Genomic DNA, 57,671 nt, shown 5'->3' on the forward strand with positions numbered 1-57,671 from the left:
ATCAATTTTATTGTAGGTTTGTTTACCATACAATAAAAAATTCAAACTTATATAATTTTCAAAGAGCGAGCAATTCTATGAAAAATCAAGCTATTTTTTCATATCAACTTAACAGATTCACAATTTTTTTACCTTTCCTAATAATTATATACTTTATATACAATATAATCTATATAATATTTAATTTATTAAGCTCTATTAAATATTATTTCACAAATAATTTATTTACTTCCTCTATATTTTTTATTTCCATTTATTGTTAGACACCTTAGTTAGAAGCTCTTTTTGTTTCATTTTGTTTACCTATAAAGCCACATTCAATTAGTATATATTGCATATCAGTATTTTGGGTTACAAATTATCTTCTTCATATCTTGTTAATATTACATTATATCCGTAGCCTTCAAGTAATTCTTTAATTTTTAAAGACATTTGCATATTTAAGTCTCTCTCAATTTTTCACCATTAGCTATATCTAAAAAAACTCATCCTTTCTGTAGTCTTTTCTCATATAAATTCAAAAGTTGCTAAATGTCCATCCTCATAAAAATAATATGTATTTCCATCAATGACTTTAAAACCAAATTTCATTTCTGGTTCATCGAGAGATTCCTACTGATTTGTATCTGTTTTATCACCTGAAATTAATTCTTCTGTTACATCATCATTTTTGTTAATCATTTCTCCATCTTTTTCAACTTCTTCAGTAAATAGTCTTATAGCTTATCCATCATTGTCTTGAACTTCTTCACTTAAGTTAATCTCAACATAGACTATTATGAAGTGGTACTATTGCTTTTAGAATCCGCAAATACTACTCCTTGTAAAACATTGGTCGTAATTATTCTAATATAAGTAATTTTATTAAATTTCTTTTCATACATTTAGCCCACTTAGTTTCCCTTACTAAAATATTATAACCTCCTAATCAATCACCTAATAATACTATCATTAACAAATTTATACATAATGTTATATTTACTTTATTACTTAATAATGCTAAAATTTCATAATAGGAAGGAGACGTGAAAAATGTCTAGAGTTGAAAGAAATAATAAAAAGAAGAAGAAAAAATCTCTATTTTTAAAAATATCTATAACTATCGTTTCTATTATTGCTTTATTAATAGCAATTGGAATCGGAACATTCTATTCTATTTTTAATAAAATGGATAACATTGATTTAAATAAGGAAAATTTAGGTGTAACATCAAAAGAAGAATTGGAAGTTTATGATAACTACAAAAAAATTAAGAATATAGCACTGTTTGGAATAGATTCTGCTGATGGTGTTGGTAGATCAGACTCTATGATGATAGCTACAGTCGATCCTGTTCATGATAAGTTAAAGATTACATCATTAATGAGAGATTCATACGTAAATATTGATGGATATGGATATGATAAATTAAATCATGCCTATGCCTTTGGTGGTCCTGAATTGTCAATAAAAACAATAAACCAGACCTTCGGTTTAAATATCGAAGATTTTGTTGCTGTTGATTTTGCTAGTTTGCCAAAAGTTATCGATATTTTAGGCGGAATTGAATTAGATATAACAGATGAAGAACTACAATATATTAATGGATATATCGATGACATAAATTCTAAAGATGGAACTTATTCTCCACATATAAGCTATGCTGGTCCACAACACGTAGATGGAGTTCAAGCTTTAGCTTATTCAAGAATTAGGTATACTTCTGGTGGTGATTACGAAAGAACAAGAAGACATAGAACAGTTTTAGAACAATTATTCAATAAAGCACTTACTGTTTCTCCAACTCAATATCCTACAATAATTAACCAGTTATTACCTTATGTAAAAACAAATTTAGGTGCTACTGATATTCTTTCTTTAGCTACTAAAGTTGCCACAATGGGTGGTGGAACATTAGAACAAGATAGATTTCCAAGAGATGGCTATTGTTGGGGTGAAAATATAGATGGAATTTACTATTTAGGATTTGATGAAACTGCTACAAAACAACAAATGATGGATTATATTTTTGATGATAAATAATTCTTTTCTATTAGAAGTGATTGTCTCTGAAGTGATTTTTTTAGTCACTTCAATAGACTTTCTTTTTATTTTTATACATTTAATTACTAAAATTTAATTTCAAATAAGTATACCTATGGACACAACAAATATTACTTTATGATATTTTTTCAATAAATGCAGTCATAATAATCGCTGTAAATATACTAATTATGCAAATTGAGATTATATAAGCAATTAAATCTGATACTAATTTTCCACAACTATTCATTCTTTAGCCTTAGAATCTATTGAATTAATAGATTTACGAACTTTTTTACCAACTATAAAATATATAATGATGGAATTATAAGTAATGTTCTTACTACTGCTCCTATTTCCAATACGTATGCAAATTAAAAACTAAACTTACAGTTATAAATGAAGTAACTGTTGATATATATTATTACCAAAAGATTTAAATTAAGCTGCTAGTAAAAATTATCCTTTAGAATTCCCAAATCCTATAAATTACCCATTAAAAAAACTTATACATAGATGGTAATAGTATCAAATACTACTTCTTTTTCAATAAGATTATTAAAACATATAATAATAATCTTCTGTTATTCCTAATTTTTTCAATATTTAATATATTTTTTATCCTTCCATACTACATTATAATATAATTCACTATCTTTATTAATTCTATATTGATCTTTATTAAGATCTAATATATCAATAGTGATTTTATTATTGTTTTCTTTGTCAATAGGTAATCTATGGAATTAATCTCCAAAGTCTAAATATCTTACTATGCACTTTTTATAATTTTCCTTTTTAATATCACATATACTAATTTCTTCTCGTATAACTTCAATTCTTTCATTATTTTTTCTATCACATTTGTAACCCCCATAAAATTAGTTACAAGTTCATTTATAGGTTGTTTATGTTTTTCATCTAGAAATAATTCCAGTGAACCTACTAAATCTCTAAGTAATACAATGTTCCACCTATTTGTTTAGAATATTTATGCTTTATATAATAAAGTCTATTTTCTTTAATATATTATTAATCTTTTCCCCTTCAAGAATATCTTTTTTAATCTTTTTATTACTAATAAATAATTTATTCTTTTTCATTATTAACATAGATATATTTATAATTTCTAAAAACAACTTATACTAACCGAATAAACTATTAAAAACAAATAAAATAAAGTCGGTGTAGAGTTATACTATTAAATAAGTTAAATTAATGAATATATAACTAATATAAATACATTAAATTACTTTTTAAAGTTATCCACATTTCCGACCTTTAATTAAACTTAACTATAAATTTTTATAAAAATTATTTTTTATTTTTATGATTATATAAAAGTTTCTTATATTTATATAATCATTTTTATTCTTTATATGAACTTTTAAATTCAATATATATTGAATTTTAGGTTTTTTCATTTAAATTACTTTTATTATAACTAAATGACTTAATCTATTTCTTTTTAATTATCATTCCGAATTAGATTCAGGTTATCTTTTAATATGAAGTTTTACACTAAACTTTATACACACTTTTTTAATTTTTCCATAATTACTATAATATATTACTTGATTATTATTATTATTATTATATATTACTTCACTCTAAATTCTATTCTTTCTAATAATTACCAATTTCAATGCACCAACCATTACTACTTGTATTATTAAGGATATTATTACACCAAATAGCCCTAATTTAATTCCTAATATAACTACTAAAATTAAATATATTATATTTACAGATGCAACAATAATTAAATTATATTTTACTAAATTCATACCAACAAAAAACGCATGAATACCTATAAGGCTACTTGAAAATGCAATATAAATCATATAGGTTATAAATAAAGTTAAGTTTTTAAATGTCAATGGCATAAACAACTCAAACCATATCGGGCTAATAATTACTAATGCGAGAATTGCAATACCACCTAATATATTTGTATAAACAAGTATTTTATTGGCAATTTGCTTTGCCTTATTAATCTCATCCTTAGATATTAGTTTTGATAATTCTGGTAATAAGGTTTGCCCCATCGGTTCAGTTACCTTAGATATTATTGAACCTAACTTTAATAATATAGAATATATCCCAACTTCAGTTACTCCTACAAACTTATTAATTATTAAAGTTACAAGCTGACCAACTGGTAAATCTATAGTAGATACTATATTATTATAAAAATTAAACTTAGTAAACTCCTTATCAAAACCAATTTTAACCTTTAAGAAATCAATACATTCTTCTTTTTTCAAAACTCTTATACTATTATATATCAATATAAAACTTGAAAGAATTGTTAACAATACTTCACTAACAACATAATATGTCAACGGTAACCTAAATATTATTCCCAAGATTATTAGTAATAACCTTCCAAAATTAACCTTTATGTTTAATTTAGCTATCACTATAAATCTGTCGTGTAATCTTAATATACCACTGAATACTCCTGTTATATTTAGAAGAATAGTAATTAAATATATTTTAATAAAAAATATAACCTGAGCATCCCACTTCATAATTTTAGCTACTATTCCTATTGATAAATATCCACATATAAATGCCAGAATTGCAGTTAAAATATCTTGTAAAAATGCTTGTTTCAAAACTTGTTTATATTTATATTTAGACTTTTTTTCTAGTGCCTCCGATCCATACTTTATAACTGCATTATAAGACTGAAAATTGAATATCCCATTAAATATATTAGCATATGACATTACTACTGCTATTATTCCATTTCCTTCTAAACCTATAGCCTTTATAATTAACATAGTATTAACTATTCCAATTATCGATGCAAAAGTTTGCCCTGAGAATAATATGATCGTATTTCTTAGAATATTATTTCCTTTAATTTTTTCCTTTATTTTACTTATAACTTTCACTTTTTTCTCCTAAAGTTTTAGTACATTCTATTATAATAATGTTGATATTCTCCTGAAGTAACATTTTTCATCCATTCTTTATTATCTAAATACCATTGAATAGTTTTCTTTATTCCGACTTCAAAAGTAGTTTCTGGATACCATCCTAATTCTTCTTTAATCTTAGTTGGATCAATTCCATACCTTCTATCATGACCTTTTCTATCTTCAACATACTTAATTAAGTTTTCAGTAACTTCTTTATCTATATTTTCGTTTAAATAGCTTATTACAGTCTTAACTATTGTTATGTTAGTTCTCTCATTGTGTCCACCAACATTATAAACTTCACCAACTCTACCGTTGTTTATAACCATATCAATTGCCTTAGCATGATCTTCAACAAACAACCAGTCTCTTATGTTCATACCATCACCGTATACTGGTAAATCCTTGTGTTGTAAACAGTTATTTATTAATAATGGTATTAACTTTTCTGGGAATTGGAATGGTCCATAATTATTAGAACATCTTGTTATGTTCATTGGCATTTTATATGTATCATAGTAAGCCTTAACCATTAAATCTGATCCTGCTTTACTTGATGAATATGGACTATGAGGATCTAATGGAGTAGTTTCCATAAAGTATCCTGTTTCTCCTAATGAACCATAAACTTCATCAGTTGATACATGTAAGAACTTAACTCCTTCTTTCCAAGTTCCATCTTCATTTTCCCATGCATTCTTAGCACAATTTAAAAGATTAACAGTTCCCATGACATTTGTCTTAGCAAATACTTCTGGTTCTCTGATGCTTCTATCAACGTGAGATTCAGCTGCAAAGTGAGCAACATAATCTATTTCATATTTTTCAAAAAGTTCAGCTACTAATTTTGAATCACATATATCTCCTTGAACAAATATATGTCTTTCGTCCCCTTCAATTGATTTAAGATTTTCTAAATTTCCTGCATAAGTTAATTTATCTAAATTTATTATTCTTATATCATTATATTTATTTAACATATATAAAACGAAGTTAGATCCTATAAATCCAGCTCCACCAGTTACTAAATAAGTTTTCATTAAATTTGCTCCCCTTCTATAAATAGATTATTTCTCTACATTACTCATAAATGACTTTAAAGCATCTTTCCAGTCTCTCATTTCATCTCCAATAGTGCATCTTAGCATCATATTATCTAGGGATGAATATTCTGGCCTTTTTGCTGCATTTGGATTCATTACTTTGTACTCTTCTGATGTACATGGATTAACTTTACAATTTCTACCTGAAAGTTTCATTATTTCACTTGCAAAGTCATACCAGCTACATTCCCCTTTTCCAGTACAGTGATATACACCATACTCTTCAGTTTCTATAAGCTTTAATATTTCATAGGCTAAGTCATTTGCATGAGTTGGATTTCCAAGTTGATCATTTACTACGCTTATTTCATCCTTCATATTTCCTAATTTCATCATAGTGTATACAAAATTATGTCCAATATATCCATAAAGCCATGCAGTTCTTACTATATAGTATTTTGAAGAGAATTCTCTTACATACTCTTCTCCTAAAAGCTTAGTTTTTCCATACACACTATATGGTGCAGTTAAATCGAATTCTGTTAATGCTCTCTCTCCAACTCCACTAAATACATAATCAGTAGATACTTGTACTAATTTTGCTCCTATCTCTTCACAAACTATAGCTAAATTTCTAGGCCCAATAGCATTTATTTTAAAAGCTAAATCTTGATTACTCTCACAACCATCAACATTTGTTGCCGCAGCACAATTTATAACTACATCTGGTTTAACCTCTGATAAAACTGTTTTTACTTGTTGTAAATTAGTTATATCCAATTTATCTACATCTAAAGCAAATACCTTAGAAGTTTTTATTTCATTTGATACTTCTCCAATTTCAGCACTACCTGTTGCTATAATTCTTTGAAGCTCATTTCCTAATTGTCCATTAGAACCTGTGATTAATATTTTCATATCTACTACCTACCCCTCATACACAAAAGGTAAATCTAATTCTCTAAACTTCCTTTGCTTTTTATCTTTTTCTGATAATAGTAATTCGTCTATTCCATCTAATGGCCATTGTATATTTACGTCTTCATCATTCCATAATAGTCCACTATCATACTCTGGAGCATAGAAATCTGTACATTTATAATTAAATGTAGCAACTTCAGATAATACTACAAAACCATGAGCAAAACCTTCAGGAACATAAAATTGTCTCTTATTCTCAGAACTTAAATAAACGCCTTCCCATTGTCCATAAGTAGGTGATCCCTTTCTTAAATCAACAGCTACATCCCAAACTTCACCTTCAGTACATCTGACAAGTTTTCCTTGAGTATGTTTAGTTTGAAAGTGTAATCCTCTTAATACACCTTTTTTAGATCTCGATTCATTATCTTGAACAAAAGTCATAGTTAATCCAGCTTCATTAAAAGCTTGCTTATTATAACTTTCCATAAAATATCCTCTATTATCTCCAAAAACTTTTGGTTCAATTATATAAAGGTCTGGTATTTTTGTTTCAATAAATTTAAAGTTTCCTACTTCCATTTCTCTACTCCTCAATAACTTCCATTAAATATTTTCCGTATCCTGTTTTCATTAATGGTCCAGCTAATTCTCTAACTTGCTCCTTAGAAATCCATCCTTTTCTATAAGCAATTTCCTCTAAGCAAGCAATATATGTACCTTGAGTAGTTTGAACTGCTTCAACAAAGTTTGATGCTTTAAGCATAGAATCATGAGTGCCTGTGTCAAGCCAAGCCATTCCTCTACCTAATAAATTTACTGTTAAGCTACCTTCTTCCATGTAAACTTTATTTAAATCAGTTATTTCTAATTCTCCTCTAGATGATGGCTTTAAAGCTTTAGCCTTTTCTACAACTGAATTATCATAGAAGTAAAGTCCTGGCACAGCATACTTAGACTTTGGATGTTCTGGCTTCTCTTCTAAAGATGTAACTTTTCCCTTTTCATCAAATCCAACAACTCCAAATGCTCTAGGATCTTGTACATAATATCCAAATACTTGAGCTCCTATTTCTAATGCAGCTGCTTCTTTTAAATGAGAGCTAAAGTTTTGTCCATAAAAAATATTATCACCTAAAATCATAGCTACACTATCGTTACCTATGAATTCTTCTCCAATAATAAATGCTTCAGCTAGTCCGTTTGGAGCTTCTTGAATAGCATACTCAATATTTAATCCAAATTCGGAACCATCTCTAAATAACTCTTTAAAATTAACTATATCTCTCGGTGTTGATATTATTAATATATCCTTTATTCCTGCTAACATTAATACTGACATTGGATAGTATATCATTGGCTTATCATATATCGGCACCATTTGTTTTGACATTGCTTTTGTTACTGGATACAGTCTAGTACCAGATCCTCCTGCCAAAATAATTCCTTTCATATATCATTTTCTCCTTTATGCATTATTTTCTATTCTTTTCAATATATATACCTACATTATGATAAACTCTTTCTTCTTCTGGTGGTATATTCATATAACTATCTCCATATAATGCACTTAAATACCCATCAGAATCATTAGGCGCAAAAAAACTTTCCCCGCAAAAAGTAACCTCTTTTAATGGAAACATAATTTTAGTTGGTATATATTCTTCAAAATTAAGAATATCAAATCCATATCCAATATAATCACTTCCCGAAGCAATATTCATTTTTTTATAGCATTCTCTTGCTTCAGTAATTATATCGCATAACGTTTTTTTTTCTATTGTTTTACTATAAATTTTGCATAAAAAACGTCTAATATTTTTTATTAAATTTTTTTCATATGGTAGCATAGAATTATATACTCTCTTATACTTTTTTATAAACTTTCTTTTTTCACTAGCACACTTTCCATCTTTAGAATCAAAGTAATCATAAGGAAATATATCTATAAAAATTCCTTCATGATACTCTGAACTTGATTCTTCAATTAGCTTGCTATATTTATGACGTATCTTACACCAAGAATATTGTATTCCATTATCAGTAAATATATCTTGATAATATAGATCATCTGATAATTTATCTTTTATTATTTTTTTAAACTTTTCATAATCCTCTCTCATCATTCCTATATCTATATCATCATCCCATGGAATAAAACCTTCATGTCTTATTGCACCTAACAATGTACCACTTTCTAACCAATATTTTATACCATTTTCTCTACAAATCTTATCAACATCTCTCAAGATTGTAAACATTAATCGTTGAGCCTCTATTAAAGTAGCTGATTTCATTAATATACCTCATTTTCTCTTTAAATTTTCTAATATAGCCTTACTTCTATTTATTTTTACTTTCCAATAAAATTCGCTCGAATTTTTTATAAGCTTGCATACACTCCAACAAGGATAATCACGTAAATATAATATTCCCATCCTTTTTATATTATTTATAAAGCTTTTTTCAGCCTCCTGCTCATTTAAAATCTTACCAGTTGCCTTGCCTTCTTCAATCCACCTTTTATTTATATATTCTTTATTTACCTTATTTAAATGAACTCTATGTCTAACAGCGACACTTGGATCATAATAAATTTTATAACCTTTTTTTCTTATTTTAGAGAATAACTCTACTTCTTCTCCCATTTTCAATTCATCACCATTTAGCCCTAATTCTTCATTAAATCCTCCTACCTCTTTAAATATAACTTTCTTAAAGAACATATTCCCGCCATACGGGTATTCCAGACCAACCAATTCTTTTTTTCTATCTCCATATTTAGTCTCTCCAATTATGGAAAAAAATCCATCTTTAAACCAACTCGGTTTTGAACCATTCCAAATTGTTTCTATTTTCCCGCCACCACAGATTGCATTTTCTCTCTCTTTAAAAAAGGCAATTATATTTTCAATAAATTTATCTTCTACTAATACGTCATCATCTATAAAAACTAATATCTCATTACTACAAACTCTAATCCCTGTGTTTCTTGCACAACTTAACCCTTGTTTTTCTTCTTTGAAGTATTTAATATTTTCATATTTCTTCATCAAATCATTTATAACCTCAAATGTATTATCCTTAGAATTATTATCAATTACTACTATTTCATACATTTCTAAATTGCTGCTACTTTTAACTAAACTTATTATAGCTTCTTTTAATATTTCGCTTCTATTATATGTACATATAATTACAGATACTTTATTCATTTTTTTTCTCCTCAACATCTTCTTTAGTTTTGTATTTACTCCAATAATAATTTAATACATAAGCTATAAATAATATGTAATTCATTTCTCTTAAATTTACAGCTTCAAAATTCATGAATACCACTATTGTAAAAACTAAAAAGAATGAAAATAAATAATCTCTTACTTTTAAGTATTTTATTAAAATTGCAGCGTTTAAAATAATATAAATACCTCCTACTATTATTCCATTTTCTATAAATTCATTTATATAACAATTGTGTGCGTTAGTAAAATATAACGGCTCACCATTATGCATTGCTTTAATCCATAAATTATCTGGCATACATATCATCCCCATCGGCCTACTTAAAAATCTTTCCATCCCCGCCTGCCATATAAAGGTTCTACTTCCTAACGTGCTTAAATCTCGCTTATCAGAAACTACTATTACTATCATGACGATAAAAATAATTAAAACAGTTAAGAAACTGCCAATAATAATTTTTTTATTTTGTAAATTAATTATCCTTTTTATTAATTTATACTTTAAAGCTATTATAAATAATCCCACAAAAAAATATATAACTATCCCGATCATAGAATTTGATAATATTGCACATATACAACTTGTAATAATGCCCCAGTATTTTACAAATTTAAACTTAATAGTGCTTCTATTTATAAATATTAATCCTATTGTACAATATAAAACAAAAATAGACTTATGGGACATAAGCCAATATAGCCTAACTTCACCATATAAATCATAGCTTTCTTTAAATGAAATTAAATTAATACCAGTACTTAAACTTAACGCCCCATTAGTATACTTAAACAAATACATAATAATTGATAAAGTAAATGATATTATAAATATATAACCTAAAAAGTTAATATATTTATTTATCATATCCTTAGTTTCATTTTTAAAATATACCATCAAAAATATTATTGTTATAAAAGGAATAGTTTTATTAATAACATATCCAATACCTCTCGGGTATATTATCAAAGCATTAATTATACTTGTTATAATAAACATAATTAAAATTACACAGAAATATTTTTCTTTTCTAAAAAATTCAATATATTTTTCCTTTTCGAATTTTAACATTATTAATTTATAAACTATAAATATACTTGATGCCACAGTTGCAGTTTCTATATAAGTTCTAATTCCAAATATAAATACCGTTTTCGAACTAACTAAACCAAAACTGCAAAATATAAGAAAAAATACTATGTATTGTTCTATTGAATATTTCTTTATATTCATATAACTCCCTCTCTACTAAATTAATTTATAATATCAATCCATCTTTTTACTATATTTTTTTCATTAAATCTTTCTACACTTTTCTTAGAATTAATTCCCATGTCCATCAACTTATCTCTATTACTAATTAAATAATTTAATTTTTTAGCCATATCATCGACATCAAACGGTTTTATTAGATAACCATTTACCCCATCTATAATTATATCTGATGGACCAGTAAGTATATCAAAACTAATACAAGGTATACCGTAATTCATGGCTTCAACTAAAACCATAGGAAACCCTTCACTTTTCGATGTAAGTAATAATATATCTGATTTCAAATAAACTTGCTCTATATCATCTGAAAAATTATTTATATTTACATTTCCATCTATTGATAATTCCTTTATCTTATTTTTTAATTTTATTAAATCTTCTTCTAAACATTCTCCATAAATATTTAATTTATAATTGTTATTGTTTTTTAGCACCTTACTAAATACTTCTAATGCTACAAATATATTTTTATTATCATCAATTCGATTAACCATTACAATATTGTTATTATTTAGACTAGACAATTTTTTATTAGAATTATCTATCATATTTGGGATTATTGCTATTTTATTTTCTTTAAGTTTGTATTTATGTTTTTCTTTTGAGGTTAATAATATAAGCTTATCTAAGTACCTATAAAATACCTGTGTTAATATCCTCCATCCAATTGATAAATGATTGTAAGCCCCATGTTCAGAACCTATAACTTTTGTTTTTAATCCTAATGTAGCTATTATAGAATAAATATTTAAATGAGCATTTGTTGATATTAGTACATCACTATTAGAATATTTTAATATACTTCTAATTTCTTTTATAAAATATATTTGTTTCATCAGCTTATTTTTTTTAACATTCATATCCAAATTTACATATCTTATTTTAATATTATCATCTATATTATAACTAACATTCTCTCTTATACTTTTAAAACAAGATATTATTTCCACATCATAACCTGGCACCTTTACTAATGAGTTTGCAATATTCGTAACTACTCTCGCTACCCCTCCTGTGGATTTTATATCACTTAAAGCAATCGCTATCTTCATTATTGCCTCCTAATAAGTCATAATATGACTTCATTATTTCTTTATAATGTCTTTTTATTGAAAATTGAAAATCACCTTTACAAATATTTTCATTATACAAAGATAAAATATCTCTATTCTTATAAATTTTCAATATTTCTGATGTTAAACTTTGTTCAGTTGGTTCAACTATACATCCTATAGGATTAATATCTGATATTAAACAAGATGCTCCTACATTTTCAGTAAGCATTACAGGTACTCCATGACATATAGCTTCTAATGCAACAAATCCAAATGTTTCAAAGCACCTACTTGGCATTACCAACATATCTGCTTCACTAAATATATTTTCAATATCTTCATATGTATATACTCCATTAATTTGTACATTTTTTTCAAACTCATATGCTTTTGAATTATCTCCATAAATATTTAACATTATATTGTATGGAGTTAATCGCCTCATTGTATTTATTAAAATATCTGTACCCTTGTAATTGTCTATTTTACCCATATATAACAAGTTCAACTTATCTTGATATTTACGCCTTTTTCTCCTATCTATTATATCATTATGTGTAATAGGAATAACCTTTCCTACACTCTCATCAATATATTTATTGTAGATTTTTTCCGAAATCTTGCTATTAAATAAATACAGGTCTATATTCTTAAACATTTCTTCATAGTAACTATATAGGCCATTATATTTTGCCACTATTTCCTCTTCTATAGAATCTTCATCCTCTTTTTTCGTTGGTAAAATTGTTTTTCTATTAGAAAGTAATTTTTTTAATATATTTACTACTCCAATATTCTTTGCATATCTATATTGCGCACTTTGTAAAAACTTTATTTTATCAATACTATCTGCACACTGATTACATCTAGCACATTTATCTATATTTCTTTTTTCACACAAATTAAAATTATAATCTATAAAATTAACTTTCATACATAATCCGTAATAGTCATGAGTTGTAAATACAACTTTAATATTCATTTCTTTACAAACTTCAATAAACTCCTTATTTAATCCCATTAGTGTATGTAAATGGATAATATCAGGTTTTATTTTCTGCAAAAAATTATAAAACTCATTCTTATCACATCTCTTCATGAAAACACTGGGTTGTTTAACTCCATTTAATAATGGTACTGGTAAAGGATTTATATATTCATAAACTTCTATTCCATTAAAATTTTTATAATATTTTATTTCTACTCTTTTTCCATTCATTTTACCTGGAAAAAGAAGATACACCTCGTTATCCATTTTCACTTGGATTTCCATTAAATCTATTGAGTATTTGGTTAGTCCTCCACTTCTATACGGTGGTAATCCTAACGAATAATGTAATATTTTCAACCTTATTCTTCCCCCCTACTCTAAGAATAGAGTCTCATATTTATCGACAATATAATTCCAACTATATTTTTTTTCTATTCTCTCTTTCGCCTTATTGGCTAATTCCTCTAACAAATTTTCATCTAACTCTTCTAACCTGTCTAGTAGCTCTGAAAGGTTATTACTTTCTTTATTAAAGTATAATGCTCCATCTAAAGCTACTTCTCTATTAAAGCCAACATCTAGTAATAAATTTAAATCTGTAGATGCTAATGCTTCAAGTAAGGATGGATTTGTTCCCCCAACTTCATGTCCATGAAAATATCCATAAGCATTTTCTCTTATCTTCTTTAATAATTCTTGATTATACACCGTTCCTACAAACTTTATTCTAGGGTCTTTATCAAATCTTGTATTCTCTTTTAATTCTTCATAGAATTTATTCTTTTCAATATTAGTAATTATAACGAAATCTTTATTAGTTTTACTTTTCATAAATTCTTCTATCATAAGATGATAATTATTTTCAGGTACAAACCTTCCTACAACTAAGTAATATTCTTTTCTTTTAACACCTTTTTCTTTATACCATTGGATTAATGTATCATCATTATCACTTAATTCAGACTTCGATGTATCAGCTCCATATGCAATAAAAGTAGTATTAGGTTTATACTTTTTATAATCTTCTTTAATATATTTTTCTATATTAATTGAATCACATACTAACAAATCAGCATGTTTAACCATCAGCCTTTCAGATACTTTCCAATACTTCCTTATAACTACATTCCACTTAGCTCTCTTCCATTCATGTCCATCAGGATTTACCAACAATGTAATATTCATTTTCTCTAATTTTCTTTTGTAATATCCGATAAATGGTCCTATTCTACATGCTAATATATATATAATCGCATTCTTAATATTATTTTGTTTTATATACCTTATACATTCTTGTAATGCAGCTACATCGTAATATACCGCCTTAGCTGCTCCGATTTCAGGAACTTTTATATTGAAGCATCTTGAATTATTATACTCAAATTCACTATAGTCTTTTCCCATACAAGCGACATGATACTTTATTTCATCGCTCTTTCTATATTCAGTTAACTTATCTACAAAAGTTTCAAACCCACCATATTTAGCAGGAATACCTTTTGATCCAATTATAAAAATATTTTTCATTTTTCCCCTCCTAGCAAGCATTCTTATCTCCAAATAATACAAAAAATGTTTTATATATCAATTTTATATCTAACCATAAACTTCTTTCCCTGACATATTTAACATCAAGCTTCATCCAGTCTTCAAATTCGATATTATTCCTGCCCATAACTTGCCAATAACAGGTAAGCCCTGGTTTTACTTCTAATCTTTCTAACATCCAATCTTCAAACTGTTCAACTTCTCTTGGCAAGCTCGGACGTGGCCCAACAAGGCTCATATCACCTTTTAATACATTTACTAACTGTGCAAGTTCGTCTATACTAGTTTTTCTTATAAATTTACCTATTTTAGTTATTCTAGGATCGTCTTTAATTTTAAACATAGGTCCTGACATTTCATTTTGTGCTTCAAGCTTTTTTTTAAGTTCTTCAGCATTTAATACCATAGATCTAAGCTTGTACATTTTAAATTCTTTTCCATTCAAGCCTACTCGTGTTTGTGAAAAAACAATCGGTCCTTTAGATTCTAATTTTATCAATATTCCAACTATTACTAATATAGGGCTTGCTAAAATTAATCCTATCAAAGATCCAATTATATCGATTGCTCTTTTCAAAAAACTATATACATTTTTTTCCTCTTTTACAACAACTTCAATTTCTTTTTTCATTGCTAAATTGTTCATTTTCCCCAACCACCTATATTTTATTTTACTTTTACAAAATAAAAACCACTATTTATCAAATAGGGGTTTATTACAACTTATTACTTTAAATATTTCTAAATAATTTTTCATCCTTTTAAAACATTAATTATTAAATTATATATTATTATGTAAAAATATTATATCACAAACGTAAATTTCATAGAACCTCTAATTTTTATCTCAATCTTCACATTTTTACTTATTTTGGATGTTTGTAAATCTAATTTTGTCATTTTTTTTATTTTTTTGTAGCTACTTAGGTCTATTGTTCCATTATAAGTATTTTTTCTATTACTTTTCTGTTTTTTTTTAAATTAAATTTAATCTTTCTCTCTATGCATTGCAGCATTTGTCGATTTTTTTTAGTTTTTTATACAAAAACAAGGATCAATATATAATTATATCTATCGTTATCAAAAATTAATATTTATTTATTTATTTGTACTAATTCCCAAATTATAAAAAATACTATCCCTATTATTAATCAATATATCTATAATTTGAGTTTCTATCCCATTTGTATTACTTAATAATACAAATGAATGACTTCTTGTCGCTAATGCTGATGATAAGGCATCTCGGAAATCTAATCCTGATGCTATATATATTAGTATTTTTTAATTCTGCTTCAAAAGCTACTAAATACATTTGCATTAGTAATATATCTATTACTACCTCCCAGTCTTTCTACATTAGGTATCTGATTTGCTAAGCCTTCTGATACACCTCAAATTCCTCCTACAATATAAGTCTTATTTACACCATTATTTTCATATAATTACTAACATCTGATGATAGACTATTAGTCTCAGTTAATAAAATCGGCATTCCTTTCATAGCTACTACTGCTGAAATTGATAATCCATCTGCCATTGCCACTTCTCCTATTGTAGATCCTAATTCATTAGCAACTAAAATTGAGGTATTACATTCATTTTTCCCTCCAACTCTCTTACTTGATATACCTATATTGGAAAGCTCACCTTCTAATGATGATAGTATTTTTCCTAACCTATCTAATTATTTCACTTTTACCTCTTTACTTCTTTTATTACAGTTAAGTTAATTATTTAATCTTATTAAACAATAAATTATTGTTCTTCCCATGTTAAATTGAACAAAAAAATTTAAGAGGCACAATTCTGCGCCTCTTAAATCAACCTTTTATTTATTAATCGTATATGCATCTACTGTATTTAAACTTTTTCACTAGCAAAGCTATCACTCTTACGCAGTAAATTATATTCTAATCACTAAGTTACCTTTTACTTCATAATCAGCTAATTATTCATCTTATCTTAATGCGACTAATTATATCCTTTTGGATTATTGCTTTGCCATCTCCAAGAGTCTTCACACATTTCCTTAATTCCTCTTTCAGCAGTCCATCCTAATTCTTCATTAGCTAACTTTGGATCTGCATAGCAAGTTGCTATATCTCCTGGTCTTCTATCCACTATTTCATATGGTATTTCTCTACCTGATGCTTCTGCGAAAGCTTTAACAACATCAAGTACTGAATATCCATTTCCTGTTCCTAAGTTATAAGTTACAAGCCCTGGATTAGTTTTTAACTTTTCAAGAGCTTTAACATGACCTTGAGCTAAGTCAACAACGTGAATATAATCTCTTACCCCTGTTCCATCATGAGTTGGATAGTCATTTCCAAATACTCTTAATTGTTTTAATTCTCCAACTGCAACCTTTGTTATATAAGGCATTAAGTTGTTTGGAATTCCATTTGGATCTTCTCCTATAGTTCCACTCTTATGAGCTCCTACTGGATTGAAGTATCTTAAAATAGCTACATTTAATTTTGGATCTGCTTTTGCGATATCTCTTAGCATATCTTCTATCATAAGCTTAGTTCTTCCATATGGATTTGTTGCTGAAAGTGGAGAATCTTCTGTTATTGGAACAATTTTCGCATCTCCATAAACTGTTGCAGAAGAACTAAATACAAAGTTCCTACAATTATACTTTCTCATAAGTCTTAACATTACTAATGCACTAGTTATATTATTGTAATAATACTCAAGTGGTTTTTCTACAGATTCACCTACTGCCTTAAAAGCTGCAAAGTGAATTACTGAATCTATATCATTTTCTAAAAATACTTTCTCTGCTTCTTCTTCATTAGTTAAATCTACATTATAAAACTTAGTAGTTTTCCCTGTTATCTTTTCTATTCTATCCTTTACTAATTCCTTACTATTACTTAAATCATCTGCTATTACAACATCAAAACCTGCATTTAAAAGTTCTACTGTTGTATGACTTCCTATGTACCCCATTCCTCCAGATACTAAAACTGCCATTTCTAATACCTCCACATATTTTATTTTCAATATCATTATATACTAATATCATCTAATGTAAAATAACAGTTTTGCCATTATTTATAAATATATTGATAATGAGCTTATATACTCATTCTGTAAAATTTGCATTAGTATCTATGATTTGCTTTATTAAATAACCTTTTTATATGATATAATACATATATTACTATTTTTATGGGGTGGGTTATGACAAAAAGAAAGCGAAAGAAAAAATACTCTATTGGTAAGAAAGTATTATTAGGATTTCTATCTTTTATATGTATTTTAGTTTTAGTTGGATCTATCGTAATAATAAATCTATCCTCTAAAATTAATACTGTAGAAATTGATAGATCTTTTGTAACAGATACAGGAAAAGAACCTATAAAAGAAGAAAAAGATGTAATAACTATTGCACTATTAGGTTCTGATTACTCTGGTACTGAAATAGGTGCGTCAGATGCTACTATGATTTTATCAATAGATACTAAGAAAAATAATATTAAGCTTTTATCTCTTATGAGAGATATATACTTAGATCTTCCTGATGGAGGAAAGCAAAATTTAAATTATACACTGGTTGATGGTGGTCCTGAATTATTACTAAAAACTATAAACTATAATTTTAATCTTCAAGTTGATAAATTTGTTCATGTAAGCTTACATACACTTCCTATAATTATAGAAAAGCTTGGTGGTGTAGAACTTGAAATAACAAATGAAGAGTTAAATTTTATTAATGGTTATATAAAGAATATTGATTCAGAAAACGGGACAATAACTGAGCCATTATATGGTTCTGGTAAACAATTGTTAAACGGAACTCAAGCAGCAGCTTACTGTAGAATTAGGTATACAGAGGGAAGAGATTATAAAAGAACTGAAAGACAAAGAGATGTATTGTCTGCAATCTTTGATAAATTTAAAAATATAAGTATTACTGAAGTTCCAGGATTAATCAACGATTTACTACCTTTAGTTTCAACAAATATGACTACATCAGAAATGCTTTCTATAGCTACTAAAGCTTTAGGTACTGGCGTTTCTAATATAGAACAAGGAAGATTTCCGTTAGATGAGCATCATTATGCTGAATGGACAGATATGTATCACATGATCGTTGATATCGATGCTACTACTGAAGAAATACATAAATTTATTTATTCTAAGTAAAGTGGTCACATTCACTGAAATTATAGATTTATAAAATAGTAGATATAGTTACCTTTGATAAAGTTATGGTGACTTTTAGTGAGATGAACGCTACCTTTCGTCAAGCAACGGATTACTTGTGTAATAGCGATGTCCACCTTCTGAGAAGTGAGATGTTAGATAGCATTATACATAAACTATTATATTATTATAGGGGGTATTTATGAGAGAAAAACATAGTAAAAAAAAGAAAATGAATCCTTGGGTGAAAGGAAGTTTGATAATAGTTTCAATCTTAGTTTGTATCTTTCTTATAGGCGCTTTCACTGTCTATAGAACCCTTGGAAAAATGCAACAAGTTTCTGTTGATACATCTGATTTGAGTATTAACTATGAAGAAATTCAAGAATTTGAAAATCATGAAGAAATAATTAATATAGCTTTATTTGGTATCGACTCTGAAGATGGTGTTGCTGGTAGATCTGATGCTATTATGGTAGCTACAATTGATCCTGTTCATAATAAATTAAAGCTTACATCTATTATGAGAGATTCTTATGTTAATATTCCTGACATAGGAATGGACAAGATAAATCACGCTTATGCTTTTGGTGGACCTCAATTAGCTATTAAAACTATAAACGAAAACTTTGGTTTAGATATAACTGATTATATGTCTGTTAATTTTACATCTTTACCAATTATCATTGATATACTTGGTGGAGTTGAAATTAATATAACAGATGAAGAAGTTTCTCATATTCCTGGAATAAACTCAGCAGGAACTTATAACTTAACTGGTGATCAAGCACTATCATATTCAAGAATAAGATATGCAACTGGCGGTGATTATATAAGAACTGAAAGACAAAGAACTGTTCTAAATGCTTTATTTAATAAAGCATCAACACTTTCAGTAACAGCTCTTCCTGGATTATTAAACGAGGTATTGCCACATGTTCAAACTAGCATGAATGCTTCTGATATATTATCCTTAGGAACAAAAGCATTAGGTTCTGTATCTAACGGTTTAGCACAAGATAGATTCCCTAGAGATGGTTATTGTGAAGGTACTATGATAGATGGTATTTATTATTTAGCTTTTGACCAAGCTACAGCAAAAGAACAAATTATGAGCTATATCTTTGATGATGTGAGATAGTCGCTACGCGATGTTATGGTCTGCCTTCGCAGAAGTGATGGATTGCTTTGCAATGGTTATGGTTTCCTTGCGGAAAGATTATGGTCACCTACGGCTAAGTAATGGATTGCTCCGCAATGGTTATAGTCTGCTTGTGCAGAGGTTATGGTTTCTTTCAGAACGTAATGGATTATTTCGTAATAGTTATGGTCTGTTTTCGCAGAAGTTATAGTTTTCTTAGAGAAAAGCAACATAATATGGCAGTAAGTAAGCTTGTTTTACGCAAATCTACTTACTGCCATTTACATTAAGTTAAACTAAATTTTTCTTTGCTGTATTTATACTTGCTAACAACATTCTTTTTACACTGAAACAATTATTGTATACTTCTTTAACTTTATTATCATCTAACATTTCGTTATCTTTTATGATATCAAGCCAATATATACTCTCACTACACTCTTTAATTGCAATATGCAGTTTATGTATAAAACCTTTTTTACTCTCTGCATAATTTGCTTCCCTGATATTAGCACCTATACTAGTGCAAGATTTTTTCAATTGGTTTGATATAACAAATTCATTTTTATTTACTAATTCATTGCTAATATAAATAGAATCATCTGCGATTATCTTACTAAGCTGTAATAATGATAAACTCTTCATAATATCCTCCTAACTAGCTTATATTATGAATCTCTCCATCTTCTACCTCTTCTAATCACTAGCGAAGCTAATCCACCAACTACACAAAGTGGACAATCACCTTTCACCTCACGAAACCATCACCTTACTGTAGGTAACCATCACTTTTGACGAAGTCAAACCATCACCTCCATAAAGTGGACCATCACTTCACTGTTAGGTGACTAAAAATGGTCTTTACTATTTTTGCACAAGCTTCTCCATCTCCATATGGATTCGCTGCATGAGCCATTTTTTTGTAAGCTTCTTTATCATTAACTAGTTCATTTGCTATATTAAATATTGTTTCTTTATTAATCCCTGCAAGTTTTACTGTCCCTGCTTCTACAGCTTCTGGTCTTTCTGTTTCTGTTCTTAAAACCATAACAGGCTTACCTAGTGCTGGTGCTTCTTCTTGAATTCCACCTGAATCTGTCATTATTAAATAGCATTTTGACATGAGATTTGCAAAGTCTACATATTCTAAAGGTTCAATTAAGTGTATCTTCTCTTCAATACCTTCGAAACTACTTTTGGCAAGTTCTCTTATCAATGGGTTTCTATGCATTGGGAAAATTATTTGTACTTCTTCATTTTCTTCTGCAAGACGTCTAACAGCTGCAAATATATCTTTCATTGGTTCTCCCCAATTTTCACGTCTATGTGCTGTTAAAAGTACTACCTTATTATTTATAAAATCTATATTATTTAATGTATCATCTTGGAATTTATGATTTTTATCTATTACGCTTAAAAGTGCATCTATTACAGTATTTCCTGTTATGTAAACATTCTTTGTAATATTTTCTTTTTCTAAATTTCTTCTATTACTTTCTGTAGGTGCAAAATGTAAAGTTGTTATTGCCCCTGTTAGTTTCCTGTTAGCTTCTTCTGGGAATGGAGAATATATATCCCCTGTTCTTAATCCAGCTTCTACATGTCCTATAGGTACTTGATTATAAAAAGCAGCTAATGCTCCATTTAATGTAGTTGATGTATCTCCATGTACTAGCACTATATCTGGTTTACATTCTTTTATTACTTTATCTACTCCAGTTAATACTTTATTTGCTACATCTATAATAGTTTGACCATGTGACATTATATTTAAGTCATATTGTGGCTTTACATTAAATATTTCTAAAACAGCATCTAACATTTCTCTATGTTGTGCTGTTACACATACTATTGACTCAAATCTATCATCTTTCTCTAATAACTTTACTAAAGGACACATTTTTATTGCCTCTGGTCTAGTTCCAAAGACACTTAATACTTTGATTCTTTCCACGGTATTTCCTCCACAAACTTCAATTTATTTTAATTATATCATTGTCTTAGTATTTTATATATAACTTAACTTCTATCCCCTACAGGTAATTTTATAATTTTTACATATATTATAATATTTTATCAACTTTCATATCTATTATATAATTTTATTTCTACTTAATTATTATATTATTTAATCAACCTGAAACCTATATTTATTGTTAACGTTTTTATATAACATAAGTTAATTTCTAACATTATTTAAACAGGTACCTATTTTATTATTACCATTGATGAAATCCATATATCATGATATTATTAATACAATTATGCTAAAAAACAAGCAATTATTTTTAATTATTAATCAATTTTTAAGAAAAGGATGTTATACAAATGAAAAAAAGCACAAAAGATTCAATTGTAATAGGTTTTGCGCTATTCTCTATGTTTTTTGGCGCAGGAAACCTAATTTTCCCTGGATTTTTAGGCAATGGCTTAGGTTCAGACTTTTTACTTGGAACTGTTGGCTTTGTAGTAACTGGAGTTGGACTTCCATTACTTGCAATAGTAGCATGTTCTAAAGGTGATGGAACATTCGAAAGTATTGGAAATAGAATAGATCGTAAATTTATATTAATATTCACAACTATTCTTTTCTTAGCTATAGGTCCACTTATGGCTGTACCAAGAACAGCTGCAACAACCTTCGAACTTTCAGTTAATCCATTTTTACCAAATGTACCTGCAATAGTCGCAATTACAGTTTACTTTGCAATAAATTTATTCTTCGTATTAAAGAAATCTGCAATAGTTGATACTATAGGTAAATTTTTAACTCCGGCACTACTTATCTTACTAATAGTGCTTATTGTTAAAGGAATGGTTTCTCCAATTGGTGAAATAATAAGTACTAATGCTTCATCAGTACTTTCAAGCTCACTAATTGAAGGATATCAAACTATGGATGCTTTAGGGGCACTTCTTTTCGCATCAATAGTTACTACTTCATTAAAAGATAAAGGATATAAAGGTAAAGAAATGCCTAAGATGATATTTAAATCAAGCTTAGTGGCAGCTATTGGACTTGCTTTCGTATATGGAGGGCTAATGTACATAGGAGCTCAAACCTCTGGATTAGTATCTCAAGAAATAGGTAAAACAGGACTTTTACTTCTTATATCTGAAAGTGTTTTAGGAAAAGTTGGACCTGCTATAATAGGATTAGCAATGGGATTAGCTTGCTTAAGTACTTCTATAGGACTAGTAAGCGTGGGTGCTTCATTCTTCGAGGAGATTTCAAAAGGTAAGTTATCATATAATTTAAATGCTATAGTTATTACTATTATAAGCTTAGGTGTTGCAACACTTGGTGTTGATAAGATTGTTGCATTATCTGGACCAGTACTTAACTTACTATATCCTGTTTCAATAACAATAATAGTTACAACACTTATGTCAAAATACTTAAAGAATATGAAGGCTGTAAGACTTGGTATATATACATCACTTATATTCTCATTATTATTATTAATACCAGGACTAAACCTATCATTTTTACCTTTAGCAGACCTAGGTTTTGGATGGGTAATACCTACTATATTATCAATAGTAATTGGGTTATTTATATTTAAAGAAAAAGAATGTGAATCAACACTTAAAAATATAGCGTAATAAAAAAATATCCCAGCTTGTCAAAGCTGGGATTATATATTATTTCTTATAATTTAATTTTATATTAATACTTATCTATAAAATCACTTTATCTTTATTTTAGTAAACCATAACCTTAACGGAGTTTACCATCACTTTTGCCTTAGCAACTCATAACCTTGCCAAAAGCAAGCATCATTTTTCTAAATTCACCCTAAAACGTATCTGATAATGATTTTAAGTATTCAATAAATCCATCTCTTAACTCTGGTTTTCTTAAAGCATATTCTACAGTTGCTTGTAAGAACCCTAATTTATCACCAACATCGTATCTTCTACCTTCGAAATCATAAGCATACATAGCCTCTTCTTTTACTAATTGAAGAAGTGCATCTGTAAGTTGGATTTCTCCACCTTTTCCTGGTTTAGTTTCTTCTAATATTTCAAATATTCTTGGTGTTATTATGTATCTTCCAAGAATAGCAACATTTGATGGTGCTTCTTCTACAGCTGGTTTTTCAACTAAGTTTTTAACCTTATAAACTCTATCTTCTATATGAATTCCACCAACTATTCCATACTTATTTACATCATTAGGATCTACTGTTTGAACCCCTAGTACTGATGTTTTATATTCTCCATAACAATCTATAAGTTGCTTTAAGCATGGTTTTTCATCATTATAAACAACATCATCTCCAAGAAGTACTGCAAATGGTTCATTACCAACGAAAGTCTTTGCACAAAGAATTGCATGACCTAACCCTCTTGGTTCTTTTTGTCTTATAAAGTGGATATTAACCATATCTGATATTTCTCTTACCATTTGAAGCATTTCTTGCTTTCCTGATTTTTCAAGTTCCATTTCAAGTTCTACAGATCTATCAAAGTGGTCTTCTATACTCTTTTTATTTCTTCCTGTTATTATAAGTATTTCTTCAATTCCTGATGCTACACATTCTTCTATTATGTACTGTAAAGTTGGTTTATCTACTATTGGTAGCATTTCCTTTGGTTGTGCCTTTGTAGCTGGTAAGAATCTTGTTCCTAATCCTGCTGCTGGTATGATGGCCTTTCTTATCTTATTACCCATACTTTTACCCCCTAAGTTATACATTATTTCTATTATGTTAAATACTATTATATTATACTTGTTTATTTTTATAAATACTTATTTAATCTTCTAATTAGTTTTATTGTAATCTTTTAACTCTAGATATTATCTTAAACATTATGAATACTGCTAATGCTACTCCAAATACAATCAATACTATTTCCCATTCTATAATATCATCATTATTATTAACTAATAGCTCTTTATCATACTTTTCAAATTTATCTATATATTCATCAAGGACATTATTTTTTTCATTATTACTAATATTTAAATCACTTTTAGTATCCAAGTTACTATCTATTTCATTATTAAATATATCTTCATTTATATTTGTATTATTTTCAGTATCACTTATCACAATTTCATTTTCATCTAAGTTATTAATATCCTCAAATATTTCTGCAACATTTATAGCATAATTACTCTCTCTATAATTTGAATATATTTGCATTAATGAATTAGTATCACCTTCATATAAAATATTATTATTATTCTTATCAATTAACGATATACTTAAATCACTTAAATCAACATCCAAATCTAAATTCATTATTTTCGCTATATCCATAATATTATCGTACACAGTATAATACTTAAGAAAATTTATATCTTCATCATTGTTTTGGACAACTTCCTTAATATCATTAACATTATTCTCTATTTCTTGAAAATCTGATTCTGAAATTTCTATATTCTCTAAATACTCAACTATATTTTCACTATAATCTTCGTTAACTCCAAGATTGACTAAAGCTTCTTCTATATAAGATAAATCTCCAGCAAAAACATTAACGCTAAAGATAAATATAAATATAAATAAACTAATACTACTTTTTATAATTTTTCTCATATCAATACTCCTTCTATTTTTCTAAAGTATTACCATTAATAGGATTGTCTTAAACTTATTTAAATACTGTAATAAAACCTTCACATTAAAGAAGGATTAAGTAAAGCAACTAAAAAAGAAACCTAAAGGGAGTTACCCCTCTGGTTTCTTCTACTTCATATATTTTATAGGTTTACCCATCCAATCAAAATCTCCGCAATGAATTAGCTTTCCTTCTTCATCATAATATTTGCCATATTTTATTCTCCCTCTTCTATCAACATATCCTAAGGAAGATTTCCATAATTTCAAAACTTCTATTCCAACAACTGCTTGAAAGTTTCCTTTCCATCTCAATTGACCATTTTCGTAAAAATATTTTCCATATCCGTGTGGGCTTCCATAAACAAAATTGCCTTCATATTCTAATTTTCCATTATCATAATAAGATCTGCCATATCCATGTGCATACCATTTATCTGAATAATATCCCTTACCTTGAATATATTCTCCTTCATATATAAGTTCTCCATCTTCGTAAATTCTACCATTTAGTGATTCAGTATTAATATTTATAAGTCCTATATCCCTTTCAATTTGGTATCTTAATTGCTTTTCAATTTTCCTACTTTTTAAAACATCAATCTCATAAAATGAATCTTCATCAGTTTTTATACTTTTCTTATCTACTTTAACCTTTTTTTCTATAGGATCCTTAAGTATGCTTTTTGGTACAATTGATAATCCCATTGAAATCATCTCCATTCATTTTAAAAATAATTAAACAATCTCAGAACCGCTTGTCTATATTTAAATAATTAACATTTTTACTGTTTTATAAACATTGTTTTTCAAAAAAATAAATTAATTTTAAACTTAAAAAACAGGCTCAAAATGAGCCTATTTTTAAAAGCTGTGCATTATCATAACATTTGTATTAGTATTTGTATTAGGCGCTACTTTTGCAAGTAATTCATCAGCTAAAACATTTAAGTTATCAGCCCAATTAGTACCCACGCAATACTTAACATTTACTCCGTAAATACTTGTACCATTATAATAACTACCTGTTTCTGATAAATACATTTCATCTATCAGATTAGCTATATATTCTAAGCAATGAGACCAGCTTTCGAAACTTGCATAACCACCATTTCTTGACTTAATACCACCTAAGTTATTATTATATACTGCTAAAGAAGATCTTCCATGACCTGATTCTTCCATATTAAGTGCCATTAAAAATATAGCGTTAACATTATACTTTTGTTCCATCTCATAATAATCTTCTGCTAAGGCTTGAAGGTTGTTTCCTTCTAGCATTTTATAAATTTGCTCCTTAGATAAATTACTTATTTCTCTTAAGTTATCTGGATTATATGTTACTTCTTTTATTTTTTCTTTTATTATTATTTCTTCTGGGACTTTAATTTCATTTTGGAAATACCTTAAATAATCTTCATAATATCCTGGTATAATTTTCATAGCTGCTGATACTGATAATTCATTTATTCCTAAAAACATAATAGCTATGAACATACATGATAAACACTTTAATAATCTCACTATTTTCAATCCTTCCTTATATTATTATTCAATACCTATTTTTAAGTATTACCACCAATTTTAATATTAATCATTTTATTGTAAAATTTTTCCTAAAGTTTTTTTAACTTATCATTAATTATTTATATCTATAATAGGAAATACTACTTTTTGAAACTAATCTAATTTTTATGGAGGTACAATTATGAAAATAACTTTTAATGGCGATCCAATCACCTTAGTTGGGAATCCCTTAAATGTGGGTGATGATGCTCCTAACTTTTTAGTAGTTGATAATACTTTGAAAAACGTAACTTTGAAAGATACCTCTGGAAAGAGAATATTTGTTGTAGTTCCTTCTATCGATACTTCAGTCTGTGATATGGAGGTTCGTAAATTTAATGAAAAGGCAGCAAGTCTTGACGATGTTACTGTATATGTAATATCTATGGATTTACCATTTGCTCAAGTTAGATGGTGTGGCGCTGCAGGAATAGATAGAGTTATAACTCTTTCTGATTATAAGCAAAAAAGCTTTGGTAAAAACTATGGAACATTAATAGAGGAATTTTGTTTCTTAACTAGAGCAATATTTGTAGTAGATGAAAATAATAAGATTACATATGTAGAATATTGTAAAGATGTTATAGATGAGCCTGATTACGAATCAGCTTTAAATGCAGTTAAATAACTTTTATATTTGATGTAATTATGAGTATCAAAGAAAAATTTCATGAATTTGAAGAACATCATCACAAAAAAAATTAGCCCATGAAATTGATAGGTCTATAAAAAAAGATTTAAAAGAAAGATAAAGACTTGCAGAAGCAGCTTTTCCTGATTTGAAAAAAGAAATAAAACATGATTACAAAGAAACTAAACATAAGTATATTATATACTTTGTTATCAAAAATAAAAATATGCCTTCGGAGTTATTTTTATCTTCCGAAGGCATATTCATATTGATGTATTTTTTATAAAATAGAATTATTTTTTCTTTTTAGAAAACATAAATATTCCACTACCAATTATTATAATTGCAATTATTATTGTTATTCCAAAATAAACACCTTGTCCTGTTGTTGGTAAGTCATTCTTTCCACCATTCTCTAATCCATTTTGTATATTCTGATTATTTGATCCTTCTGATGTGTTTTCAGATTGTCCTGGAATTTCTGGATTAACTGGTGTTCCTGGTTTATTTTCATCAACTGGTGGTTGTGAATCCACATTAATTTCATTTACAATAACTGTAATAACTAATTCTTTAGCTTTATTTCCACTTTCATCTTCAGCAGTATATGTTATTGTATATTTACCTGATTTAGTTGTATCTATCTTTTCTATAACTTTACCATTGCTATCCATTATAACAACTTTTACTGTTACATCTATATCTAAGTTATCTTTAGCAGTAACTTCTGGAACTTCAAAGTTTGCCCCATTTTCAAGTGTTATATTTAACTGTCCATTATACTCTATTACTGGTGCTTCCTTATCATCCTTTTCTAATTTAGAGAATACACTATTAAATTCATCAGTATTTGGAACTATAACTGCAATATAATGACTATTTGTTCTTTCTAATAATCTAGCTATAATTCCTTTCTTATCTAATCTAATAGAATACTTTTGAGTTCCATCATTTAAAACAGTTCTATTTAATACCACAACTTTATATTTATTTTGTGCTTGTTCAACAAACTTATTTAAAGATACTATATTTTCTGTTTCATATGTCATTGGTGATTCTTCTGTTCCATTACCACCAACATTAATTATATCATTTGGTAAAGATATTTCAGGATTTTCTGGATTTTCCGGAATCTCTGGAACATCTGGCTCACTTGGATTTCCTGGGTTCTCTGGTTCACCTGGAATCTCTGGTTTTTCTGGTTCTACTGGCACTTCAGGTTTTTCCTCTACTACTAAAGTTGCTGTTACTTCATCTGCTTTATTACCAAATCTATCAGTAGCATTATATTGTATTGTGTAAGTTCCAGCTTTATTAAAGTCATAATCTCCACTTACTTCTACTTGAATTTCTCTACCTAAATAATCAAGAGCACTAACTCCATCTAATAAGTCAACCTCTTCACCAAGAGTAGTATTAATAGTTTTATTAGTTACTTTTATTACTGGCTTTTGAACATCTGCCGTTGGTTTTGCCTCAACAATTACAGTTGTATCTAATGTTGCTACTTCACCTTCACTATCCTCTACTGAATAGCTTATATTATATGAACCAACTTTATCAGTCTTAACTTCATTCTTAGTTACAGTAATTCTAGATTTATCTATTTCACCGTCTTCATCATCAGTTGCTATAACATAGTCAAGAGGTTCAAAGTTATCATCTTTAGATATTACTATCTTACCTTCAATAACAGATGGATGATTTGCAAGCACTAGTTTAGGTGCAGAATTTAAAGTTAATACATTATTATCTATATTTACTATATCATTGCCACTTACTTGCTTGTTAGTATCATTTAATAAATAACTATAAGCTATTCCATTTTCATCGCTACTAGGAGTGATTTTATATTTTAAAGATCCTCCTTCAACTTTATTCATATCAATTTCTAATATTTCTAATTTCCCAGCCTCTTTGTCTAAAGCTTCAGTAGAAACTACAAAAATATCCATAGATTTCTTATCGCTACTTATCTTAACATTACTCTTTAAATCTTTATCGTCAGAAGATACTAACCACTTTATAGTATCTTCTGCAAAAGTTACATCTCCATCAATCTTAACTCCCAGTTGTAATGATTTTACAACTGGTACTAAGTTATCTAATGAAATCTTAACTGTATCTTTATCAACTTTTTCAACATTCAGATTTACAGAAGCATTAGCCTGATCTTGATCAGAATTTGCATTTGCTAAACTACTTTTTGTATATATAAATGCTCCTATAACAGCAATAACTGCTACAAATAAAGATATAATCTTTTTCTTACTACTTATCTTTCTCATGCTATTCTCCTTATAATTATCTCTTATCTGTAATTCTATTTAATACAGCCTCATCAAGTTCTATTGCTCTCATATTTTTAGAAGTTAGTGTTCTCGTACTATTTCCACCACTTAAGCTTATTTCCGGTAATACATCTGGTACTTCTAATTTGAAGGTATCACTTACCAATCTTTGTCCACCTTCAGTTGCATCTGCACTATCAGTTCTGTAAAGTTCTGCAAATATCTTTTCATTATCATTCATAAATGTCGTTGCATCTTGTGGCTCTACCCAATAAATCCAAGTTCCTTCAGCTATTTCTTCTAATTCACCATTATCAGGTACCTCAGCCATAAGTATTCCATTATAATTATCTGCAATATGCTCTTCATTTTGATTTAAAACTAAAGGCACATTAAATGCAGGATTTCCTCTATACTCACCAGTTATTATTATTGAACCTGCTGGTATTGATTTTTCTTCATTTTCATCAGTATCTGGATTATCAACTACATAAACAAATTTTTCTTTTAATATTCCAATACCATTTTCGTAATTAATGTTATCTTTAGATACTCCAATTTCTATGTTGTCCCCTGGAGGAGTTAGAAGTTCTAATTCAGCTGCAGATATATTCTTAGTTCCTAAAGCAGTAATCTTAACATATCTTGCATTATATGAATTAAGCTGATTTCCACCAGTAACCCCTTCTTTATCAAAGTATATTGTAGCTGTAGGGTTATCTACACTTAAGCTTAAAGTTCCTTCTTTAGCTGTTGTCCAGTTAACTCCATCTTTACTTACTTCAATCTTATATTTATTTAAAGCCGAATCTGCTATTGCATTTTTCTTAAATATGAAACCTGATGTAGTTGTAGGAGCTGTATATTTAATACCAACTAAAGTCTTAATTTCTGTAGTATCTAATATTAAATACGGATTGTTATTTGGATTCATTTCAACTCCGTGAACAGAATTATTATACTCTGATTTACTTAACATTCTACCTTCGTAAGCAGTAGTATTATCGTCATCTAAAGCAAGTCTTAAATCTTCATTTCCTTCACATGAATGAATATCATTATGTGCTTCATCTATACTTATAGTATTAGTAGTTAATATAGTATTAGACTTAGCAATTCCACCATCATGTCTTACCTTAACAGTTCCTAATTCTACAGTATTTGTTGGATTTAAGTTATAGTCATAAGCTATTGCTGAATAAGTAACTACTCTGTTATTAATATTATCAACAACATCAGTATAGATAGTTTCCTTATTATCTTTATCTCTTAGAATAAATCCACACGGTTTACCATTTCTATAAATTTCATATCCTAGAATATTATCATCACTCTTATCTACAGATAAGTTTATAGTAACATTTTTATCATTTACATAAGAACCATCTGTAATTAGATTGCCCTTAGAATCTGTTCCAAACTCTGCTGAAAGTGTAGTTCCTTGAGCCATATCTGCAGTTCCTGCCATTCTTCTTCTTCTAGCTTCATCATTAATATATTGAATCTTTCTAGTCTCTTTAGGGAATTGAGCTACATATTGTAAAGTTGTCGCATTTGCTACTATTCCATGAGCTTCATAGAAGTCAGTTAAATCTTTTCCTACAGCTTTTGAAGACATTCTTATTAACCATTGGTCTCTATCTCCATTGGATCTTTCTTCTGGTGTCATTTCTCTGTATGCTCTATTTAATTTTGCATAGTATGAGTCATTACTTAAATCTGCATCATTATCTGTAAATAACATCTTATAAGTACTGTCATCCTCATATGCTAAATATGGTTGCCATAGCATGTTTACTACAACAGTTCTATCAGTAGATAATCCTAAAGTATTTGAAGTTACCTTTTTATATAAATCATCCATTGCTGAAGCATATGGACTATCTTCATCTAACATAGTTCCTGTTATTGCTGTCATTAAGTTATTACTTGTTTCTGGATAAAGTCTATCTCCAATATCCATACAGTGACCCATTTCATGGCCTATTAACCCTCCATAAAGCTTAGCTTCATCAGCATTTATAACATTTCCTGCATCATCAAATTTGTAAGGAACACCTTGAATATAGTGTGCTGAACCAAATCCAACACCGATATGATGGCTTGATGCATATGCCGCTGCCCCCATCATCATTCTTTGATATTTAATATTTAATCTTGTAAGTGGTGCTCTGTGCTTTCTGAAGTATGCTTTATCTTCCTCATCAATTGTGCCATTTCCATTGAAGTCCTGAACTTCTTCAAATACACCTTTCTTAGCAAAACCAACTTGTACTTCTTGTTCCCAAGCTAAAAGTGCATTGTAAACTCTCTCTACTTGAGCTTCTGTATTACCTTCTAAGCCACTTTCTATACCCTTTAATATTTCTGATGCCGGTAAAGTAAGAGTGAATCTATCTCCTTCAATATCTGTTGTGTTTAAAGGTGATGTTTGCTCATCATAAAGATATATATTCTTTACCTTATCTTCATCACTAACTTGTGTCGGATAAAGAGTCTTAATATCTGACATATATGTTTTTAATTCTGAAATATAAGTTCTAATTTTATCCTTAACTTCATTTTCTTTAGAAGTATCATTTATTAAGTTATTAACATTTAAATGAGGAATTTCAGTAACTCCACTTAAACGTATCTGTACATCTGCAGTTGTAGAACCTTGAGTAACTCTAGCCATAACTTGTCCACCTTTTTCTACATCAGCAGTACTAATTGTCGGAATAGTTATTTCAGTTCTACCTGGAGATATTGTGTATACCTTACTTATATATTCTCCTGGTTGTCCATAATTTTGTAAGAATACTATATCAACCTTTGTATTAGGGTCAGACGAACCCATGTATACTGTTATTTGCTTAGCTGTTCCATCATCATCAACTGAAGGTCTTGCAACACTTCCTAAAGATTGATAACTATTTTCCATTCCTAAAGATGGACCTTCATTATCAGTTCTAATACTTGCATCAAGTATTGTTATTTTTTCTGATACTCCCTTATCATTAAATAACTTTTGTGCAATATCTAATTCTTTTTCTAAAACAGACTTCTCTGGATGATATTCACCACATATAGGGTCTGGAGTATTTAATCTCTCTGCTAGCTCATCTAACATATCTTGAGTAACAGTGTCTTTAAGAACTAATCTTAAATCATCTTCGTATAAATCTTTTATATCATCTGCTAAGCTATCATACTCATAGAATTTAAGTTCTGATATTCTTTGTATACTTCCACCATATCCAGATGTATCTACCTTTATTTTATTTGTAGTTATTGGTTCTTTTAATTTTACAATATAATAATTATGTCCATTAGAAGACTTTTCAGCTACTGATTCTGTATAAACTACTTGTTTATCACCATTTTCATCCCAATAAGTAACCTTAACTTTATATAAGCCCATATAATTACCTTTTTCTAAAGTTCGTCCTATTCCTATTGATCCTATTGTATAAGTATCATCAAATGTAATCTCTGAACCTCTATCAGCCCCATAGCTAGCTCCTGTATCCCAGTCATTAACTTTCCATTCAGTAGTAAAATCTCCATCAACTAATGCATACTCAGAATCATACTGTAAAGCTGAATCACTACTTGCCCATCCATCAGCATCTAGCTTATTACGTACATCAATAATATGAGTAGTACCAATTTCATTTTCATCTGTAGGTCTATTTATAAGCTTGTACCCTGTCATTTCTGGTGGAGTCGTAGTAACTGTACTTGCTATATATGTATCAGACATCTTACTAGTTCCTAAATGGTTTGTAGCCGTAACTCTCACTTCATAAGCTGTGTTATCTTCAAGTCCATTAATTACGTAACTATGACTTCTAACTAATTTACTTTTATCTGGATTAGTAACTTCAGGACTATTTTCTGTTACCTCTATTCTATCCTCATTTGCCTTTATCCAATTCTTATTTGTATCACCAACTTTTCTATAATAAATATCAAAGTCTCTAGCTTGAGGATGATTTTCCCATGATACAGTAAAAGATTTAAATCCTTGTTCTGTAGTTAAATTTCTTGGTTTTTCTGGTGCCTGTATAGGAACAACTCTTATCTCAGATACTGTACCTTTATCTCCATTGTAGTAACTATCAATTAGATTAAAATCAGCATCAACATTATCAGCTATTCCATCAAATGCAGGATGTCCTTGAGCTTCTGGTTTACCTGTTTCAGCTTCATAACCACTTTCCCAATCACCATTTAATGATTGGATACTAACTCTATATAAATCATAAGGCTTGATATCCTTATCTAATATATTCAAACTAGTTTTGTTAGTTTGTAATTTTTTAGTTTGAGTTACATTTCCATTTTCATCTAGTTTTTCATACTTAACCTCATATGAAGTTACATTTGGTTGTGGTTCCCATGTTAAAGTTATTCTTTCATCATGTAGGTTTGTACAAGTTTCAACAGTCTTTATTTGAGGTCTATTCATATCTGGCTTAGGTATTTCTTTATAAACATTATTTAAGAATTCTATCTTAGCAATCTCTGATATATTTTTATTTCCTCTGTTTTCTGTTACATTAATAGATATTTTCTTAACAGCAACTTGTTTTCCAAGATCTATGACTATATCTCCATTTTCTGAAGTAGTAGCTCTAGCTTGACTTTCTTCTATTCCATATGACGCTATCTGAACTTCATTATCTCCAAATGGTATTTGTTCCTCATTTCCATTAGCATCAATATAAGTAATCCAACCCTTAGACGGAGCTCCCGCATTTTCATTGTTAGAAACCTTAGGGGCTTTTATTACTACTTGCTCCATATCAATAGTGCCACTATTTCTAGAAACACTAGATAAATCAAAATCTAACTTTAATGGATTTTTCTCCGATATAGGCCCATTAGCACTTTCTATAGCTATAGGTTTATCAGTATCAACTAATATTTCTTTAATATCCCCACCATCTGGTAGTAAAATATTTTCTCCAGTTATTATTATATTTTCCGGATTTATTATCGCATCTGTATCTACAACTATTGCCGCTCCTTGAATAGCACCAATGTTTTCATTAACATAAGTTAAATCAGCAATGTCTATATAACCATCTTTATTTAAGTCATATACAGCTTTGGCATTTGAATCAGCTTTTCCTAGGTTTTCAAATACTAGATTATAGTCTCCCATATCTATTATTCCATCACCGTTTACATCACCAATTAAAAATACTCCATTATAACTTGAAGATGATTTGCTACCACTTCCTAAGATAACTCTCTTAGAGTAGTTAATTATCTCTATATTATCTACCTTAGTATCTATGTAACCTTCACCATTTATTTCTGCACTATAAACTCCTAGTTCTAAACCTTCTATTATTACATGTAAGAAATAAAAATCATTTTGTCCATCCCCTAATGGTTGCTTTTTGGAGTTTAATTTTTCAATTTTATAAGATGCTCCATTATCAAATGTTCCATTTATATCATTTATTTTTGATATAGTTCCAACTTTAGTTCCTTCTTTAAAGATAGTAAAACTAATGTCACTTTCTGTATTGGCCTTGATAGGCATTGGAAAATTAATATCAAATTCAATTTTCCCCAAAGATTTTGGAGTGCTTTTAGAAGCAACCTTCTCAGTAATTGTTTCATTTGACTCAACTGCTTTAATTTCCTCAACTAATTCATTTGACTCAACTGTTTCATCTGTTTCAATAACTGAAGTTTCTTCTTCTAGAGGAGTTACTATTTCTTCTAAAGAGTTTTCAATGTCTTGTTTTCCCTCTTCTTCTGTTATAGAATCTTCAAAGTTGGTATCTTCACCAATTACATCTGTTTCTTCAATAGTAACTTCAACTTGATTTTCAGCAGTAATATCAGCATTAACCGTATCAGCATTGTTATCAAATGCATGAACAGCTTGAGCAGATAAAGTAGCTAAATTGGTCGTTGCTAATGCAGTCGCAATAGTTTTAGATATTATCTTCTTATTATTCATTATTTTCCCCATTCTCCTAAAATATACTAAAAAATTTATCGTATCATTTCATATTTTATCATTTTTTGATGTTATTCTCAATAATTTTCAGTAATTATTAGCTAAAATTATTATTTAATTAAATTTTTTCTTCAAACTTATCTTTTTATTTAAAATTAAATCTGTAAATAGTTTATATGTTTTTTTATTTTATTAAGTCCTTCAATATCATTCTACTTATAATACAAAGAGTAGATTTTTAGGTAAAAGTAGGGCCATTACTGACCCTAAACATTTATAAAATTTCTTTATAAAATATAAAAATGAAATTTAAATTATAAAATACAAAATTTTATTTTATAAATACTTAAGTAAATATATAACTTTTATTCTTTTTTACCTTTTCTATTTTTAACTAATCCTATTGCAGATGCCATAGCTATAAGTAAATATGATAACACACCTTTATCACCAGTATTAGGATTATCTACATTTCCTTCTGTCACTGGTCTTTGTACATTTTCTTCAACAACTTCATCTACTTCAACATCTGGTATTTCTATTTCAGATTTATTTGCTTTTTCTACTACTTTTCTCTTAATAGTAATTAAGTTTCCATCAATATCTACTACAGTATATTCTATGTCATGTTCTCCAACTGGCAGCTTACTTAAATCTACTGTTGGTATTATTACCTTATCTGTAATATCTCCATCTTCCATATCAGTTACAGTTACTCCAGCCATTAAATTAACTGTTTCACCTTCTTTTATTACTATATCATTTAGGCCTTCAATTACTGGTTCGTAGTTTGTTACTCTTACTACTCTATTTAATGTTATAGTATTTCCATCTGTATCTGTAACAGATATTAATAAGTTGAATCTCTTTTCTCGTCCAGTCGCTGGCTTACTTATCTTATCTACGATTTGTCCACTTTCTACATCTGTTATTACTACATCTATTGTAATATCCTCTAATGTATCATGGTCATCATTTATTTCTAAGTCAGCTATAGGATCAAAGTTTTCTATCTCTGATGGCTTTAAAGTTATATCTCCCCCACCTATTATTATAGGAGAATCATTTGTTACTACTTTTACTATTCTATTTAGTGTAGTTACGTTTCCTGCAGAATCTTTTACTGTATATGTTACTGTGTACTCTCCTAGTGTATTTACATCAACTGTATCTCCACTTACTTCTACTGTTAGGTTAGTATCTTCTTTATCTTCTACAGTTACACCATCTAATAGATTAAATTGACTACCCTTTCTAATGATTAGATCTCCCTTAATATTTATTACTGGTGCACCATCTACTATTATAATTCTTTCTTTAGTAACTTTATTTCCAGCAGCATCTTCAACTGTATACTTCATTCTATATCTTCCAGCTTTTTTTAGGTCTAATCCATCTAAGTCTTCTACTTTTATATCTTTTGTTAAGCTTATACCAAGACTATCTTCAGCACTTACTCCATCTAACTTATCAAAATCACTACCTACTTTAAGTATTACTTCATCACTTGCAGTTATTGTAGGTGTTCCATATACCTTTACTATTCTTACCTTTTCAGCTACATTTCCAGCGGCATCTGTTACTGTATATTTTACTATATATTTTCCAGCGCTATTAACATTTACTTTGTCTGCATCTGTTACGTTTATGCTTGAAGTTAAATCTACACCAAATGTATCCCTAGCAGTTACTCCTTGTGACTTATCAAATGTTCCGCCTTCTTTAATTATTACTTCATCAGTTCCTTCTATTATAGGAGCTCCATATACCTTTACTATTCTCTCTTTAGTAACTACGTTTCCTGCACTATCTGTTACAGTGTAAGTTACTCTATATTGTCCTGGTCTATCCTTATCTACTATTTCTCCACCAGTTACAATATTTGTTATAGTTATATCTTCTTTATCTGTTACATTTACACCATCTAAAAGATTAACTGTACTACCTTCTTTAATGATTAAGTCACCTGCGATATTTATTACTGGAGCTTCATCCCATACTGCATAAAGAGTTAAATCAGCAGCTTCCATTCTATCAGTATCTGTTATTTTTTCAGTTCCATCTTGCTTTTTAGCCCATCCTACAAAGGAATAACCGTCTCTTGTTGGCTTCTCATCATCTGTTAATAAATCTAATGATTCCTTTATTAATCCTTCAAAAAGTATAGTCTTTTCTACTGTACTTCCTGGATTACCTCCATTAGCATCAAGAGTTACCTTAAATAACTTCTTTTCAAAGTTAGCTTTTATAGTAATATTTGAATCTATTTGACTTGGGAAAGTAAATACTTTTCCAGTATCTTCATTTGTGTAATTAACAAATGTATATCCGGTATTTGCTACAACTTTTTCTGGCTCTTCTATATCAGTAAAAGGCCAAGCCTTATAGATTCCTGAATTTTTACCACTTACCGTTCCATTCCCATCATCTTTCACCTCAACAGTAACAGGCTCAATAAATCCAATATTCATATAATCATTAACATCATATAAGTGTGATGTAGTCGGTATACTGACAGATATTACACCATCTATATTATTTGCACTTACAACATCTGAATCATTTTTATATGACTCTCCTGAAAGTGCTGTCTGCTTTGTAAATCTTCTAGCATCTTTGTCAGTTATATCAAGGCTTCCACCCTTATTATTTATTCTTACCTCATATTCTCCATTATCTAAGCCTTCAAATTTATATTCACCTAGATTATTGGTAGTAGTCGTATCTAGAGTGTTATTTGTATTTTTATCCCACAGTTGAACTTCTACCCCACTTAAAGGTTCATCTATTCCTTGCTTATATAATCCATCATTATCTTTATCTAAAAATGCTATTCCTTTAATTTGTCCTATAGCTAATCTAAGTCCTACATAATTCCCCTCTACCATTACTATAGATCCGCCATCATATTTTCTACGGTAATAAGCATTAAAGACATTAAGAGAGCCTATCTCAACTTGAGATACATTACTTGCTGCTTTAAAAGTGAATTTTATCTCTCCAATAGTTCCTGATTCTATGTCTTCTTTGGCTCTAACTTTTATTACATCTTTATCATCAGTATATATATCATTAAATGAATTTAACCCCAAATTACTTGACCCATATGTAATTTCAAATAACTTAGTTGTATCTATTGGATTTCCAGCATCATCACTAGCTGTAAGCTTAGGATTACCTTCTAATTCCATATCCCAATTAAATTGGCCAATTTGAACTTCAGGTCCCATATATACTCCCTTTTTAGGAATTGGTATATACTTCAAAATCCTTTGCTGCCTTTGTATTATTATTCTCTATTCTAAGTATATAATCTATAAGAGTCCCTTTTGATACTTGTATAGCTGTACTTTCATCATCCTTATTATAAGGTTGCTTATCAATATCGCTTCCGTTCTCTCTAATATGTGTTGTTACAACAAGATCACTTGTTTTTATTATATCAAAGCTCTTACTCTTAGTTCTCCCAAGAGCTCTAGGAGTTCCATTTAAAGTATCACCTTGAATTAAGTCAAAATTATCAATTGGAACTAATATTCCTGAGTTTGCATATATCTCATCTATATGAGAGCCTTTTTTACCTATGAATATCATTTCATTTAAGTCATAATTTCCACTAACAGTAGAATCTGTATTAAATTCAAACTCTACATCAATTCCTGGATTTATCTTTAAAGTTTCAGGGTCAAATCCACCAATCTTAACATCCTTAGTTTGAAGTGTATATATCGTTGCTCCATCTACCCTACTTGTATGCTCAATAATAGTACAGTCTTTTTTAACACCTTCTTGAGTTAATTTTATAGTTCCTTTTGATAAATAGAATCCTTCTGGCATTCTTATAATTATCTCAGGATCTTCTAAATAATTTGATAAATTATATTTTCTAGTAAACCCTTTATTAGCGTCAAATGTAGTTTTTGCTCTTAATACCTTTTGTGTAGTTGAACTTAATACATCTGTTCCAAATTCATTCTTCAATGATGTATTTCCTGATGATACAGCTATGTTCTCTGGTTTAGATTCTCTTCTTATTTGATTAACTATCGGTTTTGCTACACTTGGATTTCCCTTTGGATATATAGAAATAGTTGTACTTCCATCAATTGCCCCAGGTTTTAATTCACCAAAACTTATAGCAAATTCATTGTGTCTTCCCTTCTTAGAATACTCAAATCCTGCTGGTATATTTTCTACTTCAAAAATTACCTCTTCAAAAAACTCACCTTCTGGCACCCCTAATGCATCTGCATCTATTAATCTTTTCTCATTTTGAAAAATAGCAATTTTACTATCATCTACATCATATTCTTTTGAATCTCCAAAAAGCTTATATTTTATATTTGTTATACCAGTCATACCATATGGCAATAAAACCTTTCTGGTATTCCAATTCGAGAATTTATACTCAAATATTTGGTTTTTGTAATCTACAATAGTTTTATTTTTTAAATATATATATCCACCTATTGATAGACTTTTCCCAGCATAATCATAATAATGACCTGTATCTACAGACATTTCTATATAAGCTTGTTCCAACTTAGGATCCACTACTTCTACACTATCTATTATACTTGTTGTTAACTCCTTAATCGTACCATCATAAAATTCAACTTTCATAGTATTTTGTTTTGGTGCTTCTTTAGTTCCAAATTGAGCATTTTCATTTACCTTATAAGATAAACTAATATTACTATTATTAATAGTTGCACTAGGCATCTTTATTACAACTTTATTTTCTAATGGAAAATGTTCACATACAGCATCACTTGGTGCATTATTAACTTCAACAAATGTTGTGTCTTCAGGATAATACATTGTTAGTTCTGCATTTTTTATATATGTAAAACTTCTTATTCCGTTATCATCATCTTGTGCACCTGATGTTGTATTTCTAAAATAACTATATGTCTTACCAATTCCTCCTGGCTGTAATTTAGCTGTTCTTTCTGTTCCACTATAATTTAATGAATTATTTTTTTCACCTAATTTCTTATTATTTACAGCTTCTACATTTCTTACAGCTAAACCGCTTTCTACATTATCCTCTTTTACCGTGACTTTAATAGCATCACTTATTTCTTTTGGCCCATAATATTTATATCTATCTACAGATACCTTAATTACAATATTTCCTACTTGTACTCCTTTTTTAAGCTCATATACTAATTTTCCAGTATACTTACCTGTAATTTTATCTTTACTAGGTCTCTCCAAAACTTTCTCTATTACTGCTAAATCTGCTTCTGTACCTCCATATTCTACTGAGTGAATTGGAGTTCCTACTACTGGATATCTATCAAATGCCATACCTTCTGCTAATTCTATTTCTATAGTCTTTGTGCTATTTCTATTATCAAATTCTACAAACACTGCAACTTCATTACTGGTATCATATCCCCAGTCAAACTGCCCTGTATTAGGTTTAATTTCTAATTTATTTACTGCAGCAGTTGAAATATCATAATTTTCTTCCGTAACATTTTCCTGTTCTAAATTAGAGCTAACTTCGGTTTCTTCACTAATAGTTTCATTTTCTGTTTTTAAATTACCTTCTGATACTGAATCATTTTCTGTCTTCTCTTTCGGCTCTTCATTTTCTGTTTCCAAACCACTTTCTGGTACTAAATCATCTTCGGTTTCCTCTTCTGGTACTGAAGAACCTTCTTCTTCCTCTTCCGAACCTTTATTTTCTTCTTCTAAATTCACAGTATTTACTATTTCATCATTGACTGTATCTCTGTCAATTTCATTAGCTAGAGCATTCAATGTTGGCGAAACACTATTTGTAGCAAAAACTGCTGCAACTATTAATGCTTTTACCCTATTGTGCATATATTATTTCCTCCTATAAATTGTGCATAATTTCACTCTTATACTTTTAAGATATCTTTAGTATAAAAATGGTTCATTTTTAATTAAATTTTTTAAAAATTTTTGCCAATAAAATTATATTAATTACCATTCTGGCATAATATAAATTAATTCAAAAAAAAATAGAAGGAATTGAATATTCAATTTCTTCTATTCTTACTTATCTGAATTAATTCTTAAAGTCTAATTTATATATCTATATAAACCTTAACTTTTCTTATTAAATATCCTTTTCTTAATAATCAGTAATATTAATATAAATATTATTAGAATTATCAGGATTAAAATAATATTATTGCATTTATTATCTTCCGCGAAATATGCTCCAGAAAACACCTTTTCTAGTACATATTTTTTTTCTTTTGTATCTAAATAACTATTATCTTCTTGTAAATAATTATCTTTATCATCAGTTTTATTACCACTATTAAATAACTCATTTATAGTCACCTTATAGTTATTAGAATTATCATCCGCTTCTACTACTTCATCCTTTGGTAATATAGTCACTTTTCTCTTTTGAACAACCCTATTCCCATCATTATCTGTGACTATATACTCTATCTCATATGTCCCTGGCTTAAGCTTAGATAAATCAATATTTGATTGCTCTATGTTATTTTGCAAACTAATATTAGAATTATTTGCTTCTATAATCCCAAGAACTTCATCTGCATTTGCTTTTATCTCTAATATTGAACATAATATAATAATTATAGCTACTACTATAAATTTACTATAAACCTTCTTATTCACTAAAAATGCTTCCTTACTATAATACTTATCTTAATTTACTTATTGGCATTTATTAAATTTACACCTTATAATAACAAAAAAAGATATTTTTTCTATATTTCATATTTCCATATATGTTAATCGAAACCATGGAAAACTATTGATTTTTCTTAATATATCAAATTATGTAATTCTTATCCTATTACTCCTGCTCTATATTAATATCATATACAGTATAATTTCCAACAAGGTCCATTACTTTTATATTATAAGATCAAATCTTATTCTGTGACTTATCTACTTCAATATTATTAATATTATCATACTTATTTAAACCCTCTATTGTACTTTTATAATCAATACCAGATAGGTTGTCCTCTAAGAAAATATCTAATTTTCCGTTATTAAGCTCACCATTTAATATTACTAGAGCTTCTTTATCTATATTAGTTATATTAATTTCTTTTAAAATTTCAAAATTATTATTATCTCTACTACAAACTACTTTATATGTACCATTTTTATTTACAGTAAATACAGCTTTATTATTACTAAGATACTGTAGACTAATTAACTCATTATTTTGTGATATTACTTGTAAATCCTTACGCCCACTAAATACTAATTCAACCTCAATATCATCTTTTGAGAATCCTTTTTCATACTGTACTGATTCTATAACTATTGGCTCTTTCAATTCGTTAACTTCATTAATTATAATAACAGATGACGTAACTATTGTTCCTGCTGCAATTCCACCAACAAAATAGCTTTTTAATGAACCACTTTTTAAAACTTCATTCTTGCTAATTAAATTTATAGTGGATGCATACGTTGTTTTAACTAATGTATTTGTAGCTAGTACCCCGAATAATGATGCTGTTAATACTCTACCATATCTCTTTGATAGTTTCTTCTTTAATAATATCTTTCCATTATGTAATCTACTCTTTACTGTTCCTTCAGCACAGCCTAATATTTCTCCTATTTCCTTGAGCTTATAATTTCTAAAGTATTTTAAAATTATAACGGTTCTATATTTTTCATCTAAGTCCAATATATCATTCATTATTTCTTTACTTCTCTCATTATCTAAATACTTAGTAAGAGGATTATCTTCCTCTATCAATTTTGAACTTATCTCCTCATCACTCATAGAAATTGGTCTTTTATTTGCTTTTTGCAACTCTCTTATACTTTCATTGTAAGTAATTCTGTTTATCCATGATATAAACATCTTATTATCTTTTAATGAATTAATGTTTTTATGAACTAAAACATATACATTTTGCACAACATCATGTACTATATCCTCATCTTTAATAATACTTAATGCAAAAAAATATACCTTTTTATAAGTAATTTTATAAATTGTATTAAATGAATAATCTATACCATTTTTAACATCATCTATAGCTTTAAGCAATTCCTTGCTCTCAAACCCTATCTCGTCTCTCACAATACACCTCATCAATTATGTTAATACAACCATTTATTTAAGTTATTCACATAATAAAAGTATTATATTTATAAATATTCCATTAAATTATATATAAAAAACTATTTTGTTTCAAACATATATAATTTTATAAATTACAAATTAACTGAATCTTTATTTACAATTTTTTTATATGAGATAATATTTTTTGCGTATGCTAGAAATTAATAATTTTAATTATTATCAAAAAAAGTATTGTGTAACCACACAATACTTTTTTGTTAAAGTTTTTGTATATAATTATCTTTTATAGAGTTAGCCCTTTCTAGTAACTCCATAGCTATTGTATTTAGATTAAATGCCCATTGATTACCCTCACAGTATCTAATATTTACATCATAGATACTCGACCCATTGTAATATGCTCCATCTTCAGATAAATACATTTCATCTATAAGACTTGCTATATATTCTAGAGAATGATTCCAATCATCAAATGTCTCCCATCCTCCACTAGCTGATTTAACCCCTCCAATATTATTATTTAATACAGCTAAATCAGAAGTTCCATGACCTGATTCTTCAATATTCAGAGCCATTAAGAATATTGCATTTACATTATGCTTATTTTCCATCTCATAATAAGAGCTAGCTAATACCTGTAATTTCGATCCTTCTAGCAAATTATATATTTGCTCTATTGATAAATTACTTTTTTCTCTTAAATTATTTGGATTATATGTTATCTCTCTTTTTACATCTTTGCTTGCATATAATTCCTTAAACGAATTATCTCTATCACTAATACTTAATTTCAGATTATCTATCATTTCAAATAATCTGTATGCATCATTAATTCCGTTAATATTCTGTATCCTAGTGTCAGTATTAGTCTCTACCTCTTCTGGTATATCTATAATTACGCTAGCTTTAGTTGTCCCACCCTCAACAAAACCTTCATATACCTTTAAAAAATCATTATACCTAGTCTTACTTTCTAATGTGAGATTCCTAATCCCTGTTACTGGTTCTAACGTACTTTCTATAGTGCTTCCTGTTCCTGCCCCTGATAATAAAGTCACCATGTATATTGCACATAGAAATTTTGATACAACTATAATAAATAACACTCCTTTTCTAGAATAAAAGTTAATCTAAATACTGTCTTATTTATCGCAGTTGTTATTTTAAACACATATAAAAACATTTGTCAAACTGACATAACTGAAATTATCAAGAAATAATGATTATCCATAAATTGTTGATTACGACTTCATAACTACTATAAGAAGCCTTAGAAGTTAGATAATATTTTGACAATCAACTTTATGAACTTTTTGTGAACGGCGTATAAAATTGTTGATTTACTATATATAAAATTGATCTTATATAGCCAATAAACATCAATAATATGTAAATTTATGGGTTGTGTAAAATAGAAAATATGCGTAAGTAGAAGAAACTATCTCTAAATTACTCCCTGCCATCGCCCCCTTTAATTTTTTGTCTATTATTTTCTACTTTATTTCAATTTAATAATGCAGCTACTATAATCACCTTCAAGTCTAATATCTACTCCATAATTCATTAAATATTCACCTGTTTTCTCTATAGTTTTTCCTAAGTATTCTAAGGTATATTTTTTATCTGATTCTAGTCCTCTTAGTTTAACTCTAGTTCCTCTATGACCTATCTTACTTTGTGGTAAAAATACAAATACTACTGATTCATTTTCTTTTAAATACTGATATAAGTAATAATCATTTGAAGAAGTGTTTTCAAGTCTGTAGAAATCACCTTCTTGTATTATATGACGAATTGTCTTATATTCACTTATAAGTTTTTTTGCTATTTCATCATCTTCTTTGCTGTACTTTAATATGTTACAGCCTATTCCTAAAGTACCCATCATAGCAGAATGTAATCTGAATTCTAATGGTATTATTCTTTTTGATAAGAAGTTTGGGCAATCTGTAACCCAAGCTCTCATGGCTTTAATAGGGTAAATATATGAGTAGCTATCTTGAATTGTTAGTCTATCATAAGCATCTGTATTGTCGCTAGTCCAATAATCGTCAAAGACTTCTAGGCTTCCAAAGTCTATTCTTCCCCCACCTGATGCACAAGCCTCAAAATACACTTTAGGATGTTTTTCCTTTAGTTTTCTAACTATATCATAAAGATTTTCTATATGCTTAAACCATATATCCTTCTTTACATCACTTTGAGATATTGGTCTATTTGCATCCCATTTTATATAATCAATATCATATGTTGATAACATTTGGTCTAATGTATTATAAATAAATTCCTTAACCTCATCTTTACTTAGATTAAGTACATATTGACCTCTTGATGTGTCTGATTCTCTCGTTTTAAAATTGTAAATCCAATCTGGATGATCTTTATAAAGTTGTGATTTTGGATTAACCATTTCTGGCTCAAACCATATTCCAAACTTCATATCTATATCTTTAACTGCAGCTATAAGTTGGTTTAATCCATTAGGGAATTTTTTTTCATTTACATACCAATCTCCTAATCCATTATCTATGCCATCTCTTTCTCCAAACCAACCGTCATCAACTACAAAAAGCTCTGCACCTAGCTCTTTTGCTTTTTTAGCTAGCTTAATTTGCTCATCACAACTAACCTTAAATTCTGTAGCTTCCCATGAATTATATAAAATATCTCTTAATCCATCTCTCATTAATTCATTTTTACCGTAATTATGAAGGTTGTGAGACATTTTTTCAAAGCCTTCATTTGTATATCCAGCTATAATAGCTGGTGTCTTAAACTCTTCTCCACCTTTAAGCTCTAAAATAAAATCATGAGGATTTATACCAAGCTGAACTAAGGTTTCTCCATATGGAGTTTGCTCAACTATTCCACTAAAATTACCACTTAGCTTTAATGCTCCGAAGAATACTTCCCCATTTGTTTCACTTGCATCTTTGTCTAATATAAAGTAAGGATTATGATTATGAGTAGATATACCTCTTCTATTTTCTATATATATCTTTCCATAACCAACTTTTTGAGTAAACATTTGCTGTTCCGCTCCCCAGTGACCATGAACATTTCTAAAGTTTAAATTTTCATAAGGTATATGGAATTGCCCACTATATATTTTTTCTATTTCCATAACTTCACTTGAGTTATTTTTTACAGTTACATATCTTTCTAATAAATCATATTTTTCATGAATTATATAATTTAGATTGATTTCTAAATCATAATACTCATCCTTTAAAGAAACTATAAGTTTATTCTCTTCTACCTTGTATCCAACAAACTTATATTTTACTTCTCTTGTTCCATCATTGAAATTAACCTTTAAGCAATGCTCTTTATATCTTAATCCACCGTAAACAGGATACTCCTCAGGAGTTATTTCATAGACAGGGTCGTTTGTAGAAACCTCTTCTAATTTTATAAGTTCAAAATCATCAATATGATTTATCTTTCTTCCCCAATATAAGCTTCTTATAAGCCCTTCATCATCTATTCCAAAAACATAAGATGTATTTATTGTATTTAATGAAAAAATATTTTCTTCTTTATTTATTATGATAGCCATAAATCCTTCCCCCTAAATTACTACTTCTTTAATTGTTTAGGTAATAAAACAATTATTTCTGTACCCTTTCCTACTTCACTTTTTATACTTATTCCATAATCATTTCCGTAAATTAACTTTATTCTATCATTTACGTTGTTAACACCTATCCCACTTAAACCTTTACTACTAGGCTTTTTACTATTTTTCATATCCTCTAACTTATCACTTTCAATTCCTACACCATTATCTATAATTCTTATATTTAAATTTTCATTTTCCTCTTTAATAAATATCTCTATCCTACCCTCTTCTCCTGAAGGGAAGCCATGAAAGAATGAATTTTCAATAAATGGTTGTAATATAAGCTTTGGAACTAAATAATCATAACAGTTTGGCATTATAAAATACTGTACGTCTATCCTATCTCCATATCTAGTATTATTAATTAATACATAATGTTTAAGATTGTCTATCTCCTCTTTCATAGTTATAAACTCATCTGTTTTACTAATTGTATTTCTTAACAATAATATAAATGAATCTAACACCTCTATGCTTTTATCTTTATTCCCTTGCCATATCAAAAACTTTATACTTGATAATGTATTGAATACATAATGAGGATTTATCTGCATTTGCAGAGCATATATTTCAAATTTTCTTTTTTCCTTTTGCGTCTTTACTAACTCTTTTATATGACAATTTATATCCTTAATCATATAGTTATAAGTAGTTGCTAGCTCCTCGATTTCACTTATTCCACTTACCTCATTTATCTCAACATATTCAGTAAATTTATTAGATCTAAGAGTAGCCATTTTTTCAATAAGGATATATAAAGGTCTTGTAACTTGCTTAACTATTAAGTATATTATTATCAATGTTATTAAGGTTATAATAAAACATATAAATATTATTTTTCTAACATCATATATTTCTCTTATAGCTTTATTTATGTTGATAACTCCACATAATGCTAAATTACTATCTGGTAATCTTTGCGTAAAATTTACATTACCATAATTCTCATAAATTATGCCTAACTCATTATTTATAGCAAGATTTTTTATCTCATCTTCAAAATTTTCAAGTTTAGTACCTAAGCTACTATTATTGTTAGATGATATAACTGTATTATCTTCATTAAGAACATAAACATTATTTAAATCATGAGAAAAGTAATCATATATACTTTCAAATTCTTTTTCTCTAATAATTAGGTATACAATCCCATAAGGATTTCCATTATTTGAATTAAGAGCTTTGCTTATTAATATTACTGGCTCATTTTGAGTAGTTGAAGTAAACCCTTTATCTAAGAATTGATATAATATGCTATCCTTATTTTCTAATGTATTCTTAGATATATCCATTTCAAGCAATTCACTCGCTTCAATATTTAATAATTCATCCTTAAGATAAGTCTTTCCATTTAATCCAACCATAAGTAAATCAAAACTATAATTATTATCATTAAACAATGATTTTATATGTGATTGCATGTTATATATATTATTAAAGGAGTCATTATAACTTAAGCTTTCATCAGTAAAAAAGAGCCTTACAGCTCTATTAGAATTTATTGAATTAATAGTTTCCAGGGACCTTCTATGAAAATCATATAACTTTTCACAAACTCTCTCTATTATCTTCTGTTGAGAATCTATATATGACTTTTCAAATATATCTCTAGACATATTTATTATTACACTACTTATAGCAATAGATATACAAACTACTCCAACTACAACTGCACACATTATTTTAAAAAAGAAGCTGTTTTTCCTTAGTCCACTATTTATCATTTTTATCCTCCATAAGTAGATTTAATCTTCGATAATTACTTGGAGTATACCCTTTAATTTTCTTAAATACCCTACAAAAATAACTGTGGTCAGAATACCCTACCATACTACTAATTTCAGATACATAATGCTTGTTACCCTTAAGTAATTCACAAGCCTTTTCAACTCTTATTTTGTTTAGATATTCTGAAAATCCCTCCTTGCAATGATTGCTAAAATATGAGGATAAATAACTATAATTAAAGCTAAATTTCTGAGAAATAACTCCTAAGTCTAAATAAGTTGAATAGTTATTATTTATATATTCGAGTATATTTTTAATACTATCTTCTTCATCACAATTTTCTGATATAATCATTTTTAATTCTCTAAAAATGCTATTAATAGCTTCAATTAATTCTGTACTATATAAAGCTTGTTCAACCATATTAAAATACTTGTCTCTTAACTCATCTGTATTATTACAATACTCTTCAATGCTAACGAGCATAGTATAAAGTAAATTCTTTATTAAGCTCTTTAATTTTTGTTCATTCATTTTAGTAAATATTGCATGATTTATATAATCCTCAGTATTATTGAAAGCTAAATCAAACTCTTTTATTTTTATTTCATTATAAAACTTATCAAAATCAAATTTTTTACTTTTTTCTTTAATAGCATTTTCAGTACATAATAAAGATGTATTCTTGTAATGGAAGCGTTGTCCTATAAACGGAATAAATTTTTCATTATAGATATATTTTATATCTGATAAATTATTAAATTTTTCACTTATTACAAAAAATATATTACCATTACTCCATATTTCATTATTTATGAACTGCTCTATTTCACTAACTATATGCTTATCATCACTTATCTTATAATTTATTGTGTAAAATAAAATCCTATCATTTATTAATAATTTTATATTTTTATACTCTTTATTACTTTTGAAAAATTCATCTAACTTTCCTATAATCTCTTGAATATACTCTTCATTTTTCCCACGTAAGTTTTTTATATCAATTCCAAATATCCTAAAGCAGCTGTTAGGAAAAATATTTAAAAATACACTCTCATTTAATACGTTTTCATAACCTAGAATAAATTTTTCTATAAAACTATGATAATCTTCCTTATCATTTTTTATTAGCTCCATTCCTGGAATTCTATTTACCGCTTTATTCAAAGTTATTATTAAATTTGATGGAGTTAGCGTAGGCTTTAATATATAATCCACAGCTCCACTTAACAAAGTACTTTTTACATATTCAAATTTATCATAACTACTAAGAATGATAATCTGTATTTCTGGGTATTTTTTCTGTACTAGCTTTGAAAAATCAACACCATCTAATATAGGCATCACTATATCAGATATAATAATATTTGGACTTACTTCCTCAATTATATCTAATGCCTCTTTCCCATTTACAGCTTCTCCAACTATTGTAAAACCTTCACCCTCCCAATTTATCATGTGTTTTATTCCTTGACGCATAATAAATTCATCTTCTACAATTAATACCCTACATTTTCCCATACTATTTACCCATCCTTTACAATTTGCCCCTGGAAATTTTCTGGACCTTCGGGGTCCAAAAATTGGACCCCGAAGGTCTATTTTATACCCTTGTTACAGTAAAACTGAAATCTATATCTTCATTAGATGGTATTAAGTATTGATCATGAACTGGTGCTCCCCAGCTATCGTCTCCACCAACACCCATTTGTTTAGCTATTATACGCACCCATGTATAATTCACTTTAGGTAATTCATCAATATGCATTGCATTTTCTATTTCATATGCACTATAAGGTAATACACTTAACTCAAATGGTTTTTTATCATATTTAAAGCATAATCCTTTACCATTATCATCAGTTACCTTTACCCATCTAACTCCTGTTCTGTTTCCACACTCTTGAGGAATTAGATATTTTGACATATTATTCATAGCTGTATTTTCAAATACCCCAAGTCTAGTTCCTTCATTACGGTCAATGTAATTTTCATCTGGTCCTAAACCATAATATTTAAAATTACCTAACTCTTTTTTTAGTTTGAAATCCATACCATATAAAGGTATTTCACTCATACCTTCTACTCCTTTGTACTTTAAGTTCACATTTATTGCACCATCAGGAGTAACTGTATATATAACTGTATTTGTAGTTTCAATACTTGTTGGCATTATAAACTTATATTCTAAAATCACTTTATTTTCTTCTTCATTTAATTTAAAATCAACTAATCTTTGATGTAATCCAGCTATCTGCCATTGTGAACATCTAAAGTTATGTCCATTGCCTCTATCATTATCGGTAGTTGCTCTGAAGAATGAAGTTTTTGGTGCCCTAGTAATATACTCCTTATCATCATAACGAAGTGATATTAATCCACCCTCTTGTATAGAGAACATCATACTAAAACCTTTACCTTTAACCCCAATATTTACATCTCCATGAACTACTTCTAACTTATCATCATTATCTTTACTCTCTAAGTTATCTAAATTAGTATAAACAGCTTGTCCAAAAGCTACTTCATATCCTTTAGTTGCCCATAAAGTATCCTCTTTTAATATCATAGATACATTATAAGTAACCTCGACATTTTTTTCAATATTTGGATAATCTATTTCTACATATTTTTCTGTGCCTGCAGCAACATCTTCTACTATAGTTTTTTCAAAAATCCTATTTCCTTCATGTTCAATATAGCATATAAACTCATAATTTTCAGTTCCTTCAAATAGGTTGTTATTTTTTATAATAATACCTTTATTATCAGGTTTTATTTTTATATTTGAGAATAGATATTTTACTTCTTGTGATTTAGGTGATATTGTTCTGTCTGCATAAATTATTCCATCGGTGCAGAAGCAATAATCAGTTGCTCTATCATCAAAATCTCCACCGTAAACTAACTTACTTTCTCCATTTTCATCAGTTACTTCTATTGCTTGATCTATATAATCCCAAATAAATCCACCTTGATACATAGGGTATTTCTCTTCTAATTCAGTATATAAATTTAATCCTCCACAAGAATTTCCCATGGCATGCATGTATTCACAACTAATATATGGCTTTTTAGGGTCATTATTTAAATACTCTTCTATTTCTGCTGGCTTTGCATACATTCTACTTTCCATATCACTTATTTCATCAAATTCTCTATTCCAGAATACTCCTTCATAATGAACTAAACGACTATCATCTTTTTTATGGAAATACTTAGTCATCTCTAAAATATTTGATCCTGCATAAGATTCATTCCCACAAGACCATATTAAAATTGATGGGTGGTTTTTATCTCTTTCAAACATTGATTCAGCTCTATCTACAACAACATCCTTCCATTCTGGTAAAGACCCTGGAATATTCCATGAAGGCTCACATTTACCCATCTTCTGCCATGAACCATGACTTTCTAAGTTAGCTTCATCTATTAAATATATTCCGTATTCATCACATAAGTCATACCACATTGAGTTATTAGGATAATGTGAAGTTCTTACTGAATTTATATTGTGCTGCTTTAAGAATTTAATATCCCATAACATATCCTCTTTCGTTATAGCTCTTCCTGTTTTACAGTTGAATTCATGCCTATTTACACCTTTAAATAATATTCTCTTACCATTTAAATGCATTATATTATCTTTTAACTCAAATCTTCTAAATCCAACTCTTTGTTTAATAATTTCTATTAACTCATCATTTTCATCTACTAATTCAATATATAAATTATAAAGGTATGGAGATTCAGCACTCCATTGATTTACTTTATCTAAAATAATCTCTTTATTTAAAATATCTTGAGCTTGTACTTTATCTAAAGAACATATTGAATTTCCTTCTTTATCTTCTAAATATATATTTACAAAACAGTCCTTATTAAATTTAATATTTAAATCTAAATTTAAAATACCATTAGTATAAGAATCATCTAATCCAGCCTTAACAAATATATTATCTACATGCCACTCTGGTATAGCATAAAGATATACATCTCTGAATATTCCTGAGAATCTCCAGAAATCTTGGTCTTCAATCCAGCTTGCACTACTTCTCTTATATACTTCTACTGCTAGCTTATTTTCTCCATCTCTTAAGTAATCAGTTATATCAAACTCTGATGGAGTAAATGTATCTTCACTGTAACCTATAAATTCACCGTTTAACCATACATAAAAAGCAGTTTCTACACCTTGGAAAGATACAAATGTCTTCTTATTTTTTAGTTCTTCCTTTACTGTAAAATGCTTAACATAGCTTCCTACTGGATTATAAGTCTTTGATATATGAGGAGGTCTTAGCTCATCATGTCCATCCCAAGGATACATAGTATTTATATACTGGCACTTATCATATCCTTGCATTTGTATATGTCCAGGTACATTTATATAATCAAAATTACTACAATCATAATCGTCTTTATAAAAATCTTTAATTCTTTCATCTTGATTTACTGCGTATGCAAATCTCCACTTTCCATTTAGAGATTGTCTTAAAGGCATATCATATCCTAGTTTAATATCTTCTTTATTTTCATAATATAAATGATCTGAATGTGCATCTATTCTATTTACTCTAAAAATTTCCGGATTAGATAGCCATTCTATACTTGGTGTTTTTATCATATCTCTTCTCTCCTTTTAACTATTAAATTTCCTCTGAGGTCAATCCAATATTTTGGTCAAACTCAGAGGCATATACAACTTATCCTTTTACTGACCCAGTCATTCCAGCTACAAAGTGCTTTTGCATTAAGAAGAATATTAATGCCGTTGGTAATGTTGCAATTACAACTGCCATCATAATCATTCCATAATCAGGAGTATAAGATGAACCTAAAGCTGATATTACTAATGGTAAAGTTCTCTTATCTGGTGATTGTAAAGATATTAATGGCCACATATAATTATTCCAACTTGTCATAAATGTTACTATTATAGCTGCTGCATAAGTAGATTTCATAGTTGGCATAAATATTCTAAAGAATATACTAAATTCTCCTAAACCATCAATACGAGCTGCCTCTATTAAATCCTTTGGGAATGTCTTAGTATTTTGTCTAAAGAAGAATATTAAAAATGCTGTAGCTACTGAAACTACTATTACTGCTCCATGAGTATTTAATGAAATCCCTTTTAAAGCACCTACCTTATTAAACTTACTAAACATTCTAAATAAAGGTACTATTAATGCTGCAAATGGAACCATCATTGATAATAAAATAAAGTTAAAAATTCTATCTCTAGTTTTTGTTTTATAAACTTCAAAAGCATATCCAGCTGCTGATGAAACAATCATAGCAAAAGTTGTAGTTAATACAGCTATAACTAAAGAATTCTTAAAAGCTGTAGCATACTGTAAATCAGAAGCTAAAAGATTCTTAAGATTTTCAAAGAAATATCCTCCAGGTATCAATGTCCCCTTAGTAATATCTACTGATTTATTAGTAATTGCTATAAGCATCCAAATAAACGGAAAAATCGATATAAATGATAATATGCTTAATACTATATATTTAAAAATACTTACAATTCTCTTTTTACTATTCATTCTTATCTCCTCCTACTTTTAATTGAATAAATGATAGTATTACTATAAGGAATAGTATTACGTAAGAAACTGCTGCTGCATATCCAAAGTTTGGTGAATACTTAAACAATAAGTTATAAATATATTGAGATATAGTAACAGTTGCGTTAGCAGGTCCTCCTCCTGTTATATTTACAACTTCATCAAATAACTGTAGTGTTCCAATGGTAGAATTTATAGTTGTAAATAATATTATCGGTTTTAAAAGTGGAAGTGTGATAGTTTTAAATTTTACAAAAGCACTAGCTCCATCTATATCAGCAGCTTCATATATAGAATCATCTATAGATTGCATTCCGGCTAAATAAAATACCATGTTATAGCCTGTCCATCTCCAAGTTATTGCTATTATAATAAGTATTTTAGCCCAAACAGGATGAGTTACCCAAGATATTGGCTCTGAAATTAAATTTATGTTCATTAAAAATGCATTTATGAATCCATCTGTAGCAAATAAACTCTTAAATACTATTGAGTAAGCTACTAATGATGTTACGCAAGGCAAGAAAATTGCTGTTCTAAAAAATCCTCTAGCCTTTAATCTTTTATCATTTAACATTGCAGATATTACAAGTGCAAGTATAATCATTATAGGAACTTGAATAATTAAGTATAATACCGTATTAAATAATGCTTTTCTAAATGTTGAATCTGTTAATAATCTCTTATAATTATCCAATCCTACAAATGTTAAGTTATTACCCATTCCCCCTTGAAGTGACGTTATAAACGCTTGTACCATAGGATAAAATACAAATGCAACTATTAGAACTATACTTGGTATAACAAATAGCCATGCTTTTCTATTTAATTTATAATTTATTTCTGTGTTTTTTCTTTTAATCTTCATATATTCCTCCTTATATATAAATAACCATTTACTAATCTTTACTTTAGTAAATGGTTATTTAGTTAGAACAACCTAGCTATAAGCTATTATTATTGAGCTACGGCAGCTTCGATTTGTCCTTGGAAAGTATTTAATGTTTCATCTATATCTGCACCTTGAAGAATTGATTGCATAGCTTCAGTCATAATATCTTCAATTGCATATGTGTGTAACCCATAATTAACTGAAGGTACTTCTGCTGTCCACTCTGCTAAATCCTTGAATATTTCTTGTCCACCAAAGTACTCATCACCTGCATTATAGTTAGGACAGCTTGCAGCTGCATTTAATGTACTTACTAAATTTATGTCTTTAGCTAAGTTATTCATTAAATCTGTGCTAGAAGCAAAAGTTTTACCAACAAAATCTACAGCAGTTTCAGAGTTACCAACATTCTTAAGTACATACCAACCTGCACCACCGATTGAAGATGCATTTACAGAATTAGAGTTGCTAGCCATCTTAGGGAATTCAGCTATTGCCCATTTACCACTTTGATCTTCAGCCTTCTTAATTGAAGGAGCTATCCAACATCCAGTTACAACTGATGCAACTTCACCATTATTGAAAGCGCCAACGAATTGATCCCATTCAGCAACTTGTTTAGTAATTCCAGCTTCAGTTAAATCTTTATATATCTTTATAGCATCCTTTAATTCTTGATTACCAGCTATAGTAACTTCACCATTTTCGCCTGTATACCATGCACCTGCACTTTGTAACATCATTCTGACTTGTCCTATATCACTTGGATCTAAAGTACACATTGCAACTCCAGTTTTTTCTTTAACTGCTTTACCTATTTCAATATACTTTTCCCAAGTTAAATTTTGCATGTCCTCTTTTGTATACCCAGCTTCTTCTATTAAGTCAACTCTATAGAAAGTTGCTGCAACACCACTATCAAAAGGAATACCATATAATTTTCCGTCTATAATATTTACACCTGTTTTATAATCAGCAAAATCACTTGCATTTGCTACAGATGAAAGATCTGCAAATTCATCTTGATATGCTTGAAGATATCCTTGTATTTTATAATCCTCAATTAAAACTACATTTGGTAATCCTTCATATGATCCTGAAGAAAGGCTTGTATTAAGTTTTGCCACGATATCATCTTGTGACATTGTTACAACTTCAATATCTACATCAGGATTATCCTTTGCATATATTTCCTTAGCTTGATTTGCTGCTACTATATTAAATGATTCATCCCATGCCCATACTGTTATTTTGTCATTACCCCCTGTTGCTGTTTCTCCTGAAGATCCACTATCTTCACTACTTCCACAAGCAACTAATCCTAAAGTTAAAGTTGATGCTAATAAAATTGATAATAATTTTTTAAATCTCATTTAAATTCTCCCCTTTATTTCTCTTTGTAATGCTTTACAAGTAATATTTTAAC

At 28.5% G+C, this 57,671-nt stretch carries 39 protein-coding genes; 5 read left to right on the plus strand and 34 right to left on the minus strand.

What is annotated here, in order from left to right; translation table 11 throughout:
• Positions 1 to 1,032 precede the first annotated feature (1,032 nt).
• Entirely contained in the window at positions 1,033 to 2,022 is a 990-nt protein-coding gene (locus H8S10_RS06030; RefSeq protein ID WP_186838268.1) for an LCP family protein, read from the plus strand.
• A 1,610-nt stretch (positions 2,023 to 3,632) separates the two neighbouring features.
• On the opposite strand, the gene H8S10_RS06035 is transcribed toward H8S10_RS06030, so the two are convergent.
• The 14 genes from H8S10_RS06035 to galE form a co-directional block, all read right to left on the minus strand.
• Complete coding sequence (locus tag H8S10_RS06035) at positions 3,633 to 4,925, minus strand: lipopolysaccharide biosynthesis protein (RefSeq protein WP_186838269.1); 1,293 nt, start codon at positions 4,923 to 4,925, stop codon at positions 3,633 to 3,635.
• A gap of 17 nt (positions 4,926 to 4,942) precedes the next feature.
• Positions 4,943 to 5,992 (minus strand): dTDP-glucose 4,6-dehydratase, encoded by a 1,050-nt coding sequence (gene rfbB, locus H8S10_RS06040; RefSeq protein ID WP_186838270.1) that lies wholly within the window; start codon positions 5,990 to 5,992, stop codon positions 4,943 to 4,945.
• A gap of 27 nt (positions 5,993 to 6,019) precedes the next feature.
• On the minus strand, positions 6,020 to 6,913 hold the full coding sequence (gene rfbD / locus H8S10_RS06045) for a dTDP-4-dehydrorhamnose reductase (RefSeq protein WP_186838271.1): 894 nt from the start codon (positions 6,911 to 6,913) through the stop codon (positions 6,020 to 6,022).
• A gap of 9 nt (positions 6,914 to 6,922) precedes the next feature.
• Positions 6,923 to 7,498: a dTDP-4-dehydrorhamnose 3,5-epimerase gene (gene rfbC, locus H8S10_RS06050; RefSeq protein ID WP_055265352.1), complete on the minus strand. Its 576-nt coding sequence runs from the start codon at positions 7,496 to 7,498 to the stop codon at positions 6,923 to 6,925.
• A gap of 4 nt (positions 7,499 to 7,502) precedes the next feature.
• Positions 7,503 to 8,369 (minus strand): glucose-1-phosphate thymidylyltransferase RfbA, encoded by an 867-nt coding sequence (gene rfbA / locus H8S10_RS06055; protein WP_186838272.1) that lies wholly within the window; start codon positions 8,367 to 8,369, stop codon positions 7,503 to 7,505.
• Positions 8,370 to 8,391: 22 nt separating this feature from the next.
• Positions 8,392 to 9,213 (minus strand): LicD family protein, encoded by an 822-nt coding sequence (locus H8S10_RS06060; protein ID WP_186838273.1) that lies wholly within the window; start codon positions 9,211 to 9,213, stop codon positions 8,392 to 8,394.
• 9 nt (positions 9,214 to 9,222) lie between these two features.
• Entirely contained in the window at positions 9,223 to 10,131 is a 909-nt protein-coding gene (locus tag H8S10_RS06065) for a glycosyltransferase (RefSeq protein ID WP_186838274.1), read from the minus strand.
• Positions 10,124 to 11,389 (minus strand): hypothetical protein, encoded by a 1,266-nt coding sequence (locus tag H8S10_RS06070; RefSeq protein WP_186838275.1) that lies wholly within the window; start codon positions 11,387 to 11,389, stop codon positions 10,124 to 10,126. The genes H8S10_RS06065 and H8S10_RS06070 overlap by 8 nt, the downstream gene beginning before the upstream one ends.
• 20 nt (positions 11,390 to 11,409) lie before the next feature.
• A complete protein-coding gene (locus H8S10_RS06075; protein ID WP_186838276.1) occupies positions 11,410 to 12,483 on the minus strand; it encodes a glycosyltransferase family 4 protein in 1,074 nt (357 codons plus the stop codon).
• Entirely contained in the window at positions 12,458 to 13,834 is a 1,377-nt protein-coding gene (locus H8S10_RS06080; RefSeq protein ID WP_186838277.1) for a glycosyltransferase, read from the minus strand. The genes H8S10_RS06075 and H8S10_RS06080 overlap by 26 nt, the downstream gene beginning before the upstream one ends.
• Positions 13,835 to 13,849: 15 nt before the next feature.
• Positions 13,850 to 15,004: a DUF1972 domain-containing protein gene (locus H8S10_RS06085; protein WP_186838278.1), complete on the minus strand. Its 1,155-nt coding sequence runs from the start codon at positions 15,002 to 15,004 to the stop codon at positions 13,850 to 13,852.
• Positions 15,005 to 15,014: 10 nt separating this feature from the next.
• On the minus strand, positions 15,015 to 15,671 hold the full coding sequence (locus H8S10_RS06090; protein WP_243175839.1) for a sugar transferase: 657 nt from the start codon (positions 15,669 to 15,671) through the stop codon (positions 15,015 to 15,017).
• Positions 15,672 to 16,448: 777 nt separating this feature from the next.
• A complete protein-coding gene (locus H8S10_RS06095; RefSeq protein ID WP_186838322.1) occupies positions 16,449 to 16,694 on the minus strand; it encodes a cell wall-binding repeat-containing protein in 246 nt (81 codons plus the stop codon).
• Between the two features lie 305 nt (positions 16,695 to 16,999).
• Entirely contained in the window at positions 17,000 to 18,010 is a 1,011-nt protein-coding gene (gene galE, locus H8S10_RS06100) for a UDP-glucose 4-epimerase GalE (protein WP_186838279.1), read from the minus strand.
• A gap of 210 nt (positions 18,011 to 18,220) precedes the next feature.
• Here galE and H8S10_RS06105 point away from each other — a divergent pair, with 210 nt between their 5' ends.
• On the plus strand, positions 18,221 to 19,186 hold the full coding sequence (locus H8S10_RS06105) for an LCP family protein (protein WP_186838280.1): 966 nt from the start codon (positions 18,221 to 18,223) through the stop codon (positions 19,184 to 19,186).
• A 202-nt stretch (positions 19,187 to 19,388) separates the two neighbouring features.
• Positions 19,389 to 20,327: an LCP family protein gene (locus H8S10_RS06110; RefSeq protein WP_186838281.1), complete on the plus strand. Its 939-nt coding sequence runs from the start codon at positions 19,389 to 19,391 to the stop codon at positions 20,325 to 20,327.
• Between the two features lie 291 nt (positions 20,328 to 20,618).
• On the opposite strand, the gene H8S10_RS06115 is transcribed toward H8S10_RS06110, so the two are convergent.
• Entirely contained in the window at positions 20,619 to 20,972 is a 354-nt protein-coding gene (locus tag H8S10_RS06115; RefSeq protein WP_186838282.1) for a four helix bundle protein, read from the minus strand.
• Positions 20,973 to 21,156: 184 nt separating this feature from the next.
• Positions 21,157 to 22,281: a UDP-N-acetylglucosamine 2-epimerase (non-hydrolyzing) gene (wecB, locus tag H8S10_RS06120; protein ID WP_186838283.1), complete on the minus strand. Its 1,125-nt coding sequence runs from the start codon at positions 22,279 to 22,281 to the stop codon at positions 21,157 to 21,159.
• Positions 22,282 to 22,655: 374 nt separating this feature from the next.
• Between wecB and brnQ the strand changes: the two genes are divergently transcribed.
• On the plus strand, positions 22,656 to 23,933 hold the full coding sequence (gene brnQ / locus H8S10_RS06125; protein ID WP_186838284.1) for a branched-chain amino acid transport system II carrier protein: 1,278 nt from the start codon (positions 22,656 to 22,658) through the stop codon (positions 23,931 to 23,933).
• A 193-nt stretch (positions 23,934 to 24,126) separates the two neighbouring features.
• Here brnQ and galU read toward each other — a convergent pair whose 3' ends face one another.
• The 4 genes from galU to H8S10_RS18345 form a co-directional block, all read right to left on the minus strand.
• A complete protein-coding gene (galU, locus tag H8S10_RS06130; protein ID WP_186838285.1) occupies positions 24,127 to 25,005 on the minus strand; it encodes a UTP--glucose-1-phosphate uridylyltransferase GalU in 879 nt (292 codons plus the stop codon).
• 100 nt (positions 25,006 to 25,105) lie between these two features.
• A complete protein-coding gene (locus H8S10_RS06135) occupies positions 25,106 to 25,879 on the minus strand; it encodes a hypothetical protein (protein WP_186838286.1) in 774 nt (257 codons plus the stop codon).
• Positions 25,880 to 26,029: 150 nt separating this feature from the next.
• Complete coding sequence (locus H8S10_RS06140; RefSeq protein WP_186838287.1) at positions 26,030 to 26,608, minus strand: hypothetical protein; 579 nt, start codon at positions 26,606 to 26,608, stop codon at positions 26,030 to 26,032.
• Positions 26,609 to 26,764: 156 nt separating this feature from the next.
• A complete protein-coding gene (locus H8S10_RS18345) occupies positions 26,765 to 27,424 on the minus strand; it encodes a glucosaminidase domain-containing protein (RefSeq protein WP_186838288.1) in 660 nt (219 codons plus the stop codon).
• Between the two features lie 184 nt (positions 27,425 to 27,608).
• Between H8S10_RS18345 and tpx the strand changes: the two genes are divergently transcribed.
• The gene (tpx, locus tag H8S10_RS06150) at positions 27,609 to 28,094 is read left to right on the plus strand and encodes a thiol peroxidase (protein WP_186838289.1); all 486 of its coding nucleotides are present in this window, start codon (positions 27,609 to 27,611) and stop codon (positions 28,092 to 28,094) included.
• A 296-nt stretch (positions 28,095 to 28,390) separates the two neighbouring features.
• On the opposite strand, the gene H8S10_RS06155 is transcribed toward tpx, so the two are convergent.
• The 14 genes from H8S10_RS06155 to H8S10_RS06220 all read right to left on the minus strand — a co-directional run bounded on the left by H8S10_RS06155 (position 28,391) and on the right by H8S10_RS06220 (position 57,618).
• Positions 28,391 to 30,385, minus strand: coding sequence for an immunoglobulin-like domain-containing protein (locus tag H8S10_RS06155; RefSeq protein WP_186838290.1), 1,995 nt, complete (start codon positions 30,383 to 30,385; stop codon positions 28,391 to 28,393).
• Positions 30,386 to 30,401: 16 nt separating this feature from the next.
• A complete protein-coding gene (locus H8S10_RS06160; protein WP_186838291.1) occupies positions 30,402 to 36,353 on the minus strand; it encodes a M60 family metallopeptidase in 5,952 nt (1,983 codons plus the stop codon).
• A gap of 365 nt (positions 36,354 to 36,718) precedes the next feature.
• The gene (locus H8S10_RS06165; RefSeq protein WP_186838292.1) at positions 36,719 to 39,583 is read right to left on the minus strand and encodes an immunoglobulin-like domain-containing protein; all 2,865 of its coding nucleotides are present in this window, start codon (positions 39,581 to 39,583) and stop codon (positions 36,719 to 36,721) included.
• Positions 39,584 to 39,596: 13 nt separating this feature from the next.
• Positions 39,597 to 42,191: a hypothetical protein gene (locus H8S10_RS06170; RefSeq protein ID WP_186838293.1), complete on the minus strand. Its 2,595-nt coding sequence runs from the start codon at positions 42,189 to 42,191 to the stop codon at positions 39,597 to 39,599.
• A gap of 246 nt (positions 42,192 to 42,437) precedes the next feature.
• Complete coding sequence (locus H8S10_RS06175) at positions 42,438 to 42,986, minus strand: immunoglobulin-like domain-containing protein (protein ID WP_186838294.1); 549 nt, start codon at positions 42,984 to 42,986, stop codon at positions 42,438 to 42,440.
• 253 nt (positions 42,987 to 43,239) lie between these two features.
• Positions 43,240 to 44,424: a sigma-70 family RNA polymerase sigma factor gene (locus H8S10_RS06180; RefSeq protein WP_186838295.1), complete on the minus strand. Its 1,185-nt coding sequence runs from the start codon at positions 44,422 to 44,424 to the stop codon at positions 43,240 to 43,242.
• A 260-nt stretch (positions 44,425 to 44,684) separates the two neighbouring features.
• On the minus strand, positions 44,685 to 45,488 hold the full coding sequence (locus H8S10_RS06185) for a glucosaminidase domain-containing protein (RefSeq protein ID WP_186838296.1): 804 nt from the start codon (positions 45,486 to 45,488) through the stop codon (positions 44,685 to 44,687).
• 437 nt (positions 45,489 to 45,925) lie between these two features.
• On the minus strand, positions 45,926 to 47,986 hold the full coding sequence (locus H8S10_RS06190; RefSeq protein ID WP_186838297.1) for an alpha-galactosidase: 2,061 nt from the start codon (positions 47,984 to 47,986) through the stop codon (positions 45,926 to 45,928).
• 20 nt (positions 47,987 to 48,006) lie between these two features.
• A complete protein-coding gene (locus H8S10_RS06195; protein ID WP_186838298.1) occupies positions 48,007 to 49,773 on the minus strand; it encodes a histidine kinase in 1,767 nt (588 codons plus the stop codon).
• A complete protein-coding gene (locus H8S10_RS06200) occupies positions 49,763 to 51,301 on the minus strand; it encodes a response regulator (RefSeq protein ID WP_186838299.1) in 1,539 nt (512 codons plus the stop codon). The genes H8S10_RS06195 and H8S10_RS06200 overlap by 11 nt, the downstream gene beginning before the upstream one ends.
• A gap of 82 nt (positions 51,302 to 51,383) precedes the next feature.
• Positions 51,384 to 54,407 carry a glycoside hydrolase family 2 TIM barrel-domain containing protein gene (locus H8S10_RS06205; RefSeq protein WP_186838300.1) on the minus strand — a complete coding sequence of 1,008 codons (3,024 nt, stop codon included), beginning with the start codon at positions 54,405 to 54,407 and terminating at the stop codon, positions 51,384 to 51,386.
• Positions 54,408 to 54,486: 79 nt separating this feature from the next.
• Positions 54,487 to 55,332 (minus strand): carbohydrate ABC transporter permease, encoded by an 846-nt coding sequence (locus H8S10_RS06210; protein WP_186838301.1) that lies wholly within the window; start codon positions 55,330 to 55,332, stop codon positions 54,487 to 54,489.
• Complete coding sequence (locus H8S10_RS06215; RefSeq protein ID WP_186838302.1) at positions 55,325 to 56,221, minus strand: sugar ABC transporter permease; 897 nt, start codon at positions 56,219 to 56,221, stop codon at positions 55,325 to 55,327. The genes H8S10_RS06210 and H8S10_RS06215 overlap by 8 nt, the downstream gene beginning before the upstream one ends.
• A gap of 89 nt (positions 56,222 to 56,310) precedes the next feature.
• Positions 56,311 to 57,618, minus strand: coding sequence for an extracellular solute-binding protein (locus H8S10_RS06220; RefSeq protein ID WP_186838303.1), 1,308 nt, complete (start codon positions 57,616 to 57,618; stop codon positions 56,311 to 56,313).
• Between the last annotated feature and the right edge of the window lie 53 nt (positions 57,619 to 57,671).

The organism is Clostridium sp. NSJ-49, from assembly GCF_014287725.1.
Lineage (GTDB): Bacteria > Bacillota > Clostridia > Clostridiales > Clostridiaceae > Clostridium > Clostridium disporicum_B.

Bases quoted from the DNA above. Each gene is read 5' to 3' on its own strand.
- H8S10_RS06085 (WP_186838278.1), bottom strand. From the start codon at position 15,004: ATGAAAAATATTTTTATAATTGGATCAAAAGGTATTCCTGCTAAATAT.
- H8S10_RS06030 (WP_186838268.1), top strand. From the start codon at position 1,033: ATGTCTAGAGTTGAAAGAAATAATAAAAAGAAGAAGAAAAAATCTCTA.
- H8S10_RS06075 (WP_186838276.1), bottom strand. From the start codon at position 12,483: ATGAAGATAGCGATTGCTTTAAGTGATATAAAATCCACAGGAGGGGTA.
- rfbD (WP_186838271.1), bottom strand. From the start codon at position 6,913: ATGAAAATATTAATCACAGGTTCTAATGGACAATTAGGAAATGAGCTT.
- H8S10_RS06090 (WP_243175839.1), bottom strand. From the start codon at position 15,671: ATGAACAATTTAGCAATGAAAAAAGAAATTGAAGTTGTTGTAAAAGAG.
- brnQ (WP_186838284.1), top strand. From the start codon at position 22,656: ATGAAAAAAAGCACAAAAGATTCAATTGTAATAGGTTTTGCGCTATTC.
- galU (WP_186838285.1), bottom strand. From the start codon at position 25,005: ATGGGTAATAAGATAAGAAAGGCCATCATACCAGCAGCAGGATTAGGA.
- H8S10_RS06215 (WP_186838302.1), bottom strand. From the start codon at position 56,221: ATGAAGATTAAAAGAAAAAACACAGAAATAAATTATAAATTAAATAGA.
- H8S10_RS06210 (WP_186838301.1), bottom strand. From the start codon at position 55,332: ATGAATAGTAAAAAGAGAATTGTAAGTATTTTTAAATATATAGTATTA.
- H8S10_RS06140 (WP_186838287.1), bottom strand. From the start codon at position 26,608: ATGGGATTATCAATTGTACCAAAAAGCATACTTAAGGATCCTATAGAA.
- H8S10_RS06200 (WP_186838299.1), bottom strand. From the start codon at position 51,301: ATGGGAAAATGTAGGGTATTAATTGTAGAAGATGAATTTATTATGCGT.
- H8S10_RS06110 (WP_186838281.1), top strand. From the start codon at position 19,389: ATGAGAGAAAAACATAGTAAAAAAAAGAAAATGAATCCTTGGGTGAAA.
- H8S10_RS06065 (WP_186838274.1), bottom strand. From the start codon at position 10,131: ATGAATAAAGTATCTGTAATTATATGTACATATAATAGAAGCGAAATA.
- rfbB (WP_186838270.1), bottom strand. From the start codon at position 5,992: ATGAAAACTTATTTAGTAACTGGTGGAGCTGGATTTATAGGATCTAAC.
- H8S10_RS06105 (WP_186838280.1), top strand. From the start codon at position 18,221: ATGACAAAAAGAAAGCGAAAGAAAAAATACTCTATTGGTAAGAAAGTA.
- H8S10_RS06070 (WP_186838275.1), bottom strand. From the start codon at position 11,389: ATGAATATAAAGAAATATTCAATAGAACAATACATAGTATTTTTTCTT.
- H8S10_RS06220 (WP_186838303.1), bottom strand. From the start codon at position 57,618: ATGAGATTTAAAAAATTATTATCAATTTTATTAGCATCAACTTTAACT.
- H8S10_RS06195 (WP_186838298.1), bottom strand. From the start codon at position 49,773: ATGATAAATAGTGGACTAAGGAAAAACAGCTTCTTTTTTAAAATAATG.
- H8S10_RS06135 (WP_186838286.1), bottom strand. From the start codon at position 25,879: ATGAGAAAAATTATAAAAAGTAGTATTAGTTTATTTATATTTATATTT.
- H8S10_RS06115 (WP_186838282.1), bottom strand. From the start codon at position 20,972: ATGAAGAGTTTATCATTATTACAGCTTAGTAAGATAATCGCAGATGAT.
- H8S10_RS06060 (WP_186838273.1), bottom strand. From the start codon at position 9,213: ATGAAATCAGCTACTTTAATAGAGGCTCAACGATTAATGTTTACAATC.
- H8S10_RS06170 (WP_186838293.1), bottom strand. From the start codon at position 42,191: ATGCACAATAGGGTAAAAGCATTAATAGTTGCAGCAGTTTTTGCTACA.
- H8S10_RS06190 (WP_186838297.1), bottom strand. From the start codon at position 47,986: ATGGCTATCATAATAAATAAAGAAGAAAATATTTTTTCATTAAATACA.
- tpx (WP_186838289.1), top strand. From the start codon at position 27,609: ATGAAAATAACTTTTAATGGCGATCCAATCACCTTAGTTGGGAATCCC.
- rfbC (WP_055265352.1), bottom strand. From the start codon at position 7,498: ATGGAAGTAGGAAACTTTAAATTTATTGAAACAAAAATACCAGACCTT.
- rfbA (WP_186838272.1), bottom strand. From the start codon at position 8,369: ATGAAAGGAATTATTTTGGCAGGAGGATCTGGTACTAGACTGTATCCA.
- H8S10_RS06165 (WP_186838292.1), bottom strand. From the start codon at position 39,583: ATGGGACCTGAAGTTCAAATTGGCCAATTTAATTGGGATATGGAATTA.
- H8S10_RS06205 (WP_186838300.1), bottom strand. From the start codon at position 54,407: ATGATAAAAACACCAAGTATAGAATGGCTATCTAATCCGGAAATTTTT.
- H8S10_RS06185 (WP_186838296.1), bottom strand. From the start codon at position 45,488: ATGGTGACTTTATTATCAGGGGCAGGAACAGGAAGCACTATAGAAAGT.
- H8S10_RS06160 (WP_186838291.1), bottom strand. From the start codon at position 36,353: ATGAATAATAAGAAGATAATATCTAAAACTATTGCGACTGCATTAGCA.
- H8S10_RS06155 (WP_186838290.1), bottom strand. From the start codon at position 30,385: ATGAGAAAGATAAGTAGTAAGAAAAAGATTATATCTTTATTTGTAGCA.
- galE (WP_186838279.1), bottom strand. From the start codon at position 18,010: ATGGCAGTTTTAGTATCTGGAGGAATGGGGTACATAGGAAGTCATACA.